This is a genomic window from Streptomyces endocoffeicus, assembly GCF_016741935.1.
In the GTDB taxonomy this organism is placed as follows: domain Bacteria; phylum Actinomycetota; class Actinomycetes; order Streptomycetales; family Streptomycetaceae; genus Streptomyces; species Streptomyces endocoffeicus.
This window is the reverse complement of sequence record NZ_JAERRG010000003.1, coordinates 57,672-115,342: the sequence shown is the minus strand read 5'-3', so window position 1 is coordinate 115,342 and position 57,671 is coordinate 57,672. Positions and strand designations below refer to the sequence as shown.

Annotated in this window: 44 protein-coding genes and 3 pseudogenes (2 of these 47 cut by a window edge); 18 read left to right on the top strand and 29 right to left on the bottom strand. The window is 71.4% G+C overall.

Annotated elements, in window-relative coordinates; all coding sequences use genetic code 11:
- The 5 genes from JK364_RS10695 to JK364_RS10675 all read right to left on the bottom strand — a co-directional run.
- On the bottom strand, positions 1-393 hold the beginning of the coding sequence (locus JK364_RS10695; RefSeq protein ID WP_307841219.1) for an AfsR/SARP family transcriptional regulator. It extends 2,436 nt beyond the left edge of the window; 393 of the gene's 2,829 nt are visible here — the first part of the coding sequence; its start codon is at positions 391-393; its stop codon lies off the left edge, out of view.
- 293 nt (positions 394-686) lie between these two features.
- Positions 687-1,292: a hypothetical protein gene (locus JK364_RS10690; protein WP_201850038.1), complete on the bottom strand. Its 606-nt coding sequence runs from the start codon at positions 1,290-1,292 to the stop codon at positions 687-689.
- 3 nt (positions 1,293-1,295) lie between these two features.
- Entirely contained in the window at positions 1,296-2,450 is a 1,155-nt protein-coding gene (locus JK364_RS10685) for a hypothetical protein (RefSeq protein WP_201850036.1), read from the bottom strand.
- An 80-nt stretch (positions 2,451-2,530) separates the two neighbouring features.
- The gene (locus JK364_RS10680) at positions 2,531-2,974 is read right to left on the bottom strand and encodes a FixH family protein (RefSeq protein WP_201850034.1); all 444 of its coding nucleotides are present in this window, start codon (positions 2,972-2,974) and stop codon (positions 2,531-2,533) included.
- Positions 2,971-4,500 carry a hypothetical protein gene (locus JK364_RS10675; RefSeq protein ID WP_201850032.1) on the bottom strand — a complete coding sequence of 510 codons (1,530 nt, stop codon included), beginning with the start codon at positions 4,498-4,500 and terminating at the stop codon, positions 2,971-2,973. Before JK364_RS10675 ends, JK364_RS10680 begins: the two co-directional genes overlap by 4 nt.
- Positions 4,501-4,912: 412 nt before the next feature.
- Between JK364_RS10675 and JK364_RS10670 the strand changes: the two genes are divergently transcribed.
- Both JK364_RS10670 and JK364_RS10665 read left to right on the top strand, forming a co-directional pair.
- Positions 4,913-6,094 (top strand): sensor histidine kinase, encoded by a 1,182-nt coding sequence (locus JK364_RS10670; RefSeq protein WP_201850030.1) that lies wholly within the window; start codon positions 4,913-4,915, stop codon positions 6,092-6,094.
- A complete protein-coding gene (locus JK364_RS10665) occupies positions 6,091-6,795 on the top strand; it encodes a response regulator (RefSeq protein ID WP_201850028.1) in 705 nt (234 codons plus the stop codon). The genes JK364_RS10670 and JK364_RS10665 overlap by 4 nt, the downstream gene beginning before the upstream one ends.
- A 32-nt stretch (positions 6,796-6,827) precedes the next feature.
- Here the strand turns inward: JK364_RS10665 and JK364_RS10660 are convergent, their stop codons facing one another.
- Together JK364_RS10660 and JK364_RS10655 are read right to left on the bottom strand one after the other, a co-directional pair.
- Complete coding sequence (locus tag JK364_RS10660; RefSeq protein WP_201850026.1) at positions 6,828-9,695, bottom strand: PLL family lectin; 2,868 nt, start codon at positions 9,693-9,695, stop codon at positions 6,828-6,830.
- A 211-nt stretch (positions 9,696-9,906) separates the two neighbouring features.
- Positions 9,907-10,788, bottom strand: coding sequence for an alpha/beta fold hydrolase (locus JK364_RS10655; protein ID WP_201850024.1), 882 nt, complete (start codon positions 10,786-10,788; stop codon positions 9,907-9,909).
- A 37-nt stretch (positions 10,789-10,825) separates the two neighbouring features.
- Between JK364_RS10655 and JK364_RS10650 the strand changes: the two genes are divergently transcribed.
- The gene (locus tag JK364_RS10650; RefSeq protein WP_230991753.1) at positions 10,826-11,401 is read left to right on the top strand and encodes a CGNR zinc finger domain-containing protein; all 576 of its coding nucleotides are present in this window, start codon (positions 10,826-10,828) and stop codon (positions 11,399-11,401) included.
- Between the two features lie 8 nt (positions 11,402-11,409).
- On the opposite strand, the gene JK364_RS10645 is transcribed toward JK364_RS10650, so the two are convergent.
- Both JK364_RS10645 and JK364_RS10640 read right to left on the bottom strand, forming a co-directional pair.
- The gene (locus JK364_RS10645) at positions 11,410-12,666 is read right to left on the bottom strand and encodes an amidohydrolase (protein WP_201850022.1); all 1,257 of its coding nucleotides are present in this window, start codon (positions 12,664-12,666) and stop codon (positions 11,410-11,412) included.
- Positions 12,663-13,379, bottom strand: a complete 717-nt coding sequence (locus tag JK364_RS10640) for a trimeric intracellular cation channel family protein (RefSeq protein WP_307841218.1) — start codon at positions 13,377-13,379, stop codon at positions 12,663-12,665. Before JK364_RS10640 ends, JK364_RS10645 begins: the two co-directional genes overlap by 4 nt.
- Positions 13,380-13,518: 139 nt before the next feature.
- Between JK364_RS10640 and JK364_RS10635 the strand changes: the two genes are divergently transcribed.
- On the top strand, positions 13,519-13,986 hold the full coding sequence (locus JK364_RS10635; RefSeq protein ID WP_201850018.1) for a YybH family protein: 468 nt from the start codon (positions 13,519-13,521) through the stop codon (positions 13,984-13,986).
- 20 nt (positions 13,987-14,006) lie between these two features.
- Here the strand turns inward: JK364_RS10635 and JK364_RS10630 are convergent, their stop codons facing one another.
- Together JK364_RS10630 and JK364_RS10625 are read right to left on the bottom strand one after the other, a co-directional pair.
- Entirely contained in the window at positions 14,007-22,463 is an 8,457-nt protein-coding gene (locus JK364_RS10630; protein ID WP_201850016.1) for a type I polyketide synthase, read from the bottom strand.
- A gap of 126 nt (positions 22,464-22,589) precedes the next feature.
- Entirely contained in the window at positions 22,590-23,198 is a 609-nt protein-coding gene (locus JK364_RS10625; protein ID WP_201850014.1) for a helix-turn-helix domain-containing protein, read from the bottom strand.
- Positions 23,199-23,298: 100 nt separating this feature from the next.
- On the opposite strand from JK364_RS10625, the pseudogene JK364_RS55215 reads away from it, so the two are divergent.
- A pseudogene (locus JK364_RS55215) lies at positions 23,299-23,457 on the top strand (SAM-dependent methyltransferase); the annotation flags it as partial.
- Positions 23,458-23,496: 39 nt separating this feature from the next.
- On the opposite strand, the gene JK364_RS10620 reads toward JK364_RS55215, so the two are convergent.
- From JK364_RS10620 to JK364_RS10585, 8 genes are all read right to left on the bottom strand, one after another.
- A complete protein-coding gene (locus tag JK364_RS10620; protein ID WP_201850012.1) occupies positions 23,497-24,330 on the bottom strand; it encodes an MBL fold metallo-hydrolase in 834 nt (277 codons plus the stop codon).
- Between the two features lie 114 nt (positions 24,331-24,444).
- Complete coding sequence (locus tag JK364_RS10615) at positions 24,445-25,788, bottom strand: MFS transporter (protein WP_201850010.1); 1,344 nt, start codon at positions 25,786-25,788, stop codon at positions 24,445-24,447.
- A gap of 103 nt (positions 25,789-25,891) precedes the next feature.
- Positions 25,892-26,917 carry an amidohydrolase family protein gene (locus JK364_RS10610; protein WP_201850008.1) on the bottom strand — a complete coding sequence of 342 codons (1,026 nt, stop codon included), beginning with the start codon at positions 26,915-26,917 and terminating at the stop codon, positions 25,892-25,894.
- Positions 26,918-26,957: 40 nt separating this feature from the next.
- On the bottom strand, positions 26,958-27,533 hold the full coding sequence (locus JK364_RS10605; protein ID WP_201850006.1) for a 3-hydroxyanthranilate 3,4-dioxygenase: 576 nt from the start codon (positions 27,531-27,533) through the stop codon (positions 26,958-26,960).
- Positions 27,534-27,536: 3 nt separating this feature from the next.
- On the bottom strand, positions 27,537-27,986 hold the full coding sequence (locus JK364_RS10600) for a RidA family protein (protein ID WP_201850004.1): 450 nt from the start codon (positions 27,984-27,986) through the stop codon (positions 27,537-27,539).
- Positions 27,983-28,789, bottom strand: a complete 807-nt coding sequence (locus JK364_RS10595; protein ID WP_201850002.1) for a 2-keto-4-pentenoate hydratase — start codon at positions 28,787-28,789, stop codon at positions 27,983-27,985. Before JK364_RS10595 ends, JK364_RS10600 begins: the two co-directional genes overlap by 4 nt.
- Entirely contained in the window at positions 28,786-29,631 is an 846-nt protein-coding gene (locus JK364_RS10590; RefSeq protein WP_201849993.1) for a 2-keto-4-pentenoate hydratase, read from the bottom strand. The genes JK364_RS10595 and JK364_RS10590 overlap by 4 nt, the downstream gene beginning before the upstream one ends.
- The gene (locus tag JK364_RS10585) at positions 29,631-31,115 is read right to left on the bottom strand and encodes a 2-hydroxymuconic semialdehyde dehydrogenase (RefSeq protein WP_201849986.1); all 1,485 of its coding nucleotides are present in this window, start codon (positions 31,113-31,115) and stop codon (positions 29,631-29,633) included. Before JK364_RS10585 ends, JK364_RS10590 begins: the two co-directional genes overlap by 1 nt.
- Before the next feature lie 149 nt (positions 31,116-31,264).
- Here JK364_RS10585 and JK364_RS10580 point away from each other — a divergent pair, with 149 nt between their 5' ends.
- Together JK364_RS10580 and JK364_RS10575 are read left to right on the top strand one after the other, a co-directional pair.
- The gene (locus tag JK364_RS10580; protein ID WP_201849984.1) at positions 31,265-32,206 is read left to right on the top strand and encodes a LysR substrate-binding domain-containing protein; all 942 of its coding nucleotides are present in this window, start codon (positions 31,265-31,267) and stop codon (positions 32,204-32,206) included.
- A gap of 91 nt (positions 32,207-32,297) precedes the next feature.
- Positions 32,298-32,825 (top strand): annotated as a pseudogene (locus tag JK364_RS10575) (COG4705 family protein); the annotation flags it as partial.
- Between the two features lie 113 nt (positions 32,826-32,938).
- Here the strand turns inward: JK364_RS10575 and JK364_RS10570 are convergent.
- The 5 genes and pseudogenes from JK364_RS10570 to JK364_RS10550 form a co-directional block, all read right to left on the bottom strand.
- Positions 32,939-34,329: pseudogene (locus tag JK364_RS10570) on the bottom strand (sensor histidine kinase).
- Positions 34,326-34,988: a response regulator transcription factor gene (locus JK364_RS10565; protein ID WP_201849982.1), complete on the bottom strand. Its 663-nt coding sequence runs from the start codon at positions 34,986-34,988 to the stop codon at positions 34,326-34,328. The pseudogene JK364_RS10570 and the gene JK364_RS10565 overlap by 4 nt, the downstream one beginning before the upstream one ends.
- A complete protein-coding gene (locus tag JK364_RS10560) occupies positions 34,957-35,751 on the bottom strand; it encodes a phosphatase PAP2 family protein (protein WP_201849980.1) in 795 nt (264 codons plus the stop codon). The genes JK364_RS10565 and JK364_RS10560 overlap by 32 nt, the downstream gene beginning before the upstream one ends.
- Positions 35,752-35,779: 28 nt before the next feature.
- Positions 35,780-36,448: a DedA family protein gene (locus JK364_RS10555; protein WP_201850688.1), complete on the bottom strand. Its 669-nt coding sequence runs from the start codon at positions 36,446-36,448 to the stop codon at positions 35,780-35,782.
- 182 nt (positions 36,449-36,630) lie between these two features.
- Positions 36,631-37,836 carry an AbrB family transcriptional regulator gene (locus JK364_RS10550; RefSeq protein ID WP_201849978.1) on the bottom strand — a complete coding sequence of 402 codons (1,206 nt, stop codon included), beginning with the start codon at positions 37,834-37,836 and terminating at the stop codon, positions 36,631-36,633.
- Positions 37,837-38,074: 238 nt separating this feature from the next.
- Here JK364_RS10550 and JK364_RS10545 point away from each other — a divergent pair, with 238 nt between their 5' ends.
- Both JK364_RS10545 and JK364_RS10540 read left to right on the top strand, forming a co-directional pair.
- Positions 38,075-38,752 carry a response regulator transcription factor gene (locus JK364_RS10545; RefSeq protein ID WP_201849976.1) on the top strand — a complete coding sequence of 226 codons (678 nt, stop codon included), beginning with the start codon at positions 38,075-38,077 and terminating at the stop codon, positions 38,750-38,752.
- Between the two features lie 87 nt (positions 38,753-38,839).
- A complete protein-coding gene (locus JK364_RS10540; RefSeq protein WP_201849974.1) occupies positions 38,840-40,204 on the top strand; it encodes a HAMP domain-containing sensor histidine kinase in 1,365 nt (454 codons plus the stop codon).
- Positions 40,205-40,394: 190 nt separating this feature from the next.
- On the opposite strand, the gene JK364_RS10535 is transcribed toward JK364_RS10540, so the two are convergent.
- Together JK364_RS10535 and JK364_RS10530 are read right to left on the bottom strand one after the other, a co-directional pair.
- Positions 40,395-40,769, bottom strand: coding sequence for a BlaI/MecI/CopY family transcriptional regulator (locus JK364_RS10535; protein WP_201849972.1), 375 nt, complete (start codon positions 40,767-40,769; stop codon positions 40,395-40,397).
- A gap of 98 nt (positions 40,770-40,867) precedes the next feature.
- Positions 40,868-41,653: an ABC transporter permease gene (locus JK364_RS10530; protein WP_201850687.1), complete on the bottom strand. Its 786-nt coding sequence runs from the start codon at positions 41,651-41,653 to the stop codon at positions 40,868-40,870.
- A 299-nt stretch (positions 41,654-41,952) separates the two neighbouring features.
- On the opposite strand from JK364_RS10530, the gene JK364_RS10525 reads away from it, so the two are divergent.
- Positions 41,953-42,306, top strand: a complete 354-nt coding sequence (locus JK364_RS10525) for a hypothetical protein (protein ID WP_230991751.1) — start codon at positions 41,953-41,955, stop codon at positions 42,304-42,306.
- Here JK364_RS10525 and JK364_RS10520 read toward each other — a convergent pair.
- Entirely contained in the window at positions 42,293-43,246 is a 954-nt protein-coding gene (locus tag JK364_RS10520) for an alpha/beta fold hydrolase (protein ID WP_201849970.1), read from the bottom strand. The genes JK364_RS10525 and JK364_RS10520 overlap by 14 nt on opposite strands.
- A 119-nt stretch (positions 43,247-43,365) precedes the next feature.
- Here JK364_RS10520 and JK364_RS10515 point away from each other — a divergent pair, with 119 nt between their 5' ends.
- The gene (locus tag JK364_RS10515) at positions 43,366-44,181 is read left to right on the top strand and encodes an IclR family transcriptional regulator (RefSeq protein WP_201849968.1); all 816 of its coding nucleotides are present in this window, start codon (positions 43,366-43,368) and stop codon (positions 44,179-44,181) included.
- A gap of 9 nt (positions 44,182-44,190) precedes the next feature.
- Here JK364_RS10515 and JK364_RS10510 read toward each other — a convergent pair whose 3' ends face one another.
- Positions 44,191-45,129, bottom strand: a complete 939-nt coding sequence (locus tag JK364_RS10510) for an endo-beta-N-acetylglucosaminidase H (protein WP_201849967.1) — start codon at positions 45,127-45,129, stop codon at positions 44,191-44,193.
- A 218-nt stretch (positions 45,130-45,347) separates the two neighbouring features.
- Positions 45,348-47,378: a glycoside hydrolase family 97 protein gene (locus JK364_RS10505; protein ID WP_201849965.1), complete on the bottom strand. Its 2,031-nt coding sequence runs from the start codon at positions 47,376-47,378 to the stop codon at positions 45,348-45,350.
- A gap of 786 nt (positions 47,379-48,164) precedes the next feature.
- Here JK364_RS10505 and JK364_RS10500 point away from each other — a divergent pair.
- The 7 genes from JK364_RS10500 to JK364_RS10470 all read left to right on the top strand — a co-directional run.
- Entirely contained in the window at positions 48,165-49,643 is a 1,479-nt protein-coding gene (locus tag JK364_RS10500; protein WP_201849963.1) for a sugar transferase, read from the top strand.
- 70 nt (positions 49,644-49,713) lie between these two features.
- A complete protein-coding gene (locus JK364_RS10495) occupies positions 49,714-51,030 on the top strand; it encodes a nucleotide sugar dehydrogenase (protein ID WP_201849961.1) in 1,317 nt (438 codons plus the stop codon).
- Positions 51,020-52,285 (top strand): glycosyltransferase family 4 protein, encoded by a 1,266-nt coding sequence (locus tag JK364_RS10490; protein WP_201849952.1) that lies wholly within the window; start codon positions 51,020-51,022, stop codon positions 52,283-52,285. Before JK364_RS10495 ends, JK364_RS10490 begins: the two co-directional genes overlap by 11 nt.
- A complete protein-coding gene (locus JK364_RS10485; protein ID WP_201849950.1) occupies positions 52,282-53,679 on the top strand; it encodes a Wzz/FepE/Etk N-terminal domain-containing protein in 1,398 nt (465 codons plus the stop codon). Before JK364_RS10490 ends, JK364_RS10485 begins: the two co-directional genes overlap by 4 nt.
- Positions 53,676-55,196, top strand: a complete 1,521-nt coding sequence (locus tag JK364_RS10480) for a Wzz/FepE/Etk N-terminal domain-containing protein (protein ID WP_201849949.1) — start codon at positions 53,676-53,678, stop codon at positions 55,194-55,196. Before JK364_RS10485 ends, JK364_RS10480 begins: the two co-directional genes overlap by 4 nt.
- Positions 55,197-55,199: 3 nt before the next feature.
- The gene (gene asnB, locus JK364_RS10475) at positions 55,200-57,134 is read left to right on the top strand and encodes an asparagine synthase (glutamine-hydrolyzing) (protein WP_201849947.1); all 1,935 of its coding nucleotides are present in this window, start codon (positions 55,200-55,202) and stop codon (positions 57,132-57,134) included.
- Positions 57,135-57,151: 17 nt separating this feature from the next.
- On the top strand, positions 57,152-57,671 hold the 5' portion of the coding sequence (locus JK364_RS10470) for a bi-domain-containing oxidoreductase (RefSeq protein ID WP_201849945.1). It continues 1,685 nt past the right edge of the window; only the first 520 of its 2,205 coding nucleotides appear in the window; it begins with the start codon at positions 57,152-57,154; its stop codon lies beyond the right edge, outside the window.

Sequence of the window (57,671 nt, the reverse complement as noted above, 5' to 3'; positions counted from 1 at the left end):
CCCGTCCGTGCCCGCCGCGGCATCGACTGCCCCGGCTTCCCCGGAAAGCCGCCCGCCGGTGGCAGAGACAACGGGCGGGGCCGGCAGGGCCGATTCCACTCGGCCGCGGCCGGGGGGAAGGGTGAAGCCAAGCTGCCCCAGCGACTTTCCGAACATTTTCTCGAGCACCCGTTGCCTCGACGGTCCCGGGCATGGTGGATCGAGCTGACGCCACCGATGGAATTGCCGCGCGGTCACCTGACCCGGTTCTCCCAGGCAGGCCGCGGCCTTGGCATATTCCGCGAGGAATACCGCCGGCCGGCCCCACTGACGCTCCTCGCACAGCCGCGCAAAGACCGCTTGATCCATTTCTGCCACGCCCCCATTTTTACGCCGGCCCACCTTGACGGGCACCGCAATCACCGTATCCCCCAGGGGTATACGGCCCCGGCGGGCGACTGGCGGAAAGTCCGATTCACCAAGTCCGCTCGCCCTGGCGCTCTCACCGCCTGCTGATCCAACCGTCGGGGGCAGCCCTGGTCAGAGTCCTCGCAGCGGGGAAGGGCGAACAGATATTCGGCGATCGTCGGCAGCTTACCGACCTTTTATGCGTGGACAGTTCACCGCTGTTGTGCGTGATCCTCAGCCCGGCGAATCGGCATATCCTGAAACCATCGCGGTGTCCCGGTGACTTTACGGACAGCGGATCAGATGAGTGTGGCCACCTTCTCGGAGGGCTTGTTGCGCCGCCAGCCCACAGCGAGGTAGGCGAGCATCCCGATGGGCGGGATGGCGCAGACCGTCCAGCTGACGGCCAGGGGCGGGCCCGGCTGGTCGAGCACGCGGACGTTCCGCAGGGTGCCGCGGCCGTGGCCGGCCGGGCCGTCGATGGCGAAGGTGAAGCTCCATGTGCCGGGTTCCGGCAGGGCCTGGACATCCAGGCCCCAGACATCCCGTTTGCGGGGGTGCCTGCTCAGCGGGGTCTCCCGGTCCTCGGCGTCGAGGCCGGGCCCGTCGATGGTGAGCCTGCCCGACTTTCCCGCGACGCCGTCGGCCGGTGCGAAGGTGAAGTCGAGTGACTGCATGGCCCGCAGGGGCCACTCGGAGAATCCGACGGTGACCGTGTAGGGCCCCGCCTGTACCCGCTCGGTATGGACGACGCCGACCGGGGCGTACGCCGCGGCCGGCGCGGTCGACACCGCCACCAGCGCGAGCGCGGCGGCCGCGGCCGGCAGCAGTCGGCGTGCGTGGTCTCGCAGCCACCCGGATGCGACGGCTACGGCGAGGAGCAGTGGCGAACGTGAGGAGCGCATGGGTCATCGGCCCTTCGTGACGGATGTGGTGGAGTGCTCGCGCAGCAGGACGGCGAGTCGTGCGGCGAGGTACCCGGCGAGGACGCCCGTCACCAGACCCACCGCCGTCATCTTCAGCAGTTCGGCCGAGGTCGGGCCGGAATCGCCGAGCAGGGCGCTCTGGACGGGGAGGGAGAGGCCGGTCACGGCTCCGCCTCCGGCGCCCATGATCTGCGGCGCGACGCGGCCCGACCAGCCCCGCTTCCTGCTCAGCCACAGCAGTGCGGTGATGGCCGCCGCCGCGAGGAGCATGAACACCGGGATCCCGGAGGGCAGTTCGGGCGGATCGTCGCCGAGGTTGTCACGCAGCGGCAGACCGGTCGCATCGGCGTAGACGCGGGCCGCCCAGGGGGAGAACCACCACAGGACGAGCTGCAGGACGCCGAGGGTCGCGGCGATCGTCAGTGCGGTGCTCCGCCGGCCGATGGTGAGCGTCCCCAGGATCAGCAGAAGGGTGGCGAACAGGATGGTCCCGACGAGATCGGGGTCCACCGGCAGGGGCAGTGCGCCGAATGCCTTCGTCGTGATGGGGCTGAAGACGATGAGCACGGGGACACTGACGATCACGCCCGCCCGGCCCCACCGGGTGTCGCGCGCAGCGGCGAAGACGATGACGCTCCCCACCATGGTGAAGGAGATCGAGAGGAACAGCCCGATGTGGGGCGGTGAGTCCAGCACGGCATCGAAGCCGTACAGCGAGTGCCACCACAGGTCCAGAAGCCCGAAGAGAAGGAACAGGGCGGCCCCCGTACCGGTGATCAGATAGCCCAGTGGGGCCCGGAAGACCCCGCCGAGGACGCGCACGGGTTTGCCGCCGGGGAACTGGTCGACGGGCCGGCCGGCGCGCTGGGCAGCGGTCGCGATCAGGACCATGGCCAGGCTGGCGATGCCGGCGACGGCGCTGCCGGAGTACAGCATGAGGTGGGAGAGCGTGAAGAACGTGTCCGGGCCGACGTCGACGTGCCACTGGATGTCCCAGCTGATGCCGAACAGGGACAGCGTCGTCCCGGCCAGGACGGTGTTGGCGGCGATGGGGCCGGTCCTGCCGTCGCGGGAGACTTTGACGGCGAGGGATGACTGGGATGCCCTGCCGCCGGTGACGGGTAGTGCTGTGCTCACGGGAATGCCTTTCTCATGACCGTGCGAGTCTCATGACCGTGCGAGCGGTTACTGGCGTTGGCGTTTGCGTGGTCGGTTGTTCAGCCGGAGATCGCCAGAGGGAAGTCGAACTGGTCGCTCCGTGTGCCGTAGTCGACGCTGACGTGGAAGGTCCAGCGCCCCGGCATCATCAAGTGGACGGCTGTGGAGTAGCTGCCCGGCTTGTGAACCCGCGCGTGTGCCGCGGGCGTCGCGTGTCCGTGGGTGGGCATGACGGCCTGCAAGGTGACGGTGGGCGGACGTCCGCTTCGCTCTCCTCGGCGCGGGGCCAGGCGGATATCGACGTCCGTGGCGCCGGTGCGGGGCCGGGCCACGGTCAGCGTCACTTCGTCGGTGGCACTGCCCGAGGTCAGCGAGATGGCATCGTCCGTCCAGGACGGAAGGAATCCGATGGCCACCAGGGCGAGGGACACCGTCAGCAGCGCCGCGGCGACCCCATACAGAAACCGGGCCATGGGGGTGCGGGAGGCGGTGCGGGCGCTCACTTCGCCACTCCCGCCGCCGGGGCCACGCGCAGGAGGTAGGGGACGGTCAGGATGGCACTGTCGCGCTCGGCCTGTATCCACACGCGGTAGTAGCCGGGGCGGGAGAAGGTGTACACGAAGGAGGCGTCCGGCCCGTAGGCGGCCACGGTCTCGTCCGCGGGACTGTCACCGTTGAGTGGCATCAGCCCGCTCATCGAACCCATGCCCCCTTCGTCCCCGCCTGGGTGACCCCCCTGTCGCATGGCGGCCATGTCGTGGGCCGAAGCGCCTCCCATGTCGTGTGTGGAGTCGCTGCTCATGTCGCCGCCCATGGAGTGCGCATGAGCCCAGACGGGTGCTCCCTGGGCGGCTTGTCCCATGCCTGTGGGGCTGGTCGCGTCAGCCCTGTCGAGCGGCCCCACCACGATCATGTGGCCGACCATGCCGAGCCAGGGCTGGAGCGTCGGTGTGTCGCCGACGCGCGCGATCAGGGTGGTCGCTGCTCCCGCTCTGGGTGAGGGCGCCGACAGGCGCACCGGTACACCGTCGATCGTCCGCGTTCCCGGCCCCCGCGGGGCGAGTTCGGCGGACAGGGTCGGAGGGCCGCCACGCGCGGAGCCGTCGGCGACGGTCAGGCCGGTTGCCGAGCGCACCTGCTGGATTCCGCCACCGCGGCGGGCGAACTCCGCGGACACGGCGTAGTGGCCGGCCGCGGGCAGCCGCAGCTGAACCTCGTAGGTGCCGGGCGCGGTGCGTATGGGATGCAGGTGCCAGAGCTCACCGGTCGGTCCGATGACCAGCAGGTGCATCAGGGCACCGTCGTGGACGAGGAGATCGTCCGCGGGCAGGCCGGTGGAGCCGTCGTTCACGCTCAGCCGGAGCGTGCCCCGTTCCGCCGCCTTGGCCCGGTACGAACCCAACTCAAGTGAGGCGGGCGGCCGGGAGTAGTCGTTCGTCACCGGCCGGACGACCGAGTAGGGATCGGTGACGTTGTCGTTCGTGGCATCCACCTGCCCGCCCGGCTCGGGCGGCAGAGGCAGGGAAGTGGACAGCAGCGCGGCGGTCACGGCTACCGCGAGCGCGGCCACGACACCTCCGGCCGGCAGCAGCACCCAGACCCCGCGCCGGGCCCGGACAGCGACGAGAAGGGTCACCAGCATGAGCACTCCGGCGGTGACGAAACCGCCGAACACGGCGAGTTCCGGCGGAGACGTGGCCCGGCCCGGCACCATGAAGGGAATCCGCGCGGTGCGGGATCCGTCGTCGACGACGAGTTCCCAGGGCCCGGCTCGCTCGATGTCCAGGGCGGCGCTGTGGGACCCCGGTGTGCTGCCGAGCTTGACCGAGACGCTGCTGGTGGTGGTCCCCACCGAGGAACCTTCCGCCCGATCCGCCGACACACCCGTGGGAACGGTGCCCAGGCGCAGTGTCCCCGCGGCGGTGCCTCGATGGGTGAGCACATCCACCTGCAAGGGGCCGGGCAGCCCGGTGACGCGCCGCAGGATGAAGGTCAGATCGCGGTCACCGAGCGTCTGCGCGACCTGCACGTCGCCTCCAGCCGTGGAATCCGCCCGTGCGGGGGATCCCACGGTGACGGACAGGCCCAGGACACAGAGCACGGCTGCCGCCACTCGCGCCACCACTCGCGCCACGCGTGACATGCCAGGGCGATTCCGGCCGGCGCAGCCGCCGCGAACGGATACAGGGGGTGGGTTGTCGTTCACGCGGCAGACACTAAAAACCGCCCCCACGCGGTGTCATCACGCACCCGAGGCACGTCATGTCCCCCGCGCGGGGGACTACGCCTCCCCCGGGCGCGGGAAGGTTTTTCGGTAGCGCTCGTGCACCATAAGTGCATGCCTGGTGCGACCGGCCCCGTACAAGGTGGCATTCCGACCGTACGTTCCGCCTTCCCGCATGCCCGTGGTGCGGGCAGGCGGACATCCTGAGAGAGGGGCCTTGTCCGCTCAGACGCGGGACCCGAGTGGGTCCCTGACCCGGCAGTCCCTCATGGTGGCGGGCTTCTGCCTGCTCGCGGATACGCTCGCCTTCTCCGGCGAGGGTTCGCAGGTGTATCCCGCCGTGTCCTACTGGTGCCTGCTGACCGGGATCGCCCTGGTGGATGCGGCACTCGCGAGTTCGGCCCGGCTTTCGGGAGTCGTGGCTCTCGCCCAGGCGGCACTGGCCGTGGCCGGTGCGCTGGTGCTGCCCGGCGGTAGCCCACTGCCGGACACGAACGACGCCGGAATGCTCATAGCGGCCTATCGGGCCGGAGCCTGGCTGAACGGCCTACCGGCTGTTCTGGCCCTCCTCTACCTGGCCGCGGGATCCATCGGGGCCGGAACACTCGGCGGCACGACCGATCTCACCGAATGGCGCTCCATTCTGCTGAGCGCGGTGAAAGAGGCCCTTCTCGCCTGGCTGGTCGGCCGCTACACCACCGCCCGGGGCGCTCATATCGCCGAACTGGAACAGCGGGCCGTCCGGGAGCGCGAGTCGGCCCGGCAGAATCTCGCGAATGCCATTGCCGAGGACCGCAGTGCCATCGCCCGGGACCTCCATGACGTCATCGCCCACCATGTGAGCGCCATCGGTGTGCATGCCGGAGCCGCCCGGCTGGGACTCTCCGTCAAGCAGGTGTCACCGGTGTCGACGGCGCTCGCGGCGGTGGAGACCTCCAGCCGAGCGGCCCTCCTCGACCTGCGCCGCCTGCTGGATTTCCTGCATGACAGCCCCGCCGAAGGCGCACGGCAACCGGGTTTGCGCGACCTCGACCAGCTCATTCAGGCCGTGTCCGCCGCCGGTCTCGAGACGAACGTCAGCGTCCAGGGCGCCCGACAGGAACTGGAGGGGTCCTTGGACATCGCCGTCTATCGTGTGGTGCAGGAGATGCTGACCAACGCCCTGCGCCACGGCGACGGCCATGTGGACATCACCCTGCGCTACGACACTTCGCGCATCACGGTCACCGCGGTCAACCCGATCGCCGCCTCGGAGCGGCTCGTGGAGGATTCTCCACACCGGGGCCTCGAGGGCATCAGCAGCCGAGTCGGCATGTTCAACGGGTTCGTCTCGTACGGACCGGTACCCGGCGAAGCCGACTGGAAGATATCCGCCACCTTCTCCATGGACGGCATATGAGTCTGCGTATTCTCCTGGCCGACGATCACGCCATGTTCCGCTCGGGACTGAAAGCGGTCCTGAGCACCCAGGACGATCTGTGCTGTGTCGCGGAAGTGGCCGATGGCCAGGCGGCCGTCGAAGAGACCATCAGGCTGACACCCGACGTCGCCATCCTGGACGTCCGTATGCCGCGACTGGACGGGCTGCGCGCGGCGGAACGCATCCTCGGCAGGCCGGGCAACACCACGAAAGTCATCGTGCTCACCACCTATGACGACGACAGCTACGTCTACCGCGCCCTCCACCTGGGAGTCAGCGGATTCCTCCTGAAGAGCGTCCCTCCCGAGGAGACGATCGCGGCCATCCGCATCGCCGCCAGAGGTGATGCCATCATCGATCCCTCGGTCACGCGCCGTCTCATCTCCCGCTTCGCCGGCAGCATCGCGCCGCCCGCGTCCTCCACCGAGCTCGAAAGACTGACGGCCCGGGAGCACGAGGTCCTGATACTCGTGGCCCAGGCGCACAGCAATACGGAGATCGCCCGCGCCCTGGGCATCGGGGACGAGACGGTCAAGACACACGTCTCCCGGATCCTGGCGAAGCTGGGTCTGCGCGATCGCACTCAAGCCGTCATTTACGCGGCCACCCACCAACTCGTGGCACCGCTTCCTCCTCTGCCGCCCTCGGCCCATCGCCTTACTGACCGCCAGGGCCCGTGAGGCCCCGGGCGCGTCAGCCGGACCGGACATCTTCACCGCCCATCGGCCTGGATATCGGCGACGAGCTTTTTCGCCGCCGCCAGCTTCGGCCCATAGGCCTCGGGGTCCGTGGCGTTGAGCGCGGTGAAGATGTCCACGGCTTCCCGCGCCCGTGTGAGCGCCTGGTCCCGCCGGCCGGACTGCCGAAGGTAGGGGATCGTCGGAAACATCAGCCAGTCGCCCAGCCCTCCGCGATACTTCCCGGGGTTCTCGGTGGCGAGTTGGCGGAGCAGGTCGGTGGCCTCCACCGCGCGCTGTGCGCCCTGGACGTGGTCGGGTTTACCCCACAGGGCCTGCGCCAGATTGACCAGCGCCCAGGCCTTTCGCCAGCGGAGTTCATCGGATCCGGGTTGCTCATGGATGAGCTTGTCGTAGAGGCCGAGCGCCTCCAGCATGCGGGCGATGGCCTCGTCATGGCGGCCACTGCCCATCAGATACGTGCCCGCCGGGAACACCAGCCACTGCGCCAGCCCGGGCAGGTAGGAGGGTTTCCCGGTGGCGAGTTGGCGGAGCAGGTCGGTGGCCTCCACGGCGCGCTGTGCGCCCTGGACATGGTCGGGTTTACCCCACAGGGCCTGCGCCAGATTGACCAGCGCCCAGGCCTTTCGCCAAGGGAGTTCATCGGACGCGGGTTGCTCATGGATGAGCTTGTCGTAGAGGCCGAGCGCCTCCAGCATGTGGGCAATGGCCTCGTCATGGCGGCCACTGTCCATCAGATACGTGCCCGCCGGGAACACCAGCCACTGCGCGAGGCTCGCACGGTAGCCGGGGTCCAGGGCCACGACCTCGCGGGCGACCGCGATCGCGTCGGCCGCCCGGGCGTTGGCCTCGTCGCGCGCCGGGCCGGGCAGGTTCCACAGGGTCTGGGCCCGCGCCACCAGGGCTCGCGCGTCCGCGATCCGGGCCGACGCGGTGGGCGTGGCCGTGTCGTAGAAACACGTCAGGAGCCTCGGCACGTCGCCGATCTCGCTGCCGGAGTCGACCCGGTAGAGCGATACGCTTCCCGCCGCCATCGGCACCGCGGCGATCTCGGCGTACGACCACCAGGGCTGTCCGAGCCACAGCGGTGCCGACCACTGGGGCTGCTGGGGATCCCGGAAGATGGTCTGAACGCGGCTGTCCCGGCCCTGCCAGAACCAGTTGGCCCGCCGGTCCCCGGTCACCGCCGGGATGGTCGTATAGGGCACGCCCCATTGGGTGAGGTGCTGCGGGGTGATCTCGGCCGGGGCGCTCCAGCCACCGTCGTAGTGGATGTTCCACATGGACCCGAACCTGCCCATCCAGACCACATCGGCCCTTCCGTCGCCGGTGCCCAGAGCGCGGATGGTCGACGGGAAGTCGCCCCCGGGGAATTCGGCGATCTGCGCGGGTGCGCTCCACGCGGGGCCGGCCGCGTGGGAATCGTAGGTGACGCTGTGCACCGTGCGGTCGTTCATGGTCCACACCACCAGCGCCACCCCGGGCGCCGGACAGGCCACCGTGAGGTCCGAGCCCAGCGAAATGGCGTCTGCCGGGGCCGCCACCTGCGGTGGCCCCCACGCCCCCTTCGCGTCCTGGAACGCGGCCATCAGCGTGCCGGTGCCATTGTCCCGCCACACCACGACGACCGAGCCCGGTGCCCCGGCGGCCTCGGCGTACCAGACGTCGGTGGTGTCGCCGCTCACCCTGACCGGGGCGTCCAGCCATCCGGACGGCCGGGTGGGATCGGTGCGCGTGGCGTAGACGCCGCCGTCCTTGCCCCGCATCACCACGGTGATCAGGCCCGGCCCCGATACCAGGGCACGCGGCGTGGGTTCCTCCCGCACCGCGTTCTCCGCGCTGATGGCCACCGACGGTTTCCAGGCCGGTGTGGCCGCGGTGGCGTCGTAGGACGTGGTGCGGAGCTGCGCCTTGTCCTTGTCCCGCCACACCAGCACGGTGTGCCCCGGCCGGTCCGACGCCGCGGCCAAGGACACGATGCTGTCCGGCACCTCCACCGGGGTCCAGGGGGACCATCCGGGGGTGCTCGGGTCCTTCGCCCAGTAGGCCACGGTGTCGCGGAAGCCCATGAGTTTGGCCAGACCGGTCCTGACCCGCATCTCGGCGCGCATCTGATCGGAGTAGTAGGCCCGGGCGTCGTCGTACTCGGCCTGCCCTCCCGGACGCCATCCGGTGTCGCTGTGCCCCGTGTCGTAGCCGGTGATGTGGTCCACGCACTGGTAGCCCACGAAGTAGCTTCCGGGGTCCACCCGGCCACCGGTATACGGATCGATGGCCTGGTCGGCGTGTTGGAACACCCAGTCCAGCCGCGCCGCGTGCCGGGTCAGCTCCTCGCGGGCCAGCCGGTCCTCGCGGAACTGCGGATTGAGCCCGGCGATCACGCCGAACCGGACGGTCAGCACATAGACATAGGCGATGTACGCCAGCCGGTGGTCGAAGACGCTTTCCGGTGCATTCGGATCCGGGCGGTAGAAGTAGGAGTCGCCCTCCAGCAGCGTGTTCGCCGCCAGCCGTGAGTTGTCGTCCGCGTTGGACCGCAGCAGCGGGTCCTTGCGCCCGCCCGCGGCCCAGGAGTTGAGCTCGTCGATGGCGGTGCGGGCCCGCCCGCGCAGGCCGTCCAGGTCGCGCCGCAGGTTGAGGACATACGCCTGCTGCTCGACCCTGACCGCCTGCTTCACGGCCTCGAGCACCTCGTCGAACCGCCCCTGGAGGGCGACGAAATCCTGGTGCAGCACCTCAAGTTTGGCCAGGATCTCCTCTTCGGGAGTGGGGCTGTGACTGCCGAGGCTGACGAAGGCGACAATGCCCTGGTATGCCTCGTACGCCTTTTTACCGGCTTCGTAGATCGCCAGTGCCGTGAGGACGGGCGTGGGCGTGGCCATATCCGGTGTACCCCCCTTGACCTGTGCCCCCGTGGGCACGCCTGAGCCAAGTGAACCACCGGGCAGTCACACACCTGCTGGAGAACACCTCGAGCGCCCCCGCTGTGCGCCGCGCGCCCCCTTGGAGGCCCGGTCCGGCACGCCGCCCACCGCCCCCGCACCGCTCTCGCATCGCCCGGCACCGCCGCGGACACCTCGCGACGCGGCTTGATCACCCAGCCGTCGAAAGGCCGAACGCCCGCTCACGGAAGGCGAGGACCGCCTGTGCGACGTCGTCGAGATGCGTCTCCAGCAGGAAATGCCCGCCGTCAAGGAGAAGGATCTCGGCATCGGACGCGTCGCGGCGGAAGGCCTCCGCACCCGCGGGAGCGAAGATCTCGTCGTTACGGCCCCAGACCGCGAGCACCGGAACGCCGCGGGAGCGCAGCCACTCGTGCACGGCCGGGTACAGGGCACGGTTGGTGGCGTAGTCGCCGAACAGGGCGAGCTGCGCGCGGTCCACTCCCGGACGGGCCAGCAGGGCCAGGTCGTGCTCCCAGGCGTCGGGGTCGACCAGGGTGCGGTCGGCCACCCCGTGGGTGTACTGCCACTCGATGGCCTCGCGCCCGAGGGCGGGCCGCAGCCGCGCCTCGTGCTCAGCGCCGCGATCGGCTCCGTAGGCCCAGATCGGCGCCCAGAATTCGGGGACGAAGCCTTCCTCGTAGGCATTGCCGTTCTGGGAGACGACCGCGGCCACGGCGTCCGGATCCGCCAGTGCGAGCCGCCAGCCGATGGGCGCCCCGTAGTCCTGGACGTAGAGCGCGTAGCGGTCCACGCCGATCGTCGCCAGCAAGTGGCGGGTGACCTCGGCGAGCGCGTCAAAGGTGTAGGGGAACTGTTCGACGCCCGGCGCCGACGACCTCCCGAAACCGATGTGGTCGGGCGCGATCACCCGGTAGGGGCCGGCCAGGGCCGGGATGAGATGGCGGAACATATGCGAGCTGGTCGGGTACCCGTGCAGCAGCAACAGCACGGGAGCGTGGGCCGGACCCGCCTCCCGGTAGAAGACCGTCAGCCCGTCGACCTCAACAGTGCGGTGATGAACAGCGACCATGGCAGTAACCCCTTAAACAGATTTAACTGGTTAGGCTATGATGAGTGTTCGTGCCCTGAAGGTGTTTGTCAAGAAGGAGCAGGGGATGGTCGAGGGCGAGGAGCTGCTGCTCGCGGTGCTCAACAGTGCTCCGGTGATCGACGGCAAGCCCACGGACGCGCTGGAACCGGCGGCGGAGGCGTCGCGCTGGCTCCGCGGGCTGGGAGGGTGCGGAACGACGGCCGAGCGCGAAGCGGTGCGAGAGGTGCGCGGCGCTCTGCACCGGCTGATCCGCGGGGACTCCACCGATGTGGACGCCCTCAACGCCGCCCTCGGGCATGCCCGGCTGTGCCCCACGGCCACGAGCGAGGGCCTTCAGTGGCGGCTCGAAGCCGCGAACGATCAAGAACTGGCCGTCCGCGTCGTCCTCGCGTGGTCGACGGTCCGCGAAGGACTACCGGGACGGCTGCGGCCATGTGCGAACGAGGAATGCAACCTGTTCCTCGTCGACCACAGCCGCCCCGGCACGGCACGCTGGTGCTCCATGGCCGCCTGCGGCAACCGGATGAAGGCCCGCACCCACGCCCGAAGGCGACGTACCGGCGAGACGGTCCCCCCGAGCGATCCGAGCTGACTCCGATGTCACGTGCCGAGCCAGGCGAGCGCCGCGACGGTCAGGGCGCTGACGCCGGTGTCCAGGGTCGGCTGGATGACGGGAGCGAAGGTGGGGCTGTGGTTGACCGGAACGTCCTGGGCGATGGTGCCGTTTTCGGCGGCCTGAGCGTACAGGTCGGGATCAATGCCACCGATGCCCCAGTAGGTAAAGGGCGCACCGAACGCTTTGGGGATTTCGCTCATGTCCTCGCTGGCGGTCTGCAGGTCGATGGCGTGCGCTTCGTCGCCGAAGTGGGTGGCGAACGCCTCGGCGACGCGCCGGGTCGCGGTCTCGTCGTTGACTGTGGGCGGGAAGGTGGCGGTTTTCTCGATCTCGGGCGCCTTCGGCGACCGGGACGCCTCGCACTCGGCCTTGACGATCCGCTCGATCGCGTGCAGGACCTGGGTGCGCGAGGCGTGGTCGTAGGTGCGAACGTTGAGCTGGATGACGGCGCTGTCCGGGATGACGTTGGGGCCGGTGCCCGCGTGGATGCTGCCCACGGAGACGACGGCGGGGGTGGTGGCGGCCAGCTCCCGGGAGACGATGGTCTGCAGGCGCACGACGATCATCGCCGCCATCACCACGGGGTCCACCGCGGCCTGCGGCGTGGAGCCGTGCGCGCCCCGGCCGTGGACGGTGATGCGCAGGCTGTCGGCGGCCGACAGGAACGATCCGGAGCGGGTGCCGACGTAGCCCGCCGGATAGGGCAGGACGTGTTGGGCGAGTACCACATCGGGTCGGGGCGACTTGGACGTCAGACCGTCTTTGATCATGGTGTCGGCGCCCTCGCCGTTCTCCTCCGAGGGCTGGAAGAGCGCCACGAAGGTGCCTCGCCAGGCACCCTTGGCCTGGGCCATCAGCCGTGCGCAGCCGATCAGACAGCTCACGTGCATATCGTGACCGCAGGCGTGTGCCACTGGCTGCTCGGTGCCGCCGTCGCCGGTCACGGTGGCGGTCGAGGCATAGGGCAGGCCAGTCTCCTCGCGGACCGGGAGGGCGTCCATATCGGCGCGGGCCATGACGATCGGGCCCTCGCCGTTGGCCAGAATCCCGATCAGGCCGGTACCGCCGATGCCGTCAGTGACCTCGTAGCCGCAGCCCCGCAAGGCGTCGGAGGCCCTCTTTGCCGTGCGGTGCTCCCGCAGGCCGAGTTCGGGGTGTCTGTGCAGGTCCTCGTAGAGGCTCTCGAGGTCGGAGCGGATGCCGTGGAGGCCGGCCAGCACAGGGTGGGCAGGGTCGGTCATGAAGACTCCTTGCGCGAGCGGGACTTTCCCCCGCGGCGGGGGTCAGAACGGAAGCGGCGTCGCGTCAGCGAGGCCAGTTTGGAGTGAGGCCGCCAGCCCAGGCCGCTGGGCAGGTTCCAGCCGTAGTGCACGGCGGTGAGCCGGAAGACCAAGGCGATGGCGATGCCCAGGCCCATGCCGATCCGGGGGATGCCGAGGTACGAGCAGAGCACTGTGACCGCGGCGACGGCCAAGGCGACGGTGGCGTAAAGGCCGTTGCCGCCGAACACGGCGGGCGTCCGGCCGAGGATGACGTCGCGCAGGGCGCCGCCGCCGACGGCGGTAAGGACGCCCAGCAGGACGGCCGGAAGCCAGCCCAGGCCGACCGCCAGGGTCTTGTTCGCGCCCGCCACCGCCCAGAATCCGATCACCGCGGCGTCGAGCACGGTGAACAGGCGGCTCCAGTGCTGTTCACTGACCGAGATGAGGAAAGCGATCACGGTACCGGCGAAGGAGGTCAGCAGGTAGGCGTAGTCGGTCAGAGCGACCGGTGTGCCGTGCTGCAACAGCACGTCCCGCATCATGCCTCCGCCCAGACCGGAGACGATGCCGACCACCAGGAACCCGAACAGGTCCAAGCCGGCCGTACGGGCCACAGCACCGCCCAGCACCGCGCATGAGAAGACGCCGGCGAGGTCCAGGCATCGCGTCGCGACAGCAATCCCCGCAGACACTGAAGAAGCCGACATTACGGTCACCAAGGACATGGGGTGAGCCTACGTGTGGCTGAGGCCGCGGCGCAGAGTCTGTCCCACGGGTGGGTGGGTGCGACGGGCCCTCCCTCAACCCCGCCCGCGCCCTTAGCGTCGAGTCATGAACGATGAACAGTTGATCGCGGACCTGCACACCCGGTGGGTGTTCGGCTGGGAGCGCGACGAGGGAGACACACCGTTCGACTTCCAGCGCACCTTCGGCGAGTTCTACGATTTCGGCTCGCCGGACGTCCGGCTCTACGACGACTTCGACCCCGAGCAGCGGGTGGCGACGACAGCCACCGAATACGGCTCGATCTGGGAGCCCAGCTTCCACAAGATGATTTCCGCGCATCATGCCGTCGACGACGGCCCGCACGTCATCGCCGACCACGATCTGGCCGCGTCCACCCTGACCTTCGTAGCGCGGATCACCAGGCCCGACGCCACCACGGACATTCGCACCACGACCTCGCTGGTCTGGCGCCGAACGCCGGACGGCTGGCGGATCGTCCGCGAACACAACTCGGCCAAGGTTCTGCCCGCAGGGGATCTCGACGGCATTCTGCCCACGCACGGGGCTCCCTGACCTCGTCCCCCAGGACGTCCTCAGACCGGGCCGGCGGCCAGCCACTGGTGGATGGCGAGTGCGGTGGTGCGGGCGTGTTCCTCCAGCATGGTGAAGTGGTCCCCGTCCACGGTGACCTCGGCGTGCGGCAGGCTCCAGTCCGGGGCGGGTTCGGCGCCGGGCAGTGGGTCCCGGGCTCGTACGTACAGGGTGGGACAGGCGAGCGGCCCGGGTTTCCAGCCGCTGAAGAGCTCGAAGTATCCGGCCATGGCGGTGAGCCGGTCGGGGCTGGCAGAGGCGAATTCCGCCGCCCGGCGCAGCATGTCCGACGTCATCGCGGAGAGCGCCTGCCCCCGGTCGCCGTGGCCGGGGGGATAGGTGTCCACCAGGACGACGGCCGCCGGGGCCGCGCCCTCGGACTCCAGACGCTCGGCCACGGCATGGGCCACCCAGCCACCGGCCGACCGCCCCAGCAGTACCAGAGGGCCTTCGGCCGCGGCCGCGCGGACGGCGATGGCCTGGGCGGCGACGAGCGCGTCCAGGGTGGCGGGCAGAGCCTCTCCGGGCTCGAACCCCGGGTGCCGCACCGCGGAAACCGGCCGCAGCCCGCGCAGCCCGGCACCGAGGCGCGCGTACTCCTGCGGTCCGGACACCGCGCTGAGCGCTGGGGAGCAGACCAGCCGGGCCCCCGTGCCGCCCACCGCGAGCATGACGGGTTCGTGCGCCGCCCCGGGCGCCCCGGTCCCGTCGAAGACCGGGCGCAGGCGCGCGGCGATGGTGAGGAGCGCCATGCCGTCCCAGCTCTGTCCCCGGGAACATGCGGCACGGAAGAGCGCGCCCAGGGAGTCCGGGGCTCCCCCGGCGTGCGGTGCGTCGGCGGCCCGCGGCCAGTCCGGTGAAGTGCCCGCCTCCGGACCGCCCTCCGGGGAGTCCGGAGGGCCGACGGCCTCGGGCCGTGCCGGGCCGTCGGACGTGGCGCCCGCGGGAGGTGCCCCGGCGGCATACCGCCGCGTCAGCTCGGTGGCGAGCGCGCGCGGCGTCGGAAAGTCGAACAGCAGCGTGGACGGCAGCGTCAGCCCCGTCCACGCCGCGAGCTCATTGCGCAGATCGACCGCGGCCAGGGAGTCCAGCCCCAGGTCCGCCAGCAGGACGTCCGCGTCGATCTCGCTCACCTCCTCCGCGTGGCCCAGGACGCGGGCCGCCAGGGTCCGGACCTTCGTGAGCAGCACCCCGCCCCGCTCGCCGGGGGAAGCGGCCGCCAACGCCCGGCCGCGTCGGTCCCCGCCCCTGTCGCGCGCGTCGGCGGCGGGGGTTCGGAGCCGGTTCGCCGCCGGTTCGCCGCCGTGGAGAGCGGCCGGGGCGAGGCGGGCCGCCACCACCACGGGTTCGTCACCGGCCACGGCGGCGTCGAAGAGGGCCAGACCCTCTTCCGGTCCGAGCGGGCCGAACCCGGAACGGGCCATCCGCTGCCGGTCCGCGTCGCCGAGGTGCGCCATCATGCCGTCGTCCTGCCGCCAGGGGCCCCAGACGATCGACGTACCGGGCAGTCCGAGCCGGGAGCGGTGTCGTGCCAAGGCGTCCAGCACGCAGTTGGCCGCGGCGTAGTTGGCCTGGCCGGCGGAGCCGAAGGTACCCGCCACCGAGGAGAACAGCGCGAACACGGCCAAGTCGTGACCGCGGGTCAGTTCGTGCAGCGCGAGAGCGGCGTCCGCTTTGGGGCGCAGCACCCGCCTCAGACGGTCGGTGGTGAGCGCCGTGACGACGCCGTCGTCCAGCACCCCCGCGGTGTGCACGACGCCGGTCAGCGGGTGGGCGGCCGGTACCGTGTCGAGCAGGGTGGCGAGCGCGGTCCGGTCCGCGACGTCACAGGCGTGAAGGGTCACCTGGGCGCCCGCCTCACGCAGCTCCGCGACGAGTTCCCGGGCCCCCGGAGCGTCCGGCCCGCGCCGGCCGGCGAGCAGCAGATGGCGGACGCCGTGGGCGGTGACCAGGTGCCGCGCCACCAGCGCGCCCAGGGAACCGGTGCCGCCGGTGACCAGGACTGTGCCCCGCGGGTCGAGCGGCCGTCGCTTGCGCGGCTCCGGTGCCGCCTCGGCCAGTGGCACCAGCTTCGGCACGTACACCGTCCCCCGGCGTACGGCTGCCTCCGGTACCGAGGCGGCCAGCAGGGCGGGCAGGGCACGCCAGGAGTCGGGGTGTTCGTCCACGTCGATCAGGGCGAAGCGGCCCGGGTGCTCGCGCAGGGCCGAGCGGACCAGTCCCCACACCGGTGTGTGCGACGGTACGGACGCTGTCCCGCCGGACTGGGCGTCACTCCCGCGGCCGGCGGCACCGTCCGTGGGGAAACCGCCGTCGGCTGGAACGTCGTCGGCCGAAGTGTCGGCACCGGACGTCACGAGGACGAGACGGGAGCGGGACAGGTGCGGTTCGGCGAGCCACTCCCGCACGAGCCGCAGCGCCCGGTCCGCCACCCGCAGCAACCCGGCGGCCTGGTCCTGCGCGCCGCCGGTCGTGTCAGGCGGTGGGCACGGTGCCACGACGACGGCCGACGACGCGTCGCACACCGCCGGGCCCCGGTACACCGGGACACCGGAACCCGGGGGCGCGAGGGCGTCGACCAGCCGTGTGCCCGCCGTGCCCAGAACCCCCCAGCGGGGCGTCGCCACGGGTGCGGGCGGCTCGCTCAGCGGCACCCAGTCCATCCGGTGGAGAGCACCGGTGACCGCTCCGGGGAGAGCACCGGTGACCGCGTCCGCCGTCGCGGAGCCGGTACGCGGCAGGGGCCGGAGCGTCAGCGAACGGACCGTCGCCACCGGTGCGCCCGTCTCGTCGGTCAGCTCCACTCCGGTCTGCCCGTCGGGCCCGGGGGCCACCCGTACCCGCACGCGCCGTACGCCGGTGGTGTGCACGCGCACCCCGCCGAAGGCGAACGGCAGGGACAACCCGCCGGCCGCCGGACCGACCGCCCCTGAACCGTCTCTGACGAGGCCGTCCAGGGCCAGGGCGTGCAGCGCCGCGTCGAGCAGTGCGGGATGCAGGACGAACTGCGGGCCGTCCGCCTCCGGGCGCGGCGCCCGGGCCGCTTCGGGCAGCGCGACGTCGGCGTACAACTCCTCCCCGTGCCGCCAGGCGGCGCGCATGCCACGGAAGGCGGGACCGTAACGCAGCCCGTCGGCGGCCAGTCGCTCGTACGGTCCGGTCCCCGGGCCGTCGGCACGCGGGGGCGCGTGCAGGGGCACCGCCTCCGCCGGCGGCCAGGACGCGTGCGGCCGGTGCACGCCGCCGGTCCCGGCGGCGGCCGCTTCCCGGTCCGCGGGGTCCGCGGGCGGCCGCGCCGGCGAAAGGGTGCCGACGGCGTTCCGGAGCCAGGGCTCATCACCCGCCTCGGTGTGCGGCCGGGAGTGGAAGAACACGGCCCGCCGTCCCGCGTCGTCCGCCCCCGCCACCTTCACCTGCAAGGCGACGGCACCGTCCGAGGGCAACGGCAGCGGCGCGGTCAGGACGAGTTCGTCCAGGACGGCCGCGCCCGCCAACTCACCGGCGTGCAGGGCCATGTCGACGAAGGCGGTCCCCGGCAGCAAGATCTCCCCGGCCACCACATGATCGGCGAGCCACGGCTGGTCGGGCACCGAGAGCACCGCGGTCAGCAGCGACCCGTCGTCGTCGGCCGTGCGGGTGTACGACCGCAGGAACGGATGGGCGGGCCCGGCCGCCGGGGACACGGGCGGATGCCCCGGGGCGGTCTCCAGCCAGTACCGGCGGCGCTGGAAGGCGTACGTGGGCAGTGCGACACGCCGCCCGCCGCGCCCGGCGAAGACGGCCCGCCAGTCGACGGGCACGCCATGGGCGTGCAGCGCGGCCAGCGTGTCGAGCAGGGCGTCCGCTTCCGGCCGCGTCCCGCGCAGGGTCGGCAGGACCAGCGGTGCCGGGCCCCGCTCGCCGCCGCCCGCCTCGCCCGCGTCCGGGTCCGGGTCGGCCGGGGCCGCGTCCGGGTCGGCCAGGGCCCGTCCGGACGCGGCGAGGCAATCCCGTACCAGGCCGGTGAGCACCCCGTCCGGCCCCAGTTCGACGTAGTGTGCCGCGCCCCGCTCGCCCAGGTGCGCCACCGAATCGGCGAAGCGGACCGGACGGCGGACCTGGTCCACCCAGAACTCCGGTGTGCACAGCTCCTCGTCGGTGGCCGCCCGGCCCGCCACGGCGGTGAGCAGCGGCAGCCGCGGCGCGGCGAAGGACAGCCGCCGGACCACGTCCGCGAAGTCGGCCAGCATGGGCTCCATCCGAGCGGAGTGGAAGGCATGGCCGACCCGCAGCGGCGTCACCGAACGGCCCCGCTCCCGGAAGTACCCGGCGGCCTCCCGCACCGCGGCCTCGTCGCCGGAGACGACCACCGAGGCGGGCCCGTTGACCGCGGCGATCTCCACCGCGCACCCGGTCTCGGCGAGGTGGGCGGCCACCTCGTCCTCGCCGGCGGCCACGGCCGCCATCGCGCCGCCCGCGGGCAGCGTGTCCATCAGCCGGCCCCGGGCCGCCACCAGTGTGCACGCGTCCGCGAGGGACAACACCCCGGCGACATGGGCCGCCGTCACCTCCCCCACCGAGTGCCCGGCCACCGGGCCGGGGCGTACCCCCCAGGCCTCGAACTGCCGGAACAGGGCCATCTCCAGGGCGAAGAGCGCCGGCTGTGCGAACCGGGTCGTCCGCAGCAGCTCGCCCGTCTCCGTACCGGGCCCGGCGAACATGACGTCCCGCAGGGGCACCGGCAGCAGCGGGTCGAGCAGGGCACAGCACTCGTCCAGCGAACGGGCGAAGGCCGGATGCAGATCCCGCGACTCGTACAGTTCGCGGCCCATACCGGCGCGCTGGCTGCCCTGGCCGGTGAACAGCAGGGCCGGCGGGCCGTGGTGGCGGGAGGTGCCCGTGTGCGGTCCGGGACCGCCGTCGTCCTCCGCCACGGCCCGCAGGGAGCCGAGCAGTCCGGCACGGTCCCGGGCCACCACCACGGCCCGGTGCTCGAAGGCCGCACGCGTGGTGGCGAGCGAGTACCCGAGGTCCACCAGGGACGCCTCGGGGGCGGCGACCACATGGTCGTACAGCTGTCGTGCCTGGGCCCGCAGCCCCGGCGCACTCCTGGCCGACACCGGAAAGGCCACCGCGGCCCGTCCGGGACGTGTCGCGCCTTCCCGCACCGCCCCGGGCCCGGCGCTGCCACCCGCGGCCCCGCCGTCCGCCACGGCGTCCGCCACGGCGGGCGGTGCGACGGGCGGTGCGGCGGGCGGTGCGGCCTCCCCGTCGCCCGGCGGCTCTTCGAGCACCACATGGGCGTTGGTGCCGCTGATGCCGAAGGAGGACACCCCCACCCGGCGCCGACGGTTCGTCGCGGGCCACTCCACCGCCCGGGTCAGCAGTGCGATCCGCCCCGGCGACCAGTCGACACGCGGGGTCGGCTCGTCGGCGTGCAGCGTGCGCGGCAGCACGCCGTGCCGCATCGCCTGCACCATTTTGATCACGCCGGCCACTCCGGCGGCGGCCTGGGTGTGACCGATGTTCGACTTCACCGAGCCCAGCCGGAGGGGGCGCTGCCGCGCGTGGCGCCCGTACGTCGCGAAGAAGGCCTCCGCCTCGATGACGTCCCCCAGCCGGGTGCCGGTGCCGTGCGCCTCCACCGCGTCGATGTCCCCGGGACTCAGCCCCGCGTCCGTGAGCGCCTGCCGGATCACCCGCTGCTGCGCCGGTCCGTGCGGTGCGGTCAGCCCGTTGCTCGCCCCGTCCTGGTTCACCGCCGAGCCGCGCACCACGGCCAGGACCGGAAGTCCGGCGCGGCGCGCCTCGGACAACCGGCTCAGCAGCAGCATTCCGGCGCCCTCGGCCCACCCCGTGCCATCGGCGGACGCGCCGAACGCCTTGCAGCGGCCGTCGGGTGCCAGCGCCCGCTGGCGGCTGAACTCCACGAACGACGAGGGCCCCGACATCACCGTGGCGCCGCCGGCCAACGCGAAGCCACACTCACCCCGGCGCAGCGCCTGGGCCGCCAGGTGCAGGGCCACCAGGGACGAGGAACACGCCGTGTCCACGGTGAGGGCCGGTCCTTCGAGGCCGAAGGTGTAGGCGATCCGGCCCGAGGCGACGCTTCCGGCGTTGCCGAGGCCGAGGTACCCCTCGACATGCTCGGGCGTCCCGGTCAGGCGGCGGGCGTAGTCGCTGTACATCAGCCCGACGTACACCCCGGTCGCCGACCCACGCAGGGTGGCGGGGACGAGACCGGCGTACTCGAAGGCCTCCCACGCCACTTCGAGCAGCAGCCGGTGCTGCGGGTCCATGGCCAGCGCCTCGCGGGGAGAGATGCCGAAGAAGCCGGGGTCGAAGCGGTCCGCACCGGAGAGGAAACCGCCCTCGCGCACATACGTCCGTCCGGGCCGCCCGGGATCCGGGTCGTACAGCGCCCGGGTGTCCCAGCCCCGGTCGGTGGGGAAGGGACCGATGGCGTCCCTCCCGTCGGCCACCAGCCGCCACAGTTCCTCGGGAGAGGTCACGTCTCCGGGATAGCGGCACGCCATCCCCACGATCACCACAGGATCGTCGTCCGACCGGGCCGCGCCCCGGTTCACCGGCCCGGCACCGGCCGGCCCGGCGGCGTTCCGTTCCCCGAGGTGGGCGGCGAGCGCGGCGGCCGTGGGAAAGTCGAAGGCGACGGCCTCGGAGAGCGGCAGGCCGGTCACCGCCGACAACCGCTCCCGCAGCACCGTCGCCATCAGGGAGTCCATGCCCAGGTCCCGCAGTGCCGTGCTCGGCTCCACCGCCTGAGGCGTACCGCCGAGCACGGCCGCCACCTCGCTCCGCACCAGGGTCAGCAGGTCCTCCGGCGGCCTCCCGGCGGCCTGCGCGGCCAGCGCCCGCGCGGGCAGGCCGGCGAGGTCCCGCCGCAGGATCTTCCCGGAGACGGTACGGGGAATGTCGGCCACCTCGAACAGCTCGACCGGCACCTTGAAGCCGGACAGTTCCGCACGGCAGGCGGCGAGGACGCGCCCTCTGTCCAGCACGCCGCCACCGGGCCCGGCGACCAGATAGCCGACCGGCACCTCGCCGAAGACGGGGTGCGGGCGTCCGGCCACGGCGGCGTCCGCCACCCCTGGAAGCCGCCGCAGCACCGCCTCCACTTCCGAAGGATGGATGTTCACCCCGCCCCGGATGATCAGATCACTCGCCCGGCCGGTGACCGTCAGTTCACCGGAGGCATCGATCCTGACCAGGTCACCCGTGCGGAACCAGCCGTCGCGCAGCACCTCCGCGGTGGCTTCCGGCCTGCCGTGGTAACCGGCCATGACCCCGGGCCCGCTGACCCACAACTCGCCCTCGCCCGTGTCCCGGCCGTCGGGGCCCCCGCCGACTCGGACCCGGGTGCCGGGCAGTACCCGGCCGCACGCCCCGGACGCCGTCGCCTCGCCCGGCGCCGCCATGGTGACCGGGCCCGCCTCCGTGCTGCCGTAGTGCTCCAGATAGGGGACCCGGCAGACCGCCTCGAAGGACTCGCGGAACCCGGGCCCCGCCGCGGCACCACCGCTGACGCAACCCCGCAGCCCGGGGGCGCCGAGACCCGCGCCGTCCATGCCGCCGTCCTTGCCGCCCTCCTCGCCGCCCTCCTCGCCCCGGACCGCGTCGAGCAGCGCCGAATACGTGGTCGGGACCCCGCCGAGCAAGGTGAACGAGCCGTCCCCACGCCGCAGTTCGCCGAGCACACCCGCCACCGAGAACCGGGGCAGCAGCATCGCGCTCGCGCCCACCGCGGTCACCCCGAGGAGGCACACCACCTGGCTCATCGCGTGATGGAGGGGCAACGGCCACAGCACCCGGTCCCGTTCGGACAGGCCCAGGACCCCGACGTAGCCCGTCGCGACCGGCGAGAGGCGGTTGCGCTGGGTGGACAGGACGCCCTTGGGCGCGCCGGAGGAGCCCGAGGTGTAGAGCAGCCAGGCCACTTCGTCCAGTGCGAGATCGTCCCGGGCCGGCGTCCGCGGCTCCGTACCCGCCAACTCCTCGTACCGCGGAACACCGCCCGCGGCCGAAGGCGAGCTCTCGGCCCCGTCCTCGTCGCCGCCCTCGGCCACCACCACGGTCAGCCCGGGGCGGAACGACAGCGTTCGCCGCCGCGTCAGGCAGGCGCCGTCGGTGATGAGCACCCGTGCCCCGCTGTGGTCCAGCAGACGGGCCAGCTCCTGCTCCGAACTCCCGGGGTCCAGAGGCACGCCCACGCCGCTCGCCCGGGTGATGGCGAGCAGGCTCTCGAGCGTCTCGACACGGTTGCCGAGCAGTACGGCCACCCGGTCACCGCGCGCCAGCCCGAGTCCAGCCAGATGACCGGCCAGCCGTGCGGTCCTCCGCTCCAGCTCCCGGTAGGTCAGGCTCCTGAACCGGTCCTGGAAACAGACCTTGTCCCCGAGCCGGCGGGCATGCTCCCCGAGCAGTTCCGGCAGCGGTCTGACGATGTCGGCGTGCGTACGCACCGCATGACCTCCTTGAGGCGACCCGTCATTGAGGACGAGGGCACGATCCGCCAGGTTGCCCACCGACGGGGATGGCCGATCCGGCCGAGGAGGTCGGGCGAAGACCGCGGTGCCGTCGCGCCGGGTTCACCGTCGGCGCTCGGCCTGGGGCGGCCGATGAGGGTCGGCGCGTACATGCGCGCGTATCCCTTGCAGGCCGAACAGGATGAGCAGCTCCACCACGCCGCCGTCGGCGCTGCCCAGCCAGTGCGGCAGGGACGTGTCGAACTCGGCCGCCTCACCGGGCGGCAGCGTCAGGTCGCGCTCGCCGATCACGAGTCGCAGGCGTCCGCTGAGCACATAGAGCCATTCGAAGCCTTCGTGGGTCTGCGGGGTCGGTTCGAGTGGTTCCGGCTCGGCGGGGATGATCATCTTGAACGCGTGGACACCGCCCGGTCGCCGGGACAGCGGCACGAATGTCATGCCGAACCGCCTGATCGGCTTGAGGTGGATCCGGGGGTCGCCGGTGCGCGGGGCACCGACGAGGTCGTCCAGCGGAACGTCATAGATACGGGCCAGCGGGAGCAGCAGTTCCAGGGTCGGCCGGCGCTGCCCGCTCTCCAGCCGGGACAGGGTGCTCTCCGAAACGCCGGTCGTCGCCGCGAGGTCGGCGAGGGTGATGCCACGGTCACGGCGCAGCGCACGGAGCCGCGACCCCACCGCGTCGAGCACGTCGTCGTCCGTCTTGGGATCCATCGGGCCATCTTGCCATTGCCGCAAGATTTCATGCCAAGTCGTGGCGCGCCCGCCAAGACTGAGCACCTACCGACACAAGGAGCCCTGATGAGCACCACCCCGGTACCCGAGCCCGCGGGAGGTCGCCGCCGATATCGATCTGGCCCCGGAGACCTGGACGGTCGAGCGGGCCGACACACCACGCCGGATCGCGACCGGCCCCGACGGGCGGACCGCCGAGGTCACCGATCACGTCCTCCTCATCCGCCGCACCACCTGACCCGGTGCCCCGGCGCCCCCGGCGGAGGATGGCGTTGAGTCAGACGGGAATGCGCTGGAGGTCGTGCGCCACGACGATCTCCCCGTCGAAGGTCCGTGCGGCCTGGGCGGCGTACTCCTCGTCGGAGAGCTGCCACGGGATCAGGTGCCACAGGACGAGGGTGCGCACTCCGGCCTCGGCGGCGACCCGGCCCGCGTCCTCGGCGCTGGTGTGGGCCTGCGCGAAGTGCTGTCGCAGTCGCTCGATCCTGGTGTTGGAGCCTGCCATGAACTCGGCGAGATGATCCGGGGAGTACGCCTCGTGGACGAGGACGTCGGCGCCCCGGGAGAGTTCGACCACCTCGGCGCAGCGGGCGGTGTCGCCGGAGACGACCACGGAGCGTCCGTGCGCGTCGACGCGGTAGGAGAACGAGGGCATCGGCGGATGTGTGGCGACGGCGGCGCCGATCCGTACCCCGTCGGCCTCGTGGACGGTGCCGGGCCCGGAGACCTCATGGGGCCGGAAGACTCCGGCCAGGGCCGGCCGGCCGAGGCCCTCGCGGTGGCTGATGTCGGGCTCGTTGAGCTCGAGGTACCGCTGGATCATCGACTTCAGCGGGGCGGGCCCGTAGACGTCGACCGGCTCGCACCGGGCCGCGGTCCACGCCAGGTGGACCAGGGCGCCGAGGTCGGCGTTGTGGTCGACATGGTGGTGGGTGACGAGGACCGACCGCAGCCCGGTCAGCTCCAGGCCGGCCGAGACGATCTGCCGTCCCACACCATTGCCGCAGTCGATGACGTGGATGTCGCCGTCGACGACGACCGCGGTGGCCGGGGCGGCCTTGCCGGGATGCGGCTGTGGGCCGCCGGCGCTGCCCAGAATGACAAGCTCCATGATTGTCCTTTCCGCTGTCTCAGGAGCTGCTCCGTCCGCTCTTCCGCCTCAGGGGCCGCTCCGTCCGCCGTACCCCGGTGGTCGCCCACCGGGGTACGGCGCCCCTGACGGCCATCAGACCCGTTGCGGCTGCGGTTTCCGCTCGGCGGCGCCGACGCCCTCGCCGCCGCCCTCGCCGACGTCGTCCCTGGACAGCCCCTTGGTGGCGGCGAGGCTGATCAGGCCGATGGCCAGGAGGTACAGGGTGATGCTCATCGAGGTACCGGTGGCCTTCATCAGGGAGGCGGCAACGAGCGGGGTGATGCCGCCGCCGAGCAACGAGCCGATCTGGTAGGCGGCGGAGGAACCGGTGTAACGGATCCTCAGCGGGAACATGAGGGCCGTCATCACGCCCACCGAGGCGTGGGTCATCGACAGGACCAGGCCCATCGACAGCATGAACACGAAGATCAGCGGCTTGTTCCCGGTGTCCACGACCGGCAGGAACGCCAGCGCCCACGCGACCCGGATGAACCCGCCGATCAGGAACAGCCTGCGCAGTCCCCACCGGTCGCCGAGCCGTCCCCAGAACGGGGCCGAGACCAGCCACATCACGGCACCGCCGATCACGCTCAGCAGCAGGAAGACCGCGTCGATGTGCAGGGTCTGCTTGCCGTAGGACAGCACATAGGTCATGAAGACGTACGCCACGCTGGAGTTGCCGACGACGACGAAGCAGGCGCGCAGGACCGAGCGCCAGTGTTCCTGAAGGACTTCGGCGACCGGGAGCTTCTTCCGCGCGGCGGGCTCGGCGCGTTCGCTGTAGGCGCGGCTCTCCTCGATACGCAGCCGCAGGTACATGCCGACGGCGATCAGAAGGAGGCTGAGCAGGAAGGGAATGCGCCAGCCCCAGGAGTTGAAGGCGTCCTCGCCCAGACCGCGGGTGAGCCCCAGCACTGCGAGGTTGGCGGCGATCAGGCCGGCGGGCACGCCCATCTGCGGGGCCGCACCGTAGAGGCCGCGGCGGTTCTCCGGTGCGTGCTCGAGGGTCATCACGACCGCTCCGCCCCATTCGCCACCGAGGCCGATGCCCTGGATCACCCGCATCAGCGTGAGCAGGATCGGGGCGGCCACGCCGATGCCGGCGTAGGTGGGTATCAGGCCGACGGCGACCGTGCACAGACCCATGATCAGCAGAGAGGCGATCAGGGTGTTCTTGCGCCCATAGCGGTCACCGAAGTGGCCCATGACCAGACCGCCGAGCGGCCGGGAGACAAAGCCGGCGGCGAGTGTGCCGAAGGCGGCGATGGAGCCCACGGCCGGGTCCGCGGTCGGGAAGAACTGCACGTTGAAGACGAGCGCCGCGGCGGTGGCGTAGAGAAAGAAGTCGTACCACTCAATGGTGCTTCCGATGAAGGCGGCCCAGGCGACACGTCTCGCCTGAGAGGTACCGGAAGTTCTGCTGTCGGTCGGAGTCATACGGGCTTCACCTCGGGGGACGGGCACCCGCCCGTGGGGCGGATGCGGCGAGATGTGGGGGGCTTACTGCGACTCGGACCCCGGGACCGGGCCTCGGCTCAGCTCATGCCCGCGTCTCCGTCATGCCGTCGCGGGGACTGCCGATACGGAAGAACTTCAGGGCGTTCTGACCGAGGATCAGGTCACGGTCGGCGGGGGGCAGGTCGCTGCCGCGCACGAGGGCGCCGTGCTCCTCCTCGCCGAGGGGGAAGGGGTAGTCGGTGCCGAGCATGATCCGCTCGGGGCTCATCACATCGACCAGGAGCCTGAAGGCACCGGGGTCGAAGACGGCCGAGTCCAGGGAGAACCGGTCGAGGTAGGCCGACGGCGGTTGGGGCGAGTCCGTGCGGACGATGTCCCGCCGGCGCCAGGCGTTGTCGGCCCGGCCGAGCAGGTACGGGAAGCTGCCGCCGCCATGGGCGAAGCAGAGCCGGAGGTTCCGCGGCAGTTCCTCGAAGGCGCCGGAGAGGATCAGTCCGAGGATGCTGAGCTGGGTCTCCGCTGCCATGCCCACCAGCCAGGGCAGCATGTACTTCGGCATCCGCTCCGGGGCGAGCATGTCCCAGGGGTGGACGAAGACCGCGGCGTTTTCGCGGGCGCAGTGCGCGAGGAATTCGCGGAGCGCGCCGTCGTCGAGATTCCGGTCGCCGATGTGGTTGCCGATGTGCACGCCCGCGTGGCCCTTGGCCATCGCCCGGGTGACCTCCTCGCAGGCCGCCTCGGTGTTCTGCAACGGCACCTGGCACAGCGGCACGAGCCGGTCGGGGGCGTGGGAACAGAGGTCGAGAATACGGTCGTTGACGAGTTCGCACCATACGGCGGCCCGGCACACATCGGCGCCGTAGCCGAACATCAGCGGCGTCGAGGACACCACCTGGATGTCGACGCCCTGGCGGTCCATCTGCTCGATCCGCGTCGCGGCGTCCCACAGTTCGACGCCGACCGGGCGGTACTCGGTGGTCCCGCTCATCATCATCCCGGCCCCGCCCTCGTCCTCGCGCAGCCAGGGGCCGTTCTCGGCGTCCAGGATGCGGGACTCGGTGCGGGAGATGCGCGGGAAGACATGCGCATGGACATCGACGACCGTCACTGGTGCTCCGTTCAGTCTCAATAAAAAGTGGGGGTGGTGGTCACCGCTCTGGGGCGCGCGGCACGGGACGCATGTGCTCGGGCCATTCCTTGCCGGGGTGCAGGGCCCCGCAGTGCCCGCAGGTACGGAGCTTCTCGTCGGCGTAGAACGCGTCGAACAGCGGCGGCAGGTCCTCGACGATGGAGGCCAGCGCGATCTCGGAGCGGTGTACCAGGTGGTGGCATTCGGTGCAGTACCACTCGGAGCCGTCCAGCGCGCCCTCGGGGCGGGTCTGCTCGACGACGAGGCCGATGCTGCCCGGCTCGGGACGCTGCGGGGAGTGCCGCACGTGTGCGGGGAGCAGGAAGACGTCGCCCTCACGGATCCGCACATCGACGGGGGGCTTGCCTTCCTCCTCCATCACCCGCAGCACCATGTTGCCCTTGAGCTGGTAGAAGAACTCCTCGATCGGGTCGTCGTGGAAGTCGGTGCGCTGGTTGGGACCGCCGACGATGGTGACCATCAGGTCGGCGTCCTCCCAGATCTGGACGTTGCCGACGGGTGGCTTGAGGAGGTCCTGGTGATCGTCGATCCACTGCTGGAGGTTGAACGGCTTGCGGACGCTCTTGGAGACCATGTGTCAGCCTTCCGTGCGGGTGCGGGGCAGGTGCGCCACACAGGAGATCTCGATGAGGAGGTGGGGGTGGGGAAGCTGGTGGACGGCCACGGTGGTGCGGGTGGGGCCGTTCTCGTCGAAGAACTCGCCGTAGACCTCGTTGTAGCCGCCGAAGTCGTTCATATTGACGAGGTACGTGGTCACGTTGACCACGTCGGCGAGGCTCCCGCCGACGGCTTCGAGGAGGTCGCCGATGTTCTCGATGACCGCGCGGGTCTGGGCGGCGATGTCCAGTCGGGCGGTGCCGAGTTCGTCGACCTCGACGCCGACGAAGGTGTTGTCCGGGCGGCGTGAGCTCGTCCCGGAGACATAGACGAAGTCTCCGGCGCGGCGCACATGCGGGAAGCGTCCCCGGGGGCGGGCCTTGCCGTTCACGGTGATGGCGCCGGTGGACACGGTGTTCCGCTCGCTCATCGGCCCTGCTCCCCCTCGGTGGTGACGTCGGCAGATCCCAGTCGCCCCGCGTTGACCCTCACATGACGGCCTGCTTCCAGGGGCACGGCGGCGGTGGCGGCCCCGGCGAGCACAACCCAGCCCTTCTCCAGTACGAGGCCGGCGTCCGCGGCGAGTCGGGCGGCAGCGGTGATCGAGCGCAGCGGGTGGCCGAGGATGGCGGCGGAACTGCCGGTCTCGACGGCGCGCCCGTCGACCTCGAGGGTCATGCCGAGATTGGCGAGCCCGGTCACGAGGTCGAAGGAGCGCACATCGCGCCAGGGGCCGATGCCGAAGCCCGAGGAGGAGGAGTTGTCCGCGACGACGTCCGGCAGGGAGAAGCGGAACCCCTCGTAGCGGGAGTCGATGATCTCGTACGCGGGCGCCACGGCCGTCACGGCGGCGGCCGCCTCCTCGCTGGAGATGTCGCCGGTGAGCGGCGCGCCGAGCAGGAAGGCGAGCTCCGGCTCGATGCGCGGGTGGACGAACCGGTCCAGACGGACGGTGGCACCGTCGGTGAAGCGCATGGCGTCGGTGAGCCGGCCCCAGATCAGATCGTCCACCCGCATCTGGCGCATCTTGGCCTTGCTGGTGAAACCGAGCTTGATGCCGGCCAGCCGCTCGCCGCGGGCCAGCCGCCGCTCGACCAGGGCGCGCTGCACGGCGTACCCGGCCTCGACGTCGAGGTCGGCCGTGTCGGTCAGGCGGGGGACGGCACGCGCCCGCAGGGCCGCGTCGTCAAGGGTGCGCGCCAGGGCGGCCACGTCCGGTGTCACGGTGCTCATCGGCTCTCCTCCCGGGCGAAGGCGGCGCGTACGCTGCCGAGCCCCTCGATATGGGCTTCCAGCACGTCCCCGGCGGTGACCGGCACCATCGGGCCGAGCGCGCCGGTCAGCACGGTGTCGCCCGCGAGCAGGGGGTGCCCGAGGCGCACCAGGGTGTCGGCGAGCCAGAGGGCGGCGTTCAGGGGGTGTCCGAGGCAGGCCGCACCGGTGCCGGTGGAGACCTGGTCACCCCGGCGTTCCATGGTCATTCCGGCGGTGCGCAGGTCACCGGCGCGTTCCAGCGGAGTGGGCGTGGCGCCGAGGACGTACATGCCGCAGGAGGCGTTGTCGGCGACGGTGTCGGCGAGGGTGATGTCCCAGCCGCGGATGCGGCTGCCGACGACCTCGATGGCGGGGACCACGTAGGCGATCGCGCGGAACAGGTCGGCGACGGTGTGCCGCTCATGCGTGAGGTCGGAGCCGAGGACGAGCGCGATCTCGGCCTCCGCCTTGGGCTGCAGCACGGCGCCGGCCGGGATCTCGGCGCCGTCGGGGGCCGCCATGTCGGCGAAGAGCATCCCGAAGTCCGGTGAATCCACGCCCAGTTGGCGTTGTACGGCGGTGGAGGTGAGGCCGATTTTGCGTCCCACCGGACGGCGGCCCTCGCCGAGCCAGCGGCGAGTCAGCGTCTGCTGCACCTGATAGGCGGCGTCGACGTCGGCGACGAGGTCGCGTACCGGTGCGACGGGAACGCCGTCGGCATGGGCGCGGGCGAGGCGATCGGCCGCCGCCCGCACGGCGTCGGTCCTCGTGTTCTCGGCGGGCCCCGTGTTCTCGATGGGGCCCGTGTTCTCGGCGGTCATCAGAGCTTCACACACACATTCACGGGCTCGGAGAAGAAGTCGAGGGAGTGCACGCCGCCCTCGCGGCCGATGCCGGACGCCTTGACACCGCCGAAGGGAGTCCTGAGGTCACGCAGGTTCCAGCAGTTCACCCAGACGACTCCGGAGTGCAGCCGGGGCGCTACGCGGTGGGCGCGGGAGAGCGAGGTCGTCCACACGGTGGCGGCGAGCCCGTAGGGGCTGTCGTTGGCCAGGCGTACGGCCTCGGCCTCGTCGTCGAAGGGCGCGATGTGGCAGACCGGGCCGAAGATCTCCTCGCGGACGACGCGAGCGTCCTGGCCGAGGCCGGTGAGCACGGTGGGCTCCACGAAGAAGCCGCCGTCGCGTTCGTCGCCGAAGGCCGGCACGCCGCCGCCGGTGTGGATCTTCGCGCCCTCCTCCTTGGCGAGGCGGTAGTAGCCGAGGACCTTGTCCCGGTGGAGCGCGGAGACCAGCGGGCCCATCTGGGTGTCGTCCTCCCAGGGCAGGCCCAGGCGCAGCTCGCGGGTACGCTCGGCGACCGCCTGGACGAAGTCGTCGTAGATGCCGCGTTCGACGTAGACCCGCTCAGTACACAGGCAGACCTGGCCGGCGTTGGTGAAGGACGAGCGGACCGTCCCCTCGACGGCGGCCTCGAAGTCCGCGTCGGCGAAGACGATACCGGCGTTCTTTCCTCCGAGTTCGAAGGAGACGGGGGCGAGGTGTTCGGCGGTGGCCCGCATGATGGCGGTACCGGTGGCGGACTCGCCGGTGAAGGCGACCGCGTCCACGTCGGGGTGGGCGGTCAGGAAGGCGCCCGCGCTGTTCTCGCCGAAGCCGTGGACCAGGTTGAAGGCGCCCGCGGGGACGCCGGTCTCATCCATGACCTCGGCCAGCAGGGTGGCGGTGGAGGGGGTGAGTTCGGAGGGCTTGGCGACGACCGCGTTGCCCGCCGCGAGCGCGGGGGCGACCTTCCAGGTCAGCAGCAGCAGCGGAAGGTTCCACGGCGAGACCACGGCGACCACGCCGAGGGGGCGGCGCACCGTGTAGTTCAGGGCGCCCGCGCCGTCCGGGGTCGGCGTGGCGAACGACTGCTCGGGGCGGCCCCAGGCCAGGTCGGCGTAGGCGCGGAAGTTGGCGATGCCGCGGGGGATGTCGACGGCGCGGGCGAGTGAGGCGGGCTTGCCGGTGTCGGCGACCTCGGCGGCGACGAACTCCTCGAAACGAGCCTCCATGCCGTCGGCGATACGACGCAGCACGGCGCACCGCTCCTCGGCCGTGGCCTCGCCCCACGGGCCGGCGAGAGCCTCACGTGCCGCGCGGACAGCGCGGTCGACCGTGAGGGAATCGGCCTCCGGGACGGAGCCGATCACTGTTCCGTCGGCCGGTGACACGAGCGGGAAGCGGGCTCCCGAGTCGTCGAACCGTCCGCCGACATAGTGCGCGGGCCCCTGCCCCTGCCGGGGTGCGGGCTGTACGTCGTTCATGTGCCGATGACCTCCAAGCGTTCGCCGTCGGCTGCGCCTTCCGGTGAACAGAGCATTGCGGGAGCACGGCATGCCTGGATAATGCCTATTCGGTTCGGAGGTATGTCCGACCGACATAGCTGCTGGTGACGAGGGCGAGGAAGACACATATGCGGCCCGACGACCTGCTCAAGGGGAGGCTGAAGCTGCGCCACCTCGTCATGCTCACCGCGATCGACGACCAGGGGAGCCTGCTGCGCGCCGCGGAGCAGCTGCACGTGACGCAGCCTGTGCTCACCCGCGGTCTGCGCGAGCTGGAGTCGCTGCTGGGGGTGGAGCTCTTCGAACGGGGCCCGCGCGGCATGACGCCGACGCCACACGGACGCGCGTTCCTCGACCACGCGCGGACCGTGGTCGCCGAGCTGCGCCAAGCCGGTCGGCACATGACCGAACTGTCCGCCGGTACGGCGGGCACGGTCACCATCGGCACGCACCTGGCCGGGGCCAATGTGCTGCTCCCCCGGGCCATCGCCGCGCTCAAGGCGGAGCGCCCCCGCCTGACGGTGGTCGTACGGGAGGCCACGCCCGACCTGCTGACCCAGGACCTGCTGGCCGGGCGGCTGGACTTCACCCTGGGCAGGCTGGTGCCGACGGAGGAGTCCCGGCTGCGGCAGTACACGCTCTACCAGGAACCGATCCGGCTGGTCACCGGCGTCGGCCACCCGGTGCTGTGCCACGGCACACCGGCTCTGGAGGACCTGCTGGACTACCCATGGGTGGTGCCGGTGACGCAGACGGCGTTGCGTCAGGAACTGGAGGACGCCTTCTGGCGGCGAGGGCTGTCGCTGCCCGAGAACAGGGTGGAGTGCACGTCGATCCTGACCCTGCGCACCTTGCTGCGCGAGACCCACATGGTGGCGGCGCTGCCCCAGCTCGTCGCACAGCAGGACGACCAGCTGGCGCTCCTGCCCACCGCGCTGGAGATGGTCGGCCAGACGGTCGGGGTGACCGTACCCGTCGGCCGAATCCCCACGTCGACCGCCCGGTTCGCCCTGCACCACCTGCGGACGGCCGCGGCCCGGATCCGGGAGTCGCTGGACACAGCGGTGTGAGCGAGAGCGATAGCGTGCGCGAAGGCGTCCGCGGTCTCCCCCTACCGGGCTTGACACCGCGGTGTCCGCGCACGGGCGGGATGCCGTCGCGGTAATCAGCGACAACCTCACCGACAACATGGGTGTGCCGCTGGAGACGAGCACGACGGTGTTCGCGATCGTCCTGGCGGTGGTGTTCGTCGTCTGGTACCGGCGGGAGCGGACACTGTCCATCCACAGCGTCGACTCCACCAGCCGTGAATCCTTCTACTGGCTGGCGGTGCTGTTCACCTTCGCCCTGGGAACCGCGGCCGGTGACCTGGTCTCCGAGCGGATGAACCTCGGGTACTGGCTGTCCGCGGTGCTGTTCGCCCTGGCCATCGCCGCCGTCGGGGTCGCTCACTTCGCGCTCGGCCTCGACGCGGTGTGGAGCTTCTGGATCGCCTACATCCTCACCCGCCCGCTCGGCGCCTCCGTCGGCGACTACCTCTCCCAGCCGACCGGCGACGGCGGCCTCGGCCTGGGCACGGTCGTGACCAGTGCCCTGTTCCTGGCGGTCATTCTCGGCCTGGTCGTATTCCTGTCGGTGACGCGCAAGGACGTCACCGAACCGGAACAAACCGCCCGGCAGCCGGTCTGAGCTCCGGCAGGCGTTCAGGACGCGTCCAGGCCGCGGCAGACAGGGTCGTGAGGCCTACGCCCACGTGCGGCAGCGCCGGGCGCCCGGCCCGCGGAGCGCCGAGCGGGAGCCAGTCAGCCGGCGGGCAGAGTGACGGTGAATCGCGCCCCGGGCGCGTGCCCGGCGTCGTAGGACACCTCGCCGCCCGCGGAGCGGGCCAGACGGCGCGCGAGCGGCAGTCCGAGGCCCGCTCCGTGGTGACCGTCGCCGGGGTCGGCGCGCCGCCCCGGTTGGAAGAGCTCGCCGACGAACACCTCCGGTACGCCAGGTCCGTCGTCGGTGATGTCGATCGCCACGCCGCCGGGCGTGCGCCGTCCCGTCACGGTGACGGTGGACCGGGCGTAGCGGACGGCGTTGGCGAGCGGCGGGCTGACGACACGTTCGAGGAAGGCCGGTGTCACTCCTGCCTCCAGTCGCGCGTCCCCGGTCTCCACCATGGCTTTCACCCGGGCCGGTGTGGCGAGGTGTTGGGTGATGTGGCGCAGAACGGACGCGACACCGGCCGTGCCGGGAGCTGTCGAGGTGTCGGCCGCGTTGTCGCGGGCGTCGAGCAGGAGCGTGTCGCAGATGGTTCGCATGGACTGGGCGGCCTCGTCGATCACCTTGTGAGTGGCTCGGGTCTCGGCGGTGGAGCGGGGCCGGGATCGCCACCAGTCGAGTTCGGCGATGATCCGGGTGAGTGGCGTGCGCAGCTCGTGGGACAGCTCCCCGTCAGTTGCTGCTCATGGCGCAGCACGGCACGTATACGGTCCAGCAACGCGTCCAGCGAGGTGCCCAGACGGGCCAGTTCGGCCGGGCCTCCCCCGGTGCTGAAGCGTTCTCCGGAGGCCACGGCACTCCACTGGGTGGCCTGGTCGGTCATCGTCCGCACCGGGCGCAGTGCCCGGCCGACCGCGAGACGTGTCAGCACGTAGGCGCAGACGAGCATCACCGCGTCCAGGATCAGCGATCCCAGCAGCAGGGTGTCCGCGGAGCTCTGGTACGGGGTGAGGTCGAGGGCCGTGACGACGGTGGCGGTGGCATCGCCACCGGGCACGGGCCGGGCACACAGGCGGACGGACCGTTGGCCCCCGGCGTGGACCGTCGCGCAGTCAGGCGCACCCCGCGCGGCAAGCCTGTCGGCGGTCCGGGTGAGAGGGCTGCCCGCCGAGGTGGCGGGTGGCTTTTCCAGCGGGCGCTTCCCGGCGTAGATCCACACGTTCGTGTCCAGCAGCTGATCGTTGGCGGTCTCCAGGACGCGCACCTGCGGGCCACTGGTGTCGACGGTGGCGGCGACGGCGGTCGCCCGGGCCCGCAGCTCGTCGTCCGCCTGGTGCCGCAGGTGCCGTTCCACCGCCGTGTTGAACACGACGGTCAGCGCCGTGATCAGCAGTGCGGCGGTGGTCAGCGCGACGAGCGAGAGCCGTCCGCGCAGGGTACGGGGAGCCAGGGCGCGAAACACCGGTCGGTGCCGGGCGGATCTCATGACAGGCGGTGCCCGATCCCGCGCGCGGTGGCGATGGTCAGGCCGCTGTCCGTCTCGCGTAGTTTGCGGCGCAGCCTGGTCAGGTACTGGTCCAGGGTGTTGTCGCTGACCTGTCCGCCTTCGGGCCAGCCCGCCCTGACCAGATCGCGGCGGCGCACCAGTTCCCCGTCCGCGGCGACGAGCGTGGCGAGCAGCCGGAACTCCGTCGGGGACAGGGCGACCCGGGTGCCGTGCACCGTCGCGCTGTGCCGGACCGCGTCCAGGGCCAGAGCCCCGGCCGAGGCGGCCGGCGGGGGTGTGGCCCGTTTGAGCGCCGCCCGCAGCCGGGCGGCGAGCTCGGCGAGGTGGAACGGCTTCGGCAGGTAGTCGTCGCCCCCGGCCGAGAAGCCGGACAGCCGGTCGGTGAGGTGGTGCCGTGCGGTCAGGAAGACGACCGGGGCGTGGAACCCGCCCGCGCGCATGGCCTGGCATACGTCCCGTCCGTCCGCGTCGGGCAGGCCGATGTCCAGGACGACCGCGGCGATCTCGGTGCTGACCAGGCGTAGGGCGGTGGCGCCGTCGGTGGCCGGGACGGGGTCGAAGTCCTCGTCGTACAGACCTCGACGGAGCACATCACGCAGGGCGTGATCATCCTCGACGATCAGGATCTTGCGGCGCATGGTCCTCCGGCGGTCTCTCGGCGGTGGGGGCCGTGTTGGCGGGGAGGGCGGAGGTGTCGGTGCGGAAGGTGTCGGTGCCGGTGCCGGTGCCGCTGTCGGTGCCGGTGCCGGTGCCGGTGAGGAAGGAGGCGGGCAGCCATCGGCCCGCGGCGCACAGGCACACCCCCAGCCAGCCGACGGCGAACAGCCAGCCACCGAGAACGTCCGTGAACCAGTGCACCCCGAGATAGCCGCGGGTCAGCCCGACCAGCACGCCCCAGCAGCCGACGACGACCCTGGCCGATGTCGCTCCGCGCGGGGCGCGCAGGGTCAGCGCGACCATCAGCAGCCCGGCGGCCAGCGCTCCCGTGGTGGCGTGTCCCGAGGGGAACGCCCAGCCGCTCGCATGCGTCGCCCAGTCACCCCGCGGGGGGCGGGGGCGGTGGACAAGTTCCATCATTCCGTTCCGCAGTGCCTGCCCCACGCCGAGACAGACGAGGCAGAACGCGGCGGCGAGCAGCCGGTGCCGTACGGCTCGTACGGCCAGGAAGCCGGCAAGTGCGGCGAGTATGTACGGGATGACGCCGGTCCCGGTGTCGGTCACTCCGCGGGCGAGGGTCCGCAGCACATCCGGGCGGTGGCCGACGGACCATCCGAGGAGGCCGTTGTCCAGCCACAGCGGAGCACCGGCGCCGCCCACGACGACCATGGTCAGCACCGCCAGCGCCGTCCACGCGCCCAGAGCGGCGCTTCCGGCCAGGCCCACGGCGTCCCTGCGGTTCACGGAGCCACCGCTCCGTCGAAGGACGGGATCATCCACCGGCCTCCTCCGCCTTGGCGTGCCTGCGACTCCGGCGCAGCTCCACGCCGAGCGGAATCAGTGACACCGCCACGATCAGCGCGACCAAAGGCAGCAGATAGCGGTCCACATTCGGGATCGAGGAGCCCAGGGCGTACCCCGCGAGCGTCAGCCCGACGCTCCACACCAGCCCGCCGATGACCTGCCATACGGTGAAGACCCGAATCGGTACGCGCAGGGCCCCCGCCAGGGGGTTCAGCACGGTCCTGACCACCGGCACGAATCTCGCCAGCACGATCGCCTTCGCATACCCGTATCGCCCCAGCAGATCCTCCGCCCGCCGCATCCCCTCGTGCAGCCGGGCGGAGCGGTCGCGGGCAAGGAGCGCGCCACCTGCCCTGCGGCCGATCAGATAGCCGCACTGTGAGCCGGTCAGCGCGCCCACCGCCGCGGCGACCAGCAGCGGCCCCAGCGACAACCGTACGCCGTGTCCGCCGCTGCCCGTACAGAGCAGGCCCGCGGTGAACAGCAGGGAGTCACCCGGCAGGAAGAAGCCGATGAGCAGCCCCGTCTCGGCGAACATCACCATGCCGACGCCCAGCACGCCGAAAGCGGCCAGCAGCGACCGCGCGTCGAGCACGTTGACGGCCAACTGGGATGACAGCCATGCGGGTGTGGTCATCGGCATGAGCCCTTTCTCCGGGACGACTTCTCGGGACGACTTCTTACGGACGGCCGGGCGCATGACCCCGTATCCGACTACAGACATGTAGACGGTCTACATTACTGTAGACACTCGCGGAGCAGAGGCCGTTCCCCACACCTCGCCGATCCGCGCCGACGACCGGCGGGCGGGCACCGGGGTCACGGCTGTGACCACCGCGACGCCAGCAGGCGGGCGATCAGCGGCGTGACCAGGATGACCGCCAGGAGCCGCAGGCTCTGCACGGTCGAGACCAGCGCGACGTCCGCGTGGGTGGAGACCGCGGTGGCGAGGACCGCGTTGATTCCCCCGGGGGTCGTGGCGAGGTAGGCGTCCATGATCGGAGTGCCCGTCACCCGCGCGAAAACCCACGCCAGCCCGGCGCAGCCGAGGCAGACGACCGCCATGCAGACCAGGATCGGGGGCAGGAGGCGCCGCACGCTGACGAGCGTCCGGCGGGTGAACCGTACGCCCACGTCGAGGCCGACGAGGACGAAGACGGCGTTCTGGAGCACCCCGACGGGCGCGAAGCCGGGCACGGCGCCGCTGAGCGTCGCGGCCAGGGCAACCAGCATCGGCCCGATCAGCAGCGGCGTGGGCACCCGCAGCCGCCGACCGGCCCAGGAGCCGGCGACGGCGATGACGGCGAGGGCGAACAGGCCGGTGAGCTGGTCCGACCCGGCGACCACGTGGAGGAGGCCGGGTCCGGCGCCGCCGCCCGAGGCCGGGTGCCCGCCTGCCGCCGAGGACGCGGAGGTCAGCCAGTGGGCCGCCAGCGGGGCGGTGGTGGCGACGAGACCGACGCGCAGGTACTGGGTGAAGGCGACCAGCCGCACATCGGCCTTCAGCTCATCGGCACAGGTGACGATCGCGGCCGAACCGCCGGGCACCAGGCCGAGAACGGCGCTGGGCCGGCTGATACGGCCACCGCGGGCCAGGAACCAGGCGACCGCGACGCTCAGTGCGATGGTGGCCGCGGTGACCACGGTCAGCGGCAGCGCGACGGGCGCGGCGGAGACGAGGGCGGACGGGGTGAGGTAGCTGCCCATGAGCGCGCCGACCAGCGCCTGCGAGGCCCGGTGGGTCGGTGCCGGGAGCCGGTCGCGGACCACTCCGCACAACGCCAGGACGGCGCCGACCAGCAGCGAGGACAGCAGATAGGGAGCGGGAAGGCCGAAGGCGTCCGCCGCGAGACCCGCGGCGTACCCCCCGGCGATGATCAGTGCCCAGAGTCCGGTGGGAGCTGGGCGGGAGACGCGGGGCTTCGAGATGCGGGGCTTCGAGATGCGCGGGGCGGGCTTCGGCGCGGTACTGGCGGCGGGGGACGGACGTTCGTCCGTGCGCAGCGGCGCGGAAGTCGGTGCCACGATGGGCGCCTTTCGTTGGATGGTGCCGGGTCCGTTGGACTCGACGCCTACGCGAAGCAGGCACTCTCCACTGTGTCGGGTACGGCCTGTGCACACGCTGAGAGCGCTGAGTGAGCGCTGAGAGGACCCTGAGAGCCCGCTGAGAGACGCGCGGCCGACCTGCGGTCCTGCCTCTAGACTCGCAACCGAGGATCAGTCGTCCGGCCGAGCCGTCGGTACGGTCATGGGGTGATGTCGCATGCGGGTGCTGGTTGTCGAGGACGAGCAGAACATCGCCGCCGCCGTGGACCGCGGACTGCGCGCCGAGGGGTTCAGTGTGGACATCGCCGAGGACGGCGAGAAGGCCCTCGGCCTGATCAGGCACAACGGCTACGCGGTGATCGTGCTCGACCTGATGCTGCCGGGCCGCAACGGCTATGACGTCTGCCGGACCCTGCGCGCCGCGGGCATCACCACCCCCGTGCTCATCCTGACCGCCAAGGACGGGGAGTACGACGAGGCGGACGCTCTCGACCTCGGCGCGGACGACTATCTGACGAAGCCGTTCTCGTTCGTGGTGCTGCTGGCCCATATCCGCGCGCTGCTGCGCCGCACCGCCCCACAGCGGTCGCCGGTACTCCGTGCGGGTGATCTCTGGCTGGATCCTGCCGCCCACCGATGCGGCCGGGGCGACGAGCGTCTGGATCTGACACCGCGCGAGTTCGGACTGCTGGAGTTCATGCTGCGCCACCCCGACACGGTGGTGAGCAAGACGGATCTGCTCGCGGAAGTCTGGGACACCTGGTTCGAGGGCGACCCCAACATCGTCGAGGTCTATGTCGGCTACCTCCGGCGCAAGATCGACACCCCCTTCGGACGGTCCGCCATCGAGACCGTACGCGGCATCGGCTACCGGCTGGACGCGAAGGGCGGCTGAGTGTCCCGGCGCCTTCCCCTTCGGCCTCCGGCATCCGGCCGGCCGCGGCGGGTCACCCGGAAGCTGAGCCTGCGGACCCGGGTCACCATGTGGGCCACGCTGGTCGTCGCGATCGCGATGGTCGCGGCCGGCCTCGGCCTGCTGTTCGGTCTCCAGCAGTCCATGTGGCGCGACCGGGACAGCACCGGCCACCAGCGGCTGGCCGACGTCACCTCCCTCATCCAGCACGACCGGCTGGGCTCCCTCATCCCCTCCAACGGCGGGGACGCGGATGTCGTGGAAGTGCTCAACACCCATGGGAAGGTGCGGGCCAGCTCCGACTTCGACACGCGCCCGGGCAGTCCCAGCGGCTTCCCGACCCCCCTCCCCCGGCAGGTGCTCGCGGGGCACCCCACCACCCTCCGTAATCTCAGCATCGGAGACGGGGGCGACTTCCGCGTGCTGGCCCGGCCGATCCGCGTCGACGGCCGCCCCTCCACCATCGTCGTGGGGGTGTCCCTGGCCCAGGCCGAGCACACCCTGTCCAGCCTGACCACCGGCCTGGCGATCGGGGTGCCCGCGCTGACCGCGCTGGTGGCGTGGACGATCTCGCTCACCGCCGGCCGCACCCTGCGCCCGGTGGAGACCCTGCGCCGCCAGGCCGCCGACATCACCGCGACCGATCTGCACCGCCGCCTGGACCTGCCCGCCTGCCAGGACGAGATCCACGCGCTCGGCGTCACCCTCAACGACATGCTCACCCGCCTCGACGACGCCTCCGCCGCACAGCGCCGCTTCATCGCCGACGCCGCGCACGAACTGCGCAGCCCGCTGACGGCCCTGCGGGCCCAGCTCGAGGTCATGTCCAGCTACCCCGACCCCGACCGGGACCCGCGGATGGCCGCCGCCCTGCTGGAGGACACGGTACGGCTGCACGATCTGGTCGAGGGGCTGCTGGCACTGGCCCGCAGTGAGGATCCCGCCCGGCCGAGGTCACAGGCCGCGCCCAGCATCGACCTGGACGAGGTGGTCCTGACCGAAGTCCGCAGGCAGCGCTCCCTGGCCGGGGCGGACATCGACGCCCGAGGCGTCTCGGGCGGACGGGTGCGGGGCGACGCCGAGGCACTGCGCCGCGTCATACGCAACCTGCTGGACAACGCCCGCCGCCACGCCACCCAGCGGGTACGGGTGACCCTGGGCGAACGCGGAGGCACCGTCGAACTCACCGTCAGCGACGACGGATCGGGCATCCCGGCCGCAGACCGGCTGCGGATCTTCGAGCGCTTCACCCGCCTCGACGAGGCACGGTCCCGCGAGGCCGGCGGCTCGGGCCTCGGCCTCGCCATCGTCAGCAAGGTCGTCACCGCCCACGGCGGCACCGTCCACGCCGACCAAGACCCCGCCCCGGACGCCGGCGGCCTCGGCGGGGCGCGCCTGGTGATCCGCCTGCCGGGCGTGCCCCCGCCCGGCTGATCCGCCGAATCGCCTTCGCTGCCGGCTTTCGGTCGCCCACCGCGCGGGCGGCCGCTTCGTCGGCCCAGCGTTAGGTGGGCTCGTCCAGCGTTCCCAGGGAGAAGTCGGCGACTGAGGCGACCGGGTTAAGTCGGAGGAGGCCGAGCAAGGCCGGCGCGCCCGGGGCGGCGGTGCTGGAGCAGGCGAGCTCTCAGGTCTCCTCGTCGCCGTCCAGCAGCGCGCGGAGTATCTCTTCGTCCTCGGGACTGAGGTCGGAGACGAATCGGGCCAGGATGCCGCCGCGGTCTTCGCCGCGTTCGAGTTCGGCGTGCATGCGGCGGGCATGGAGGCCGGAGCTGTCGGCGATGGGGGTGTAGGCGTATCCGCGTCCCTGGCGGGCGCGGTCGACCATCCCCTTTTCGTGGAGCCGGGTCAGGATGGTCGTCACTGTCGTACGTGCCAAGTCCGCGTCGAGGATTTCCCGGACCTCTCCGGGAGTGAGGGGCCGACCCGCGGCCCACAGCGCCGCCAGGACACCGGCTTCCAGCTCACCGGCCGGTCGGCGGTCGCCGTGCTGCTCAGTCATGGCGTTCATTTTCGCAGACGGCCGTCTACAGCCGCGTAGTCCGATGCCGTCTACCGGCCCAGTAGCCGATCAGGGTGATGCGGAAGCCGACGCGGATGTCAGGTGGCATGCGCCGCAGGACGGAACAGACGATGCCGAGCGATGAGTTCGACGGTCACGGCAACGGCAATGGCCTGCACCGCCATCAGGGCGATCAGGACAAACAGCTGAACGGCCCCGGCCATAAGCGGACTCGCCCCGCCCAGGAGCATGCCCACAAACGCCCCGGGAAGCGTCACCAGCCCGACCGTGCGCGTCTGATCCAGCCCCGGCAGCAACGCGTCGGACGCGACCGGCCGTGCGATCTCCATCCGCGCATCCCGCTCGAGGAAACCCAGAGCCATCGCCGCCTCGACCTCACCGCGCCGAAGTTCCAGCTCGTCGAGGGCGCGTCGGCCCGCGAGCACCGTTACCGTCAGGGCGCCGCCGATGAGGATGCCGCTGATGGGGATGAGCGCAAGGCCCTTCGCGGGCACCAGTCCCGTCAGCAGCAGCGCGGCCACCGTGGGGACGACGCCGGCGGCGATCGGTGCGGCGGTCAGCCACCAGGTGCGGTTGGTGGTCAGCCGTCGGCCCGCCGTGCGCACGGCGACGCTGAACATCACGACCAGGAACGCCGCCAGACCCGCCAAGCTGGTGACCGCCCAGGTGATGACCACGGACACGGCAGCGAGCTGCGCTGCCGCGCGCAGTCCCGCGATCACGATCTCCCGCGGACGGTTGGCGGAGGGATCGGGGGACAGACGAAACCAGTAGGCGACCCCCGCGGCCACGGCCAGCAGCACCGTCAACAGCACGCCGAGGGTGAGGTTGACCGGCAGTAGGGATCTCGCGCTCAGCGTCACCTGCCTCACCGTAAATGCCGCCAGCAGCACACGACAGCCCGTCACGCGTTCCGCGTGCCCCCGCGACCACCCGGTATGGGCAACTCGGTCCGACGAGCTGTCCTCCTCGGGACCGTCTCTTGACTTCGGACACCTGCTCCGCCGACGTGGTCGCGAAGCACCACGCGCCGGCGCGCGTCGGCGACACGGCTGCCGCGAAACGACCTGGTGTTCCACGAGACGGTCGATCCGAGTCTCGTGATCGCCGAATTCCGCTCGACGGGCACCGCACGGCCGACCGGCAAGCCGTACGACCAGACGTGCGTCTCCGTTGCCTGCCGCCGGGCCTCGTCGCGCACTCGCCGGCGTCGGGCGGGGCCGGGCTGACGTCCGAGGCGGCCTCGGACGCGGCGCGCGACGCCTACGCCGCGCTCGTCGCGGACCGGACCATCCTGCGTTTCCTCATGCACGCGAGCTGCGCCGCCGGCGAGCCGCTGGTAGGACAGGCCGTGCGGCGGTGCTACGCCAAGCAGGTGGACACCGTTCGACGGCTGCTGGGCGACGACGAGGCCGTGCGGCACTGGTTCGGCGCCGGAATGCTCGACAACGTGGTCGCCGTGCTGGGTCTGGCCGACATCGATGAGCCGTGGGCGCGGGTCCTCACCGCTCGATGACCGGCAGCGTGGACGCCCAGTCGGTGAGGAGCTTCGCGTACCGCGGCGGGTCGGACTCGTGCATCATGTGCAGCGCGTCCGGCGCCGAGTGGTAGTCGGCCTTCACCCCGGCCGACTCCATCAGTTTGACGGCGTACGCGGCCTGCTCGTCGGACAGTGCTCCGAGCAGCTCTCCCGTGTCCGGGTCGATGGACCGGGTGTGGTGGGTGACCAGCACGGGCGTCTTGACCTGCCGGAGCATCCGATCGTGCGGACAGTTGAGGGCGACGGTCCCCTCGTGGAACGCCCGCGCCCACTCGGGGTCGTACTCCTTGAGGTTCTGCGGCGGTTCCTCGTGCCTCCCGTAAAGCCGCGTGAAGGTCCGCATCATCCTGGACGGGGACTTCTTGACGGCCTCGGTATAGCCGGGCCAGTCGTTGACGCACCATTGGTCGCCGAGGTAGGTGCTGTACAACTGGAACATCGGCGCGGCGCCCTGGCGGATCGAGTGCCCGATGACCGGGTCCGACTCGGAGGCGAACAACGGCGCGTCCTCGAGGAGCGCGCCCCGGATCTGGCCGGGCATGGCGTACGCCGACAGCCATGCGGCCAGAACGCCGCCCGAGGAGTTGCCCGCGACGACGACCGGGCGCTTGACGACCAGGGCGATGAACCGGACCAGGTCGTTGCCGAAATTGTCGAGGCTGTACCGCTTGGGCGTCCATGTGCTGCGCCCCTGGCCGCGCAGGTCGACGGCGTAGACGTGGAAGTCCCGGGACAGGAGGCCCATCGCCTCCTCGTACCCCCACCACGACCCGGTCTGCTCGGGGACCAGGAGCAGCGCCGGCTTGTCCGGCGACCCGGCCTCGGCGTAGTTCATGCTCACCTCGCCGAGGTCGACCTGCCGCTCGGGGTACGCGTGCGGGACGAAGACGTCACGGGACGCGGGGTTGCTCGCCATTGCTCCTCTTTCGTGCCTGCGGGCGGATTCCGTGGCCCAGCGCCGGGCCAGTGCCACGCAGTAGGTGATCAGGCCGCTAGGATCCATCCCGTGACCGCCGCCACGCACTGCCCGTTTCGATGAGTGGTACGGCGGATCACACGCGGCGCTCGGGACGCCCCGCGCACGGGGAGCCCATTCTGGAGCGGGCGTTCAAGGTCCTGGGCGCGTTCGCCGACGCGGGAGAGAGCCTGCCGCTCAAGACGCTCGCGTCCCGCGCCGGCCTCCCCAAGAGCACCACCTCGAGGATCGCCGCGCAGTTGGTCGGGGTGGGGGCTCTCGAGCGCCTGGAGAACGGCGAGTTCGTCGTGGGGCTGCAGCTGCTGGAGATCGCGACGCTCGCTCCCCGCGGCCACGGCCTGCGTGCCGCCGCGCTGCCGTTGATGGAGGATCTGCACCGCGTGACGCGTCAGCACATCCTCCTCGCCGTTCGTGACGGCCATGAGGCGGTGCTCGTGGAGCGCCTGTCGGCGCACGGAGCGGCCGCCGTGAAGTACCGCGTAGGCGGACGGCTTCCGCTGGACACCACGGGAATCGGCATCGCCCTGCTGGCCTACGCGACGGAACAGGTGCGCGAGGACGTGCTCGCCAAGGCCGCGGCCCCGGACCGGGTACGCCAGTTGATGGCCATGACCCGGTCCGAGGGCGTATGCGCGGCGGCCGTGCCCAACCCGGTGGACGACGGTCCGGCCACGATGTCGACGGTCGCCGCACCCATCCTCGACGGTGCCGGCGCGGCGCTGGGCGCGGTCTCGCTGGTCGCTCCGGACGAAGCGGGCACTCAGGTCGCCTCTCGCATCGCACTGCGTACGGCAAGTCTGGCGATCTCGCGAGCGCTCGAGGCCACACCCGCGTCAGCACGACAGGCGACAACTGGTCGGCGATATGCCGATTAGGCGGTCGCCTTACGGCGTGTAGACGGCGTCACTTCCGTACAGTTCCCTGGTGAACGCGGAGACATCGGCGCTGCGATTGGCGCCGTCGAGGTTGTACGTCAGATAGACGCCGTACCCCTCGCTGACGGTGCGGCGGGCGAGACTGGCGACGGTGCTCTGCGAGGTCCGGCCGATCTCGACAGCCGCCGGCGACAGCTTCGACTTGGGCAGTGCCACGCCGGGAACCTGCCAGCTGCCGTAGTACGGGTTCCAGGCGTAGTCGAACTTGGACGAGATATCGACGCCGCCGTAGGAGAGGCGCGACGCGGCCGGGCCGATGTTGTAGAGGCTGATGATCTTGTCCGGCATGTTCGCGCGCAGCGCCGTCACCAGGTGCACGAACGAGCTGTCATTGGGCTGGCCCGTGCCGTTGTTGCCGTACTCCGCGTACTCGTCGTCGAAGTCGATGCCGTCGAGGCCGTACTTGGCCACGGTGTCCGACAGTTTCTTCGCGAACGCCGAAGCCGCTTGCTGGGAGGGGAAGTTGGCGAAGCCCGCGCCCTGATGGTTGCCGAGCACCGAGAGGACGACCTTGATGCCCTTCTGCTGCAACGGCCGTATCTCCGTGGCGGCGTTGTCGAGGACGCGCTGCACATTCTCGTTGAAGTGCAGATACGCCGCCTTCGTACCCGTGTCGTAGTTGATGTTCGCCGCGAAGACCACGGCGACGTCGAAGACGTTGCCGCCGCCGTTGGCGAGGGTGTACTTGCCGACGTTGCGCATGCTGTTGTTGTTCACCTCGACGTACGCCACCGAGGTCGGCCCCTGTTTCGCGGGAGCCGGAGCGGGGGCGGGGGCCGCTGCCGCGCCGGTCGTGGCGGTCGCGGCGGTCCCGCCGAAGGCGAGGGCCGCGACCGCCGAGAGCGTGAACACGGCCGTCCGTAATCTGCTCCGTACCAGTGTGAACATCGTTGACCGGTCTCCCCTCGCATGGGTCGGCGCCCGACCTGTTCGAAAGCGCCGAGTGAGCTCTCCAAGTCTTCCGCTCCCGTGGCCGGATCCCGAGAATCGCGTGCGAACTCTTCACGACTCCCACGCACCTCACGCCGCACCCCGGCACCCCGGCACCCCGGCACCCCGGCACCCCGGCACCCCGGCACCCGGGCAACGCACGGCACACGCGACGGTCAGGAACGCGCGCGGCGGAAGCGGATCGCGGTGCCTCCACCGGCGACGAGTTTCAGCCGCAGTACGGTGGACGCTCGCACCGTCTCGGTCCGGACGTCGATCGGCAGCGGGTTGTCGTGCCAGCTGGTGTCCGCGGCGTCGCCGTAGATCTCGGCTCGGTACCGGCCCCGCCCCAGGAACCGCAGCGGCAGCCTCAGTGTCCGGTCGTGCTCGTCGGTGATGGCGCCGAGATACCAGGTGTGGCCCTTGCGGCGGGCGACCACCGTGTAGTCGCCGATCACGCAGTCCAGGAAACGGGTCTCGTCCCAGCTGGCGGGCATGTCCTTGAGGTAGGCGAATCCGGGGTGGGAGTGGTAGTTCTCCGGGGTGTCGGCAAGCATCTGCAGCGGGCTGAAGAACACCGAGTACAACGCGAGCTGTGTGGCCGAGGTCGTCTGTACGCGGGTACCGAGTCCGGCCGGGTCCCAGGTCACGTTGAGTACGCCCGGGGTGTAGTCGGCCGGCCCGCCCATGAACCTGGTGAAGGGAAGGATCGTGGCCTGCTCCGGCGGGTTGCCGAGCCGGCCCATGTAGTGGTGCTGCTCCATGCCGGCGACGCCCTCGCCGGTCATCATGTTCGGGTAGGTGCGCGCCAGCCCGGTCGGCTTGATTGCCTCGTGCGCGATGATCATGATCTGGTGGCGGGCCGCCGTCTCGATGACACGCTGGTAGTGACGCACCGCTTCCTGGTCGAAGTGGCTGCGGTTCACCCCGCCCAGCACGAACTTGGTGGCGTAGCCGGTCTTGACCGAGTGGATGCCCAGTTCCGCGTATCGCGCGAAGATCGTTTCCAGATGCTGCTCGTAGTAGTCGACGAAGCCGCGGGTCTCGTTGTGCGCGGTGAACCCGACGCCGCCTGCCCGTGCGTAGCGCAGCACCTCGGCCAGGTCGAAGTCGGCCCGCGGGGTGAGGAAGTCCTGGCCGGCCCAGCTGCCGCCGGCGTTGGTGTTCCAGCCCTCGGCGAGTACGGAGCTCGCGCCCGCCTCCCGGGCGAGGTCGATGTAGCGTTTGACCCGCTCGGTCGTGGCGCCGTGCCGCGGTCCCTCGGTCCAGGTCGTGTGCCGCCGCTGCAGTTCCCACCAGACACCGACGTACGTGCCGGGCGAGATCCACGACGTGTCCGTGAGCGCGCACGGCTCGTTGAGGTTCTCGATCAGATGCGATTCGGCGAGATCGCCGGGTCGGCCGCCGATGACCAGCGTGCGCCATGGGGTGGAGAATTCGCCCCCGAGGTGGGCCTTCGCACCGTCGGGAAGGCTGATCAGTTCGCTGGTGAAGGTGCCGGGCCGGTTACCGTCGGCGGCGAGGGTCATGCTCGGATAGTCGATCAGCGCCGCCTCGTGCACCACGATGTACTCACCACTCCGGGTGGCCAGCGACAGCGGGGTCTGGGCGGTTTTCACGTCCGCCAGCGGGGCCTGCCGGTAGTGCCGTTCATCGGCGTTCCAGTCCGTACCCGCCGCCAGCGACCAACTCGTGGCGGTCGGTGGCAAGGAGAACTCGGTCCGCTCGGCGGTCACGGTGTAGTGGTCGAGGCCGGCTTGGGCCGGCAGACGGTAGCGGAAGCCGACGCCGTCGTCGAAGACCCGGACGATCAGGTCCAGCCGTAGCCCGGTCGCCGGTTGCACGGTCCGCAGTACGCACTCCCGTGCATGGTTGCGGACGAGCGCGTCGGGCCCCCACACCGGCCGCCATCTCTCGTCTATGGTCCTGCGCCGCACGGATTCCAGCACCAGTCCGGCGGTGAGCGAGGGCCGGTCGGCCAGGTCGAGCCCCAGCCCGGAGGAGGGCACCAGGACCGTTCCGTGCCGTGCGACCTGGTAGCGCAGCCGTCCGTCCGCCACCCGCACGGTCATCCGCAGCCGGCCGTTCGGCGAGGCGATCGTGACGTGGTCGGGCGGCGCGGCGGAGGCGGGTGCGGCGAGCGCCCCGGTGAGTACCGCGCCGGCGGTGGCGCCGACGACGACACGACGGCTGGGGACATTGGCCATGTCACGCTCCATCAAGGGTGGTTGGCGGCAGACCTGGACGGTGCCCCTGCTCCGGAGCCGGTCGGGCGTGCGGGCGTGCGGGCGGTCGGGCGTGCGCGAGCCGTGGGCGCTGTCACGTTGTTGCAACGTTGTAACAAGCGCTTTCTGCGGACGTCAACCCTTCGGCGGACAGCAGTGACCCGCGCAGCGGCGCCGAGGCCCACACCGCGCCCACCCCGACCGGCACCACAGCCGAGTGTGCAGAAGTCGCCCTGAAATCGCCCCTCGTGCGACCCGGTGCCGGCGGCCCGAAAAACGCCCGTCATCACAGGTCACACGGCATGCCTCCGCCCTCAAACCCCCCGCGGGCAGTCACCGCCCGGTGGATCCGGCTTCAAACTTTGAGCACATATTGCACACAACTCTTCTTCAGACGGGCCCCGGTGTTCTAGATTGACCCGTGCTTCATTTGTTTGGACACGAGCGACAAATAATGATCTACAGGCCTTCTCGGAGCCCGGGTAGGGCCTTGGGTGTGGGGACACCCGAGGTTTCGACGGGTTCCCGCGCACCTCGAAAGCCTGGCAGGACATGCGAGTCCGCTCCCATGTGAGTGGAGTGTCCAAGTAGCGCTGCAATATCCGGGATGCCATCCGCCGGGGGGCGGGGACCTCCCGAGGGGAGGAACAGCGCGGCGCGGGAGGCGGGGGCCTCCCGAGGGGAGGACAGTGCGGGAGGCGGGGGCCTCCCGGGGGGAGGAACAGTGTTAGGCGAACACGTCGAACCACTGGGGACCTGGGGGGTTCCGTGCGGCGAGGGGGATTAGCCAGCCCGTTTCCGTCAGAGCGCGGGCGTCTGGCGGATGGGGCGATCGGTCGGCCCGCGCACGACTGGGAGCAGCGGTACCGCCGTACCGTGATCACCAGCGATACCGTGGCCACCGCCTGCGTGGTGGCGGCCATCGGCAACTTCTTCGGGGCCCGGGACGCGGCCAACTGGCACGAGAAATGGGGAATTCTCGCATTCGGCACCGAACTGCTGGTGCTGGGAACTCTTGCGGTGAGCCGGTCATGGGCTCCGGCCGTGCTCGGCCAGGGCGCCGAGGAATTCCGCCGGCTCGGACGCTCACTGTTCACGGCGACGGTCGTCCTGGCGCTCGGCGGGATCGCCCTGACCTCGCGCAACATCAAGCTCTGGATCTTCGTCGCGATCCCCGCGATCGCGCTCGTCACCATGACCGCGCGGTATGTGCTCCGCCTCTGGCTGCACAAACAGCGCAAGGAAGGGCGGTGTCTGAGGCCGGTGCTCGCTGCCGGGAGCCCGGCCACCGTGCGCGATCTGATCACCCGGACCCGCAAGTTCCCGCACCTCGGCTGGCGGGTGGAGGCGGTGTGCACGACGGACGGTCGCGGGCTCGAGGGTGACCGAGTGGACGAAGTGCCGGTCGTCGGCCGGCTGGGGGACGTCGCCAAGCACGTCCGCCACGACGGCTACCGTGTCGTCGCGGTCACACCGGACCCGCACTGGTCACCGGACCGGCTGCAGCGGCTGGCCTGGAACCTCGAGGGCAGCGATGCCGAGATGGTCGTGGCCCCGGTGCTGATGGAGGTGGCCGGCCCGCGGCTGCACGTCGACGCGGTGCTCGGGATCCCGCTGCTGCGGGTCAGCATGCCGACCTTCACCGGGGGCCGCCGGGCGATCAAAGGGGTCGTCGACCGGGTGGGCGCGGCGGTCCTGCTGGTGCTGTTCGCGCCGCTGATGGTGCTCGTCGGGCTGCTCGTGCTGGTGGACAGTCGGGGTGGGGCGTTCTACCGCCAGCGCAGAGTGGGCAAGGACGGCCGCGAGTTCACCATCGTCAAGTTCCGCACCATGGTCTCCGGGGCCCACGGGGCACGTGCGGAGCTGGCCGACCGCAACGAGGGCGCGGGCCTGCTGTTCAAGCTCCGCCGGGATCCGCGGGTGACCCGGGTGGGAGCAGTGCTGCGCCGGTACTCGCTCGACGAGCTCCCGCAGCTCTTCAACGTGCTCACCGGATCGATGTCGCTCGTCGGACCGCGGCCTCCGCTACCGGAGGAGTCCGCGGCGTACGGCCCGGACATCCGGCGGCGGCTGCTGGTCAAGCCCGGGCTCACCGGTCTGTGGCAGATCAGCGGACGCAGCGACCTGCCGTGGGAGGAGGCGGTCCGCCTCGACCTGCGGTACGTGGAGGACTGGTCGCTCGCCCTGGACACGGTGATCTTGTGGAAGACGCTGCGTGCGGTGCTCCACGGGCAGGGGGCGTACTGATGCGCGGAGGTCGTCCGACCGGCGCGCGGACCGCAGGCCGCAAGGGCCTGCCTGGGGGGAGAGACGGGTCATGAGAGTCAGCGTTTTCGGGCTCGGCTACGTGGGCTGCGTATCGGCCGCGTGCCTGGCGAACCTGGGCCACGAGGTCATCGGGGTGGACGTCAACCAGGTGAAGGTCGACCTGGTCAACGACGGCAAGGCCCCGGTGGTCGAGGAGCGGATCGGCGAGCTCATCGCCGAGGTCGTGCGGACCGGGGCGTTACGCGCCACCGGCGACGTCCGTGAGGCGATCAAGAACAGCGAGGTGTCGCTGGTCTGCGTGGGCACGCCGTCGGAGCCCAACGGCAGCCTGTGCACCACGTATCTGGAGCGGGTCACCGAGCAGATCGGCGCCGCGCTGGCCGAGCGCGGCGGCCGGCAGACCGTCGTGTTCCGCAGCACCATGCTCCCGGGCACCTGTCTGAACCTGCTGGTGCCGATCCTGGAGAAGAACGTCGGCGGCACGGCCGGGGTGGACTTCGGGGTCGCGGTCAACCCGGAGTTCCTGCGCGAGGGCACCAGCGTGCGGGACTTCTTCGACCCGCCCAAGACCGTCATCGGCGAGCTCGACCCGGCGAGCGGCGACGCGGTGACGGCGCTGTACGAGGGCCTGCCCGGCGAGGTGTTCCGGGTGCCGGTCCCGACGGCCGAGGCGATCAAATACGCGGACAACGCGTTCCACGGCCTCAAGATCGGCTTCGCGAACGAGCTGGGCGCGGTGTGCCAGGCGCTCGGGGTGGACTCGCACCAGGTGATGGACGTGTTCCTGGCCGACCGCAAGCTGAACATCAGCCCCGCCTACTTGCGGCCCGGCTTCGCCTTCGGTGGCTCCTGCCTGCCCAAGGACCTGCGCAGCCTGGTCCACGCGGCGCAGCGGGCCGATGTCTCGGTGCCGATTCTCGCCCATGTACTGCCCTCCAACTCCGAACATCTGCAACGCGCGGTGGACCTGGTCGAGCGCACCGGCAAGCGCCGGATAGGCATGTTCGGGCTGTCCTTCAAACCCGGCACCGACGACCTCCGCGAGAGCCCGCTCGTCGAGCTCGCGGAGCGGCTCTTCGGCAAGGGTTACGACCTGCGGATCTACGACGCCAATGTGAACCTCTCCCGGCTGATCGGCGCGAACCGCGAGTACATCGAGAACCGGCTGCCGCACCTCGCGCAGCTGCTCACGGACTCCGTCGGCAAGGTGCTCGAGCACGCCGAGGTGTGCCTGGTCGGGACCAGGGATCCGGCCGTGCTGTCGGCGCTGCCCCAGGGCGACGGCCCGGTGCTCGTCGATCTCATCCGCCTTCCCGACGCCGAGGCGCGCCGGGCCGAACCGGGGTACATGGGCCTTGCTTGGTAATGCGATCAGTGGTGACGGGTCGGGCCGGCGCGCGCTGATCCTGGTGGAGAACCTGTCGGTGCCGTTCGACCGGCGGGTGTGGCAGGAGTGCACGACGCTGCGCGACGCGGGCTGGGAGGTGCACGTCATCTGTCCCCGGGGGAGCAAGCGGGACACGGAGCCGGAGGCGGTGATCGACGGGGTGCGGATCCACCGCTACCCGTTGCGCGCGGCCACCGGAGGGCCGGCCGGCTATCTGCGGGAGTACGGATCGGCGCTGTGGCACACGGCCCGGTTGGCCCGCAAGGTCGGCCCGGTCGACGTGGTCCACGCCTGCAACCCGCCCGACCTGCTGTTCCTGCCGGCGCTGTGGCTGAAGCGGCGCGGCGCGCGGTTCGTCTTCGACCAGCACGACCTGGTACCCGAGCTGTATCTCTCCCGGTTCGACCGCGGTGAGGATCTGCTCTACCGCGCCGTGTGCGCGCTGGAACGGCGGACCTACCGGGCCGCGGACATCGTGCTCGCCACGAACGAGAGTTACCGGGACGTCGCACTGCGCCGTGGCGGCCGGCGGCCGGAGGATGTGTTCGTGGTGCGCAGCGCGCCCGCGATCGAGCGGTTCCAACCGGTGCCGCCCGAGCCGGAGTTGAAGCACGGCAAGCCCCATCTGCTGTGCTACCTCGGCGTCATGGGCCCCCAGGACGGCGTCGACTACGCCCTGCGGGCCCTCGCGAAGCTGCGCGACGAGCTCGGACGGACCGACTGGTATGCGGTGTTCGTCGGCGCCGGCGACGCCTTCGACGCGATGGTGGAGCTGTCCCGGCGGCTCGGGCTCTCCGAGCAGGTGCGGTTCACCGGCCGCGTCCCGGACGCCGACCTGGTGCGCTACCTGTCCACCGCGGACGTGTGCCTCTCCCCCGACCCGCGCAATCCGCTCAACGACGTGTCGACCATGAACAAGGTCCTGGAGTACATGGCGATGGGCCGGCCGATCGTCTCGTTCGACCTGAAGGAGGCGCGCGTCTCCGCCGGTGACGCCGCCGTCTACGCGCCCGCCAACGACGAGGCCGAGTTCGCGGGGCTCATCGCGCTGCTCCTCGACGATCCGGAGAAGCGGGCCCGGATGGGCAAGCTCGGCCAGGAGCGGATCGGCGGGCCGCTCTCCTGGCGGAACTCGCAAGCGTCGCTGCTCGCCGCCTACGCCGCCGCCTGCCGCGACCACGCTCCGGTGGCGGCGGGCGGCCCGGACCGGGCGGGGAGGAGGCCGCACCGTTGAGCGATGACACGATACGCCTGGTCACGATCGGGCGGATTATCCGTCGGCGCTGGCGGCTGCTCACCGTCCTCGCCGTGGTGGGGGCGCTCGTCGGCTACGGCACCTCGCTGCTGTTTCCGCCGCGCTACACGACGTCGGCGTCGGTACTGCTGCCGGGGGCGTGGGAGGAGCGCGAGCTGCTGACCCAGGCGGAGATCGCGACCAGTTCGGTGGTGGTCGACCGCGCGGCCGCCACGCTCGGCTGGACCGGGGTCAGCGGCAGTGAGCTGCGGGACCGGGTGAGCGCCAAGGCCACCGACGGGAACATCATCAAGATCTCGGGTACGGCCGACACCCCGGAGCGCGCGCAGCGCCTCGCCGACCAGGTGGCCCAGCAGTTCGTCGCCTTCGCCGCGCGGCTCGCGGGCGACGACACCGAGTCCGCGGCGTCGACCGGGCCCGAGGCGCTGCGGAAGATGGTGGTGCAGACCAGCCGCCGCATCACCGAGCTGGCCGACGCTGCCGATCCGGGGCGGACCGTGGAGAGCGTGCAGGGCCGCACCGAGCTCGAGAAGCTGCGCATCGCGCTGCAGGAGGCCGTGAAAAAGCTGGACGAGGCCGACCCGGTGACCAACAAGTCCAACATGGTCGTCATGGGGCAGGCGGCCCGGCCGGCCGGCGAGGCACCGCCGACGAGGACGCAGCTCATCGTCGCCGGAGCGCTGCTGTTCTTCCTGCTCGCGGTCATCGGCCAGCTCACCGCCGCACGGATGAGTCGCCGGCTGCGCACCGAACCGGAGATCGCCGCGGCGCTGGGCTCGGCGCTGCTGGGTACCGTCGACGTACCCGGTGAACGGCCCGCGCACCGGCCGGAAGGCAGTGGCCCGCGGGCCCGGTTCCGCCGACTGCTCGGCCTCGACGTCCGGTGGGACATACCGACGCCGCGGGCGTCCGGCGACGAGGCCGGCAGGCTGATCCGCTACCGGCGGGTGTGCGCCCGCCTCCGGGACCGGCTGCCGGCCCCCCGGCGGCTGCTGGTGGTTGTGCCCGAAGGCGACGAGATCGCCCGCCGGGCCGCCGAGCAGCTCGTCGCCGAGTCCAGGGGCGATCGTTCCCCCACCTCTTCGGGCAGCGGATACCCCGTGCTGCGGGTGGTGGAAGTCTCGGTGTCCCAGCCGCTGGTGCCGGACCGCGGCACCGAGTCCGGTGCCCTGGTCGTGCTCAGCGCGGGGAGCTGGACCGCGGACGAGCTCACCGGCATCGCCGAGGCGTGCGCGGACGGCAAGCACGAGGTCGTCGGCATCGTCGTCGCCGGCGCGGTCCGGGCCCGTACGAAGCGGTCGGCCGGCCACCCCCCGGATGACGCCGCTCCGGCGCTCGCGGTTCCCGGCCACGCGGCGGGAGGTGCGGGGTGACGACGAGCACGACTTCGGAGTCGTCGGCGGCCGCTCCGCTGTTCGACCTGCAAGGGCTGGTGGTGGCGGTGCGCAGGCGCCGCCGCCTCTGGTGCTCCATGGCTCTGCTGGGGCTGCTGGTCGGCGCGGCGATGGCGGTCCTGATGCCGCCACCGCCGACCGCGGTGACCAAAGTGCTGGTCGCGCATCAGGAGGACCAGCCGAACGACACCGGAACGCTGATCCGCACCGATGTCGCGCTGCTGGGGACCTCGCGGATCGCCGGCCAGGCCCTGCGATCCCTCAAGTCCCGGGAAAAACCGGAAGACTTCATGCGGGACTACCGGGGTACCGGCTTGACCAACAACCTGCTGCGGATCGATGTGACAGGTGCCAGCGACGCGGAAGCGGTGGCCCGGGCCAAGGCGCTGGCCGACGCGTTCGTCGCGGACCATGTGAGGCGGATGCGGGAGACCGCGAAAGCCGAGTCCAAGGCCCTGCTCGACCAGCGTGACCGCGTGCGGGACGAACTCACCAAGGTCAACAAGGCGATCGGAGACCGATCGCCGGGCAGCGACCCGGAAGCGTCGGCGAGCACCGAGTCGCTCTTCGCCCGCCGGGCCGAGCTCAACTCGCGGATCGCCGATTTCGACCAGCGCGCCGCGGAGGCCCGCACCGGTACGCCCCGGATCATCGCCGGCACGCAGATCGTGGACGCCCCTCGCGTGGTGCCGCAGTCCCTGCCCAGGGCCGCCGCCACCAACGCCGCGATCGGGCTCGTCCTCGGGCTCGCCCTCGGGCTCGCGGTGGCCGCGGTCGGCACGGTGGTGGCGGACCGCCCGGTGCTGCGCCGGGAGATCGCGGCGAACCTGGGCGCCTCGGTCATCGCGGAGCTGCCCCGCCGGTCGGGGAAGCCGTGGCAGCGCCGACGGACCCGTGCGGCGCGGGAACGCCTCACCACGACCCTTTCCCGCACCGTGCGCGGCTCCGCGGAACCGGTGTCGCTGCTGGAACTGGGCTGTGCGCGCGGCACGAGCGTGATCGCCCTGGACCTCGCCAGGGCACTGGCGGCAGAGGGGCCAGTGGTGATCATCGATGGTCTGCCCGGCCCGCAGCTGGCGAGCCGCCGCCCGAAGCCAGGAGACCCGGCCGTGGTCAGCGGCGAGCATGCCGCGGCCATGTCGCGTCAGGAGCGCCGGCTCGGCGTCGGCTCGGTCGCGCCCGGCACCGCGTGGACCGACCTCCAGTACCTCGGTACCCGGACCGTGCTCGTCGTGCGTGCCGGGCACGGCAGCGCCGCCTGGCTGCACACCGTGGCGCGGCAGCTCGCGGACCAGCGCATTCCGGTGATCGGGGTGGTGCTGATCGACCCCGATCCGCGTGACCGGACCGACGGCACGCTGTGGGACGGGCTGCACATCGCGCTGCGCGGCCAGAGCGAGCGGCTGGCCCGGCGGCATGAGACGGGCCAACTACGGACGGAGCGACCGCCGATGTGGGCCGCGCGAGTCCCGGACAGCGACCAGGAGGCACGGTAGGACATGTGCGGCATCGCAGGCACGTACCGATGGCCGGACGGGAAGGCCGTGACCGACCGGCTCACCGATACCCTCGCCCACCGCGGTCCGGACGGGACGGGCCGGTACAGCCACCCCGTCGGCGACGGCGAAGTGCACCTCGGGCACCGCCGGCTCGCCATCATCGACCTGTCCGGGACCGGCGCCCAGCCGATGGTCTCGGACGGCCTCGTCCTGACGTACAACGGCGAGCTGTACAACGCGCCCGAGCTGCGCGCCGAACTGGCGGCCGCCGGGGTGCGCTTCCGCGGTACCTCCGACACCGAGGTGCTGCTGGAGGCCTGGCGGCGCTGGGGCACGGGCTGCCTGCCCCGGCTGCGCGGCATGTTCGCGTTCGGGATCTTCGACGAGCGCACCGGTGATCTGGTGCTCGCCCGCGACCAGCTCGGCATCAAGCCGCTGTTCCTGCTCCGGCGCGGCGGGGGTCTGGTGTTCGCCTCCGAACTCAAGGCGCTCGCCGCCGTGACCGGCGGGTCGCTGGAGGTGGACCATGCGGCGCTGGTGGCCTCGCTGCTGTACTACTGGGTGCCGGATTCGCGCTGCGCGTTCCGCGAAGCGGAGAAGCTGCCGCCCGGGAGCTGGCTGAGGTGCCGGCCCGACGGCCGGGTGGAGCGCGGCCGGTTCTGGAACCTGAAGGACGTCGCCGCCGAGGGCCGGGAGCGGGCCCAAAGCGGCGAGCGGCCGGACCTCGCCGCCATCGTCGAGGAGTCGACTCGGCAGCATCTGCTCTCCGACGTACCCGTGGCGACCTTCCTCTCCGGCGGTCTTGACTCCAGCTATCTGACCGCGCTGGCGGCCCGCCACCAACCCGGGATCTCCGCGTACACGATCGGGTTCCGCGCCGAGGACGCCAAGTTCGAGGCCATGCCGGACGACCTGCGCTACGCCCGGCGGGTGGCCGAGCGGTTCGGCGTCGACCTGCATGAGATCGAGATCGCGCCCAACGTGCTCGACCTGCTGCCGCGGATGACGTACCACCTGGACGAGCCGATCGGCGACCCCGCCGCGATCAACACGTTCCTGATCTGCTCGGCCGCCCGGGAGGCCGGGGTCAAGGTGATGCTCTCGGGGATGGGTGCCGACGAGCTGTTCGCCGGTTACCGCAAGCACCTGGCCAACCTGATCGCGCTGCGCTACCAGCGCGTCCCGCGGCCCCTGCGGCGCGGGGTGTCCAGGGCCGTGGACCGGCTGCCGGTGGCCACGGCCCGCCGGGGGTACCGGTCGGTGCGCTTCGCGAAGCGGTTCCTCTCCTTCGCCGATCTGCCGGAGGAGACCGCGTTCCGGCGCAGCTACACCATGTACGACCGGGACGAGCTGCTCGCGTTGATCGATCCGGACCTGGTCGGCACGGTCGAGGACGTGCTGACCGAGCATGCGGATGTCTACCAGGACAACGACCTCGACGACTTCGTCAACCGCATGTGCCTGGGCGACGCCCGGATGTTCCTGCCGGGCCTGAACCTCACGTACACGGACCGGTCGAGCATGGCCGCGTCGACCGAGGTGCGGGTGCCGTATGTGGACGTCGAGGTGGTCAAGGCGGCGTTCGCCGTGCCCGGTGACCGCAAGATCGTCGGACGGCAGGGGAAGGCCGTCCTCAAGGAGGCGGCCACCTCGATTCTGCCCCGGGAGATCGTGTACCGGCCCAAGGGCCTGTTCAGCGCCCCGTTGCGGGCCTGGATGAGCCGGGATCTGGCACCGCTGGTGCGCGAGGTGGTGGACGACGGCGTGCTCGTCCGTTCCGGGTTCCTGCGCCGCGACGCGCTGGCGCGGATGGTCGCCGAGGACGCCGCCGGGCAGCGGGACTTCTCCAAGCATCTGTGGCATGTGCTGACCCTCGAGTACTGGTACCGCGGCGCGACCTCCGGGTCCGGCCAGAACTCCCCCTTCACGGCGTAGAGACAAGAGGACTTCGGGTGAAACAGGTTGTGCAGAACTACAAGAGCGGCGAGCTGGCGCTGCTCGACGTGCCGGTGCCGGGGTGCAAGCCGGGGGGTGTGCTGGTCCGCAGCGCCTACTCGCTGATATCCACCGGGACCGAGCTCATGAAGGTGTCCGAGGCCGGCATGTCGATGCTGGGCAAGGCCCGCTCCCGGCCCGATCAGGTGGCCAAGGTCGTGCAGAGCGTGGCCACCAACGGATTGCCCGCCACCTACCGCAAGGTGATGGGCAAGCTGGACTCCTACACGCCGCTCGGCTACTCGCTGTGCGGAGTGGTCGAGCAGGTCGGCGCCGGGATCGACGATGTGAAGGTCGGCGACCTGGTGGCCTGCGCCGGCAATGAGCACGCGCTGCACGCCGAGCTGAACTGGGTGCCGAAGAACCTCTACGCCCGGGTGCCGGACGGCCTCGAGCCGCGGCACGCGGCCTTCGGCACCGTCGGGTCGATCGCGTTGCAGGGGGTCCGCCAGGGCGAGTCACGGCTCGGCGAAGTGG

Excerpts from the sequence above, each read along its gene's own strand:
- JK364_RS10585 (WP_201849986.1), bottom strand. The coding sequence starts at position 31,115 with ATGAACGACGTACAGCCCGCACCCCGGCAGGGGCAGGGGCCCGCGCAC.
- JK364_RS10615 (WP_201850010.1), bottom strand. The coding sequence starts at position 25,788 with ATGACTCCGACCGACAGCAGAACTTCCGGTACCTCTCAGGCGAGACGT.
- JK364_RS10520 (WP_201849970.1), bottom strand. The coding sequence starts at position 43,246 with ATGGCGAGCAACCCCGCGTCCCGTGACGTCTTCGTCCCGCACGCGTAC.
- JK364_RS10665 (WP_201850028.1), top strand. The coding sequence starts at position 6,091 with ATGAGTCTGCGTATTCTCCTGGCCGACGATCACGCCATGTTCCGCTCG.
- JK364_RS10565 (WP_201849982.1), bottom strand. The coding sequence starts at position 34,988 with ATGCGCCGCAAGATCCTGATCGTCGAGGATGATCACGCCCTGCGTGAT.
- JK364_RS10595 (WP_201850002.1), bottom strand. The coding sequence starts at position 28,789 with ATGAGCACCGTGACACCGGACGTGGCCGCCCTGGCGCGCACCCTTGAC.
- JK364_RS10645 (WP_201850022.1), bottom strand. The coding sequence starts at position 12,666 with ATGACCGACCCTGCCCACCCTGTGCTGGCCGGCCTCCACGGCATCCGC.
- asnB (WP_201849947.1), top strand. The coding sequence starts at position 55,200 with ATGTGCGGCATCGCAGGCACGTACCGATGGCCGGACGGGAAGGCCGTG.
- JK364_RS10650 (WP_230991753.1), top strand. The coding sequence starts at position 10,826 with ATGATGAGTGTTCGTGCCCTGAAGGTGTTTGTCAAGAAGGAGCAGGGG.
- JK364_RS10495 (WP_201849961.1), top strand. The coding sequence starts at position 49,714 with ATGAGAGTCAGCGTTTTCGGGCTCGGCTACGTGGGCTGCGTATCGGCC.
- JK364_RS10515 (WP_201849968.1), top strand. The coding sequence starts at position 43,366 with ATGAGTGGTACGGCGGATCACACGCGGCGCTCGGGACGCCCCGCGCAC.
- JK364_RS10555 (WP_201850688.1), bottom strand. The coding sequence starts at position 36,448 with ATGACCACACCCGCATGGCTGTCATCCCAGTTGGCCGTCAACGTGCTC.
- JK364_RS10590 (WP_201849993.1), bottom strand. The coding sequence starts at position 29,631 with ATGACCGCCGAGAACACGGGCCCCATCGAGAACACGGGGCCCGCCGAG.
- JK364_RS10625 (WP_201850014.1), bottom strand. The coding sequence starts at position 23,198 with ATGGATCCCAAGACGGACGACGACGTGCTCGACGCGGTGGGGTCGCGG.
- JK364_RS10580 (WP_201849984.1), top strand. The coding sequence starts at position 31,265 with ATGCGGCCCGACGACCTGCTCAAGGGGAGGCTGAAGCTGCGCCACCTC.
- JK364_RS10540 (WP_201849974.1), top strand. The coding sequence starts at position 38,840 with ATGTGGGCCACGCTGGTCGTCGCGATCGCGATGGTCGCGGCCGGCCTC.
- JK364_RS10635 (WP_201850018.1), top strand. The coding sequence starts at position 13,519 with ATGAACGATGAACAGTTGATCGCGGACCTGCACACCCGGTGGGTGTTC.
- JK364_RS10535 (WP_201849972.1), bottom strand. The coding sequence starts at position 40,769 with ATGACTGAGCAGCACGGCGACCGCCGACCGGCCGGTGAGCTGGAAGCC.
- JK364_RS10510 (WP_201849967.1), bottom strand. The coding sequence starts at position 45,129 with ATGTTCACACTGGTACGGAGCAGATTACGGACGGCCGTGTTCACGCTC.
- JK364_RS10655 (WP_201850024.1), bottom strand. The coding sequence starts at position 10,788 with ATGGTCGCTGTTCATCACCGCACTGTTGAGGTCGACGGGCTGACGGTC.
- JK364_RS10605 (WP_201850006.1), bottom strand. The coding sequence starts at position 27,533 with ATGGTCTCCAAGAGCGTCCGCAAGCCGTTCAACCTCCAGCAGTGGATC.
- JK364_RS10620 (WP_201850012.1), bottom strand. The coding sequence starts at position 24,330 with ATGGAGCTTGTCATTCTGGGCAGCGCCGGCGGCCCACAGCCGCATCCC.
- JK364_RS10600 (WP_201850004.1), bottom strand. The coding sequence starts at position 27,986 with ATGAGCGAGCGGAACACCGTGTCCACCGGCGCCATCACCGTGAACGGC.
- JK364_RS10545 (WP_201849976.1), top strand. The coding sequence starts at position 38,075 with ATGCGGGTGCTGGTTGTCGAGGACGAGCAGAACATCGCCGCCGCCGTG.
- JK364_RS10660 (WP_201850026.1), bottom strand. The coding sequence starts at position 9,695 with ATGGCCACGCCCACGCCCGTCCTCACGGCACTGGCGATCTACGAAGCC.
- JK364_RS10690 (WP_201850038.1), bottom strand. The coding sequence starts at position 1,292 with ATGCGCTCCTCACGTTCGCCACTGCTCCTCGCCGTAGCCGTCGCATCC.
- JK364_RS10505 (WP_201849965.1), bottom strand. The coding sequence starts at position 47,378 with ATGGCCAATGTCCCCAGCCGTCGTGTCGTCGTCGGCGCCACCGCCGGC.